Raw genomic sequence first — 57,671 nt, 5'->3', positions numbered from 1 at the left:
TTAGCAGGTGAAGATCCTTTAGAATTACTTTATAAAGTTTCAGATCGAGTGGTGACTATGCACGCAAGTGATCGCTATTTATTAACCGGTACTGTTGAAGACCTTAAAAATGAAGAAGGTGGTTCTGTTGGTTATGCAAAACGATTAAGTCATGGTGAAATTGGTAAAGGTTTAAATGATTACGATGCAATTTTTACTGAATTAAAACGTGTAGGTTTCGATGGCTGGATTAGTATTGAAGATGGTGTAGACGGTATGGACCAACTCGAACGTAGTGTCCAGTTCCTTAGAAAAAAAATAAAACAATATTGGCCAGAATTTACTTGATAACTTTAGCAGTTTGTTCTTCGGAAGTAACGCCAGATGGTAATTCTATTAATTTAAAGTTCTTAAAGTGTATTTCGGCACCCTCAGACTCTAAACATAAATAGCCTTTCTTTATGGTTGATTTACTGATGCCATTTACAAACTTTCCATTTACAGAAAGCTTGATAGTACCATCAACACAAACTACTTTATAGTTATTCCACTCTCCTTTTCCTAATGCTCTATTTTCTATAGATTTACTTCTAGTACCCCTTGGGTTGTCTGTTTCTGTAGTTACACCACCTACACCAAAAAGCTCTCCATGCACATATGCAATTGGTGGTTTTTTTCCATCTCTAGTATTTAGATTCACCCAATCTAACTCTAGCATTTGTACTTCTACCCCACCAGGTAATCTCGATTCTGGATCCGGACTTGCATCACTCCAAACAAATACACCCGAATTTCCTCCAGGTTCCATATGACGCCAATCTACTTCTAAAATAAAGTTCTCGTATTGCTTTTCTGATCGCATCACTCCTATTGGTAATCCCTTACAAATAAGCAATTCACCTTCGTTGCGCCAAGTATCATCGGCTGTATTTACATTAATCCAATTTAATGCTTCTGAATTTTTAATAACTCCATCATTTAAATCGTCGAAACCTATTGAAGTACCAAAAACAATATCAGCATCTTGTCCGTAAACAATTACTGAAAAAAAGAACAGGTTTAGAAATGAGAATATAAGTTTCTTTTTCATAAATAGTATTTTAAATCAATGAAATTTAGTTTTACCAGGTATTGCTATCGGGGGCATTTCGAATTTTAAATCCCATGAATACTCTTCAAATTTTGGTCCTAAATGTTCCTCAGAATTAAAAGCATCTTCCCATGTAATTTCTTGACCAGTATATCCAACCATACGAGATAAAATACCCATCATCGTACTATTTGCCATCAATTCCCCATCATTTATTGGATTTCCGCTTCGAATGGCGGCGAAAAGTTTATCGTGTTCTGCTTGAAACATATCATTTCGCTCACCTCTATATCGCCATGGATTTTTTCCTTTTATCTCACTTTGACCATACAGATTTAAATAAGCAACACCATCTGAACCAAATGCTTCGACGGTATTTCTACCTTGTGTGTTTGCTTGTTGCCGTGCGAATAGAGTAGATTTAGCGCCATTTGCATATGTAAATTCTGTTGCAAAATGATCATAAATATTTCCATATTTTTTATCTGTTCTAACTTGTCGACCACCACTACCTATTGCTTTTATTGGCATTTCATTATTCATAGTCCACGATATTAAATCACAGCTATGTACTGCTTGCTCTACTAAAAAGTCACCGGAAAGCCAATTTTGATAATACCAATTTCGCATTTGGTAGGTCATATCTGTCCAGTCTGGCTTTCTGTCTTTATACCAAAGTTCGCCTCCATTCCTATAGGCCGTTACAGCCCTAATTTCGCCGATATCTCCTCCTAATACACGACTCATAGTTTCTAAATTCATGGTATCATGTCTAAAACAAAAACCCGATACCACATTGAGATTCTTTTCTTTAGCCAGTTTAGCAGCTTCTAATACTTTTCGAACACCGGGTGCATCTACTGCTACTGGTTTTTCGCAGAAAGTATGCTTGCCGGCCTCTACAGCTGCTTTTAAGTGATCTGGTCGAAACGCAGGAGGCGTAGTCAATAAAACCACATCTACATCCGATTCTAAAACCTCTTTATAAGCATCAAAACCAATAAATTTATTAGCAGCGTTTACCTTTACTTGATTAGGTTTTAGTTTTAAAAGTTGATCATACGCTCCTGATAATCGGTCTTCAAAAACATCACCCATAGCTACTAACTCTGTATTTGGGTCTGCTTCCAATGCTTGTGATGCTGCACCGGTACCTCTACCCCCACATCCTATTAAACCTACTTTTATAATGTCATTATTAGAAGAATTAAATGCCATTAACCCTGAAGGGTAAACAACAGTACTGCCTACAACAGCTATACCTGATTTTTTTATAAATGACCTTCTGCTTTTATCCGAAGATTTCGTCTTAAAATTACCTTCCATTATTATTAATTTTCGTAATTACTTATTTCGTTTATTGGTGTGAGTACGACTTTTCTAAATTCAACTTCAGACCCTTCAGCCTGTAAGGCAATTTGACCTTTACTTGCTGTTGCATTATAGCCGTAATTTACAAAGTCACCATTTACCCATACTTTTAATTTGTTGCCTAAACACTCAATTATCATTGAGTTCCATTCCCCTACAGCATTCTCTGATCCGTCGGTAAGATTTAAAATTCGTCGTTTTTTTCCTTCGGTTACACCCCATTCTTCTTTTGGACCTCTTCTATCTATCATATTATCAACTTCAATATTCTCAACAATACACCAAAAATCACCCGCATTTTCATGCATCATTTGAACCTCGATTGATTTTGGGAACATTTTATATAAGGAACGTGGTGTTGACGCATAAACTAAAACTCCACAATTGCCAGGAATTCCAGCAAAACGGTATTCCACTTCTAGCCGAAAGTTTTCATATGCTGCATCAGTAATTACATGCCCTTGCGGCACACCCAAACTTACAAGCATACCGTCTCTAACTATAAACGGATTTATAGCAGTAGGCACAGAATCCATTTCAGGTACATCAATATGCCAACCTTCTAGGTTCTCTCCATTAAAGAGACTTATAGAAGGTTCTGATTTGCATGATAAAATACATACGGATAAAAAGAAGTATAAAACTAGCGCTCTCATAGAAATTTGAATTTAATACTTTCTATTGAAAAAATTAAGTGGAATTACTCTAATTTCTTTTAAATCTTGAGTAAATGGCTAGCTTTTTCTTGGTATTGATAAAGTAGACCCCTGTAAGCAATATTATAGCTGCCAAAATTGATTGATTGGTAATTTGCTCATTCAAAAAATACCAGCCTAATAGCAAAGCTATAATTGGATTCACATACGTACTTGTAGCCACTTTTTCTGGAGAAACATTTCTTAACAAATAATTGAATGAAGTAAAAGCGACAATACTGCCCAATACAATTAAGAGCACCATTGCCAATTGTACTTTACTAGACCAATTTAATGGCGATGACCATTCTTCCCCAGTGGAAACACTTACAATTAACATTAAAAGACCACCCATAATCATTTGATAACCAGTATTTACAAAAAAATTATCTGGCAAAGTAGCTTTACCAACAAATAAACTACCAGAGGCCCAACTAACCATTGCGGAAAACACTAAAATCATGCCAATTGCAGAATTCTCTTGACTTATAATAGATTTCTGACTTATCAATAAGTAGATACCAATAAAGCCAAGAGCTATGCCCACTAAAGACATGGCTTGTATTTTTTTACCTTGAAATACTCTCATTAAAAGCAATACTACTAATGGCTGTGCTGAGATTTCTAGCGCTGCAAATCCAGAGTCAATATATTGCAAAGCCCATACAACTACACCATTTCCATAAGCCAAAAACAAAAAACCGGCAATTATAGTATTCTTTAGTTGTTTGGGAGATATTTTTAAAGATATTCCCATAATTATACAAATAAGAAATATTAGAAGGCCAGCAATAAAAAAACGAAAACCAGCCAACATAAATGGTGATATTTCTTGAACTGCAATCTTATTTAATAGATAGGTAGAACCCCAAATTACATAAATGGAAAAGAATGAGAGTATGATTAATGCTGTGTTGGGTTTTTGCTTCATAAGCCATACAATTGTTTAGAAGGTTCAATATTAAGAATATCTATGTTCTAAAAAATAGATTAACGTTCAAATATTTAGATGAAATAAGAATTAATCTCCAATAATGGGATATAAAAGATATGAATGAATATAAATTGATATATTGGAGCAAAGAAAATTGAAAATGAAAAATATTATACTTGTTTTGTTTGTACTATTCGGTACAAATATTTGGGCACAAGAATCCAAAATAAAAGTTATCACCGAAGAGATTCCAAATCGATTGGCATTTTATGCTGTAAATGAAAATGAGCAGGATTTGGATGTTATGATTACTATTGAAGGAACTAATTTTCGACAAAGTAAAGCCCGTCCAAGACTGGTCCGAGTTCCAGGAATTTCAAAGGTTCATTTAAAAACGATAATGCTATTACGCGGTAAAAAACCCCAGTATACCTATGATTTAGTGGTTAATGATAGTTTGTCTAAACGAGCTTTAAAAAAAGAGGCTACTGCCATTAAGATTAAGCCTAAAAAGAATATAACTGTTTATGTACCTGAAATGTGCAATCAATGTGATAGCCTTTTGCAATCTCTCGCTGACGGTAAATACTTGTATCAAATGCATAAATTAGACGAAAATGTTGAAATGAAAGATCAACTAAATCGCTCATTTGCCAACACGATACAATTAGATTCTTTGGAAACTCCTATTTTGAATCTAGGTGGGAAGTTATTTACTAAGATTGATAATTACGAAGATTTAATTTCTAAATTAGAATTCGAAGATTAATAAGAACTATTAACCTCTTGCTAATTTTCGCAATGCTACCCATTGCTTTAATTTTTCCTTAGATTCTGCTGCAGGATAGCCTAAAACGGTCATTCCTGCTGGTACATCTTTCATAACACCAGACCCTGCAGCGACTGTTGCTCCAGAATGAATTGTAGTATGATCTTTTATGGAGGCACTACCCCCAATTATTACGCCATCTCCTAAAGTAACAGAGCCAGCTAAACCACTACTTCCTGCCATAATACAAAAACGACCCATAATACAATTATGTCCTATTTGAACTAAATTGTCAATTTTACAGCCATCTCCTACAATTGTAGAACTGAATTTAGCCCTATCAATACACGAATTTGCACCAACTTCAACATAATGCCCTATAATTACATTTCCGATGTGCGGCACCTTCACTAAGCCTCTACCATCATCACTTGGGCGATATCCAAAACCGTCGGCACCGATACTTACATTATTATGAAATATACAGTTCGTACCTATTTGAGTACGCTCTCTAATAACAGTGCCAGACCAAACTGTAGTATTATCACCTATTATCGTATCATCAAAAACTGAAACATTTGGATAAAGTAAAACCCCCTTTCCTAAAACAACATCTTTACCTACGTAACAGTTCGCACCTATTTTAGATCCTTCACCTATCTTAACAGAGTGATGCACAACCGCTGTTGGATGAATGTCTACTTCAAATATTGGTCCATCTGGACTAAAAACTTCCAATAACTTTGCCATAGCTAAGTCGGCATTTTTCACTTTAATTATTGGTCGAGAATCATTCTGTTCAAAATTAAGAGACTCATTTACAATGGCAGCTGTAGCTTTAGAATCAGGCCAAAATTTAGTGTATTTAGAACTGCCAATAAAAGTTATTTGTTCTTCGGATGCTTCCTTTATTTCACCAAGACCATTAATGTTTACTTTAGTATCACCAATTAATGTTCCTTCTAAAATGGCGTTAATTTCCTGAATGCTAAATGATTTCATTTTTTTTCCTGTTTTTGGAGAATTTGTCAGCTTCGAATATAGTTTAATTTCGATTAAATTATTTTGATTTGATTGGTGTAAGGAAATATTAATAAATAAAAACCCTGCTATCTGTAAAGAAAGCAGGGTTAAAAAAGTCGAGTTAACTTTTCTTAATCTCTTAAAGAAATCTCTTCAGTATCTCCATTAGGATATGATACTGTTGCAATATCGTCACATTCTCCGTCTCCAAAATCAACTTCAACAAGCAAACCACTTTTTTCAACGGTCATAGACCCTTCATTTAAATATGAACAAGCAAGATTACCTTCAATTGTATCGTCTACTGTTACCACATATGTTAAACCATCTGCCGTTACTGTCCAGCTTCCATCTAACGTATAAATACTTGTCTCAAGACTGCTACCGAATGTAATTCCAATTTCTTTAGTACCTTTTTCAGTAACAATTGAACCATTAGCTAAGGTTGCATTAAAGTCACTTGTGGCTGAAAAATTAATGGAATTATCGGTATCTGAACCTATTGTATAACTTCGAGTACCATTTAAAATGATGCCTCCAAAATTAAAATCTGTCCAGGTAGCTGTATAAGCCACTGTATCTCCTGTTGAAGTATATACTGCTGAAAGTGTCCCTGTTACATTTGATGTGCCTTCTACAGTACAATTATCAAATTCAATAGTAAAACCGGTATCTGAATATTCCGCTACATAGCATTCTTCTGTTTTGCCAGAACTACCTTCATTCTGATAAACACTTGAAATTATATTATCGAAAGATTTAGCATATGAATCAGATTCTAGTATTGTTTTAACTTCTGTTTGAGAAAGTTCTTGCTCTTCAACTACTACGTCCTTATCATCATCACTACAACTAGTAATCAACATCATTGAACCAAATACGAAAAGTAATTTACAAATAGACTTTGCCTTCATTATTATAGAGTTTGGATTATAAGGTGATTAACGAAGGTTTAATAGCGTTAGTGCTGTCTTCTTGTTAAATGAATATGATTTTCGGTGAAAAGACATTTTATTCGATGAAATACTTTAATAAATAAAGTTACTTATTGTCGCCGCTTAATATTGATATTAAAAAATAAGGTGCTAAACGTACTATTTTTCAGTAAAAAGCCGTTTTAAATCGTATACGATTATTATTTTTGAACTATGTCTAGTAAAATTATTTTGCGAAACCAAGTACGTGAGCATTTACTCAAACAGATGCAGCAAGGTGCTCTAGATCCTGGTGATCGTATAAATCTAGCTGCTTTGGCTAGAGTATTAAAGGTTAGTGTAACGCCAATACGAGAGGCTTTAACGCAATTACAACAATCGCACATTGTTAGGGCTATACCTAATTGTGGTTTCATTATTGCAGAAGTCAATCATGAAGAAGCAAAAAATCTATATGAACTTGTTGCCCATTTGGAGGTGCTTGCTTTAGAACAATCTACATTTGATGAATCCGCTATTGAAGCACTTAAAAAACAACGAACTTTAATTGCTGAGACAGATGAGCCTTTAGAACGAGTTAATGGTTATATGGAGTTCCATAGACTTCTGACTGCAAACTATAATAATTCTGTGGTGCAACAGATTTTAAAAGACCTAAAAAGCCGAGTTTTCTTTTATGAACGTGAATTTATGTCTGATGACTCATTTCATTACAATTCTAATGAACAGCATGATGCTATAATAGCGGCAATTGAAGAAGATAACCTGCCATCTGCTGCACTTGTCCTTAAAATGAACTGGATATTTGTTCAGGATTATATTGAAAAACAATTATTTATCTTATAATCAGGTTTTTAATTTTTAGGAAAAATACTTGTATCCACATTAGGTAGTAACCTTAATGCATTTTTATAATATACCTTTTTTAATACTTCATCGGATAGTCCTAAACCGTACATAGACCAAAATGCATGGTATTTCTTGTAGTAAGGGAAGTACTCATCATCAGTTTCTAAAACTCGAAAATAAGTTGGGAATTCTTCAGGTTTCCAACTATCCTTCCCAAAAAGAATACGATCTTGATATTTTGTAAAAAAAGCATTGGCATTTTTTGGTTGCCGCCCAAGTTCTGCAATAACAGCTGCTATTCCAACATGCATATTTGGCATGTCTTCCATTAATTCTGCAAGTTTTGCTAAATCATTAGCATACCAACCCATATGTGCATTAATAAAATTGGTGTTTGGATGCTTTTTAAACATACGATGTTGTTCGTCAATAATTTGTTGCCATGGAGCCGGATCCGTATCAGTTCGTTTTCTTCGCGAATGTGTTTTTAACTCCAACCAACGCTCATTATCGGCATTCATTGGGTCCCAAAATGATTTTGGATCTGCCGCATGGATTAAAACGGGAATGCCTAATTCACCACATTTTGCCCAAATTGGGTCTAATCTTGAATCGTCTATTGCCACACGGTTTCCGTCTATATCTTTATAACGAAGTCCTAAGCTTTTAAAGACTTTGAGTCCCTTTGCTCCTACTTTTACATCTTCTTCTAACTGCTTTACAGCATTTTCTGTCCATCCTTTTTCACCAACATTATCAAAATCTACATTTGCGAATACGGCAAAACGATTTGGATAATTAGCATTGATACTTTGAACCATTTTCTTTAAGCGTTCTCCAGATCCCCCACTTAAATTTACCATAAGGCCCTCGTTTATGGCATCCATATCTTTAAGCATTCTAGTTAGTGCTGCTTCACTCATATTTCGTTGGTGACTATGAATGTCAATAAAAGGAAATTTCGCTCTATTTAATTTATGCTCTGGGACAATTAATGTGGATTTTGGATTATATTCTTCGAAACCCATTTCTTGGGCTGTAATCGAATTTGAAATCAAAAGTGTTATTATGAATAAAACTGTATGTATACTCCTCATTTTATATTTTTCTTTGACTAGTTGAAAGTACCATATTTATTAGTTCCAAGTGCATTAGAAGGTTACAAATTGAATTGAATTTTAAGTTTATTGTATTCTTCTTTCGTATCAATATCTACTTCTTTTCCATCAGCATCTTTTAGTATGATATCTGAACTGTTATCTTCTATTAAGTCTTTAGCTCCTTTATCATTTTTTAAATACGTTAACTCTCTAAAATATTGTTGGTCAAAAATAGCAGGTACCCCTGCCCTATTATTATAGTTCGTGGCAATAATTCCTTTATTATTTGTATTGAAAATATTTATAAGTTCTTTAAGATAGTCGCTAGTAATTAGTGGTTGATCACATAACATAATTAGAACTGATTTAAGACTATCATCAATATTTAGAATACGATTGATTCCAAAAGATATAGAAGCGCCCTGACCAAGTTTAAAATCTGGATTGTATATTATATTCACATCTTTTAATTCTTCAATTTTATTAATGGATTCAGAATTACCACCTAAAACGACATAAATATTATCTGGTAAAACCAATTTGGCTTCATTAATAGTATTACCTAATAATGTCGTTTGTTTCCAAGGAAGTAGTTGTTTTGGCTCACCCATACGTTTTGATTCACCAGCTGCTAAGATTAGAATTGCTATGTCACTATTATAATTCATTTTGTTATGTACTAAAAACGACCACTAAATGAGGTGGTCGTTTTGTTTTATGTATCCAAGCGAAATCTTACCTAAATTTAAAGTGATAAAATTAGTGCTATTACCCTAATATCTCCTTCTCTGGTGTTTTCCAAAACGATGGGTCTTGCATAAACGGTTGTTTATATATTCTCTTTCCTGTTGCCGCTTTTAATGCATTTGCAACAGCACCACCTGCAGGAGGTAAGGTGGGTTCACCAAGACCGGTAGGTGCAAATTCGTTTTGAATTAAATGTGTCTCAATCACTGGTGCTTCTTTCATTCGTATTAAGCGATAGCGATCAAAGTTTTTTGCTGTAGGCGCTCCATTTTCAAAATCAAAATTACCAAACATTGCATGACCAACACCGTCTATTACACCACCTTCAATCTGGTTCATAGCACCTAATGGGTTTACAACAACTCCACAATCTACCACACAGGTAACTTTTTTAATAACTGGAATTCCATCTTCAATAACAGCCTCCGCCACTTCAGCAACATGTGAATTATGACAATAATATGCTACAAAACCTTGATAAACACCTTCTTTTACTTTACCCCAGCCAGATTTTTCAGCAGCAGTACGGATACATTCTTGAAGTCGTTCAGGAGAATATTGAATACGTTCATCGGTTGTTCCTTTAACCCTTTCTAAGAGGTCTAATCGCATTTGTACTTGATCAACTTTCATAACATCTGCTAGTTCATCAAAGAAACTCTGCTCCGCATAAGCCAAGAAGTTAGTATAAGGTGCGCGCCATGCACCTGTGGTAATATTACTTTTATAATTAGCAACATCTACTTTATAATTTTCTATAGCACCTGCTGGAAAGAAATTAGGAATTAACCCATACATATTACCATTAATAGCGGCTTCTTTAATATGATAGCCAGTTACTTGACCATCTTTTACAGCAGCTTTTATTCTATATTTAATTGCGGGCCGATAAACACCCATTGTCATATCATCTTCACGCGAAGAAATCAACTTTACAGGTTTTTTAATTGTATTAGAAATTTCAGCAGCTTCGTAAACAAAATCACCATAAAGACGACGGCCAAAGCCACCACCCATACGAGTCATTTCTAAATGTATATCCTTGACATCTCTATCTAGCATTGCTGCAACTGCTTGAGCTGCAAATTCTGGAGTTTGAACTGGACCAACTAAATGAATTTTATCTGCAGTTACATTTGCGAAAAAATTCATAGGCTCCATACAATTATGAGGTAAAAAAGGAGACTCATAAGTACGTTCTAATATTTCATCAGCGTTAGCAAATGCTTTATTTACATCACCGTCTTCGCGTAATGTTGTAAACTCTTTGCCATCTAGAAGTCCAATTAACTTTTTATCCTGAAATTCAGTGCTTTCAAGAGGAGACTCTTCTATCCAATTTGCCTTTACTGCCTTTTTTCCTTTCATGGCCACCCATGATGAATCTGCTATAATTACAACCTTTTCACTACTTCCTAGTACCACCGTCCAATTTCTATCTTCACTCTTTAAAAGTGCATTTGCTCCTTCTCCTATTTTAACAACATCTAATACCCCTGGTATTGCTTTTGCATCAGTTGCATCAAAAGATTCTAATTTTTGACCAAAAGCTGGTGGTCTTAAGACGGTAGCGTAAACCATTCCCTCTTCTTTATAATCAAGGCCATATAATGGTTTGCCAGTTACAATTTTATCGATATCGACATTACCAACATCAGTGCCAATAATTTTAAAATCTTTAATTTCTTTTAAGGTTACCGCTTCGGGAATTTCCAAAATTGCAGCTTCCTTAACGACATCACCATAACCTAAGGTTTCTCCTTTGGCATTCGTTATAACACCTTCACTTGTTGTGCATTCTGATGGTTCTACTCCCCATTTCGCAGCAGCAGCATTAACTAACATTTGTCTTGCCGTTGCGCCTGTTTGTCTCAATGGTTCCCATGAAGAACGTATTGATTGACTTCCACCTGCAATCTGTCGTGAATAATTCTCCGTGTCTAAATCTCCCTGTTTAACGTAAACATTTTTCCATGCCACATCTAATTCTTCGGCTATTAACATTGGCATAGCTGTTTTTACGCCTTGCCCAATTTCTGGATTCGGCGAATAAAGAGTAACCGCACCATTATCTGCAATCTCAATAAATGCATTAAAATCATTATAATTAAGATTTGCTAAATCAATTGCTGGTTCAGCTTTTGGTTTACAAGAATTGAATAGATTGAACCCTATTAACATACCTCCACTTGCTAAGGAAGTAGATTTCATAAAGCCCCTTCTACTAAATGCTATTGATTTATCTTGTTTTGTAGTAGACATAGTTTTTGCTTTAAGATTCAATGTTTTCGGCTGCTTTTTGTACAGCTTTATTTATTCTAGTATAAGATGCGCATCGACATATGTTACCATGCATTGCATTTTTTATTTCATCTTCAGTTGGATTGGCATTCTGAGCCAAAAAAGCTGATGCAGTCATAATCTGACCTGCTTGACAATAACCACATTGAGGTACATCTACTTCTTTCCAAGCTACTTGTACTGGATGTGAACCATCTACTGAAAGACCCTCGATGGTTGTTATTGATTTGTCCTTTAATTGTGCTAAAGTCATTGAACAGCTACGCATTGCGACACCATCTACATGAACTGTACAAGCACCACACTGTGCAATTCCACAACCGAATTTGGTGCCTACTAGATTCAAATGATCCCGTAACACCCATAATAATGGGGTGTCTTCACTAACCTCTACGGTTTGTGATTTCCCATTTACTTTTAATTGATAAGTTGGCATGTTTATTTATTTAAGGATATGACTTACAAGTTACTAAAAATAATAATCGTTGATTTTTATTTAACAAAATGATAAAGGTTTCTATTTATTGAACCAATAGTTGAATTTTAATGTTAAAGACCAATCGCGGGGTAGATTTGGATCTATCATTTGATTGTTCGAATACACCAAGAATAAATCGGATGCTGGGGCATACCGCCATTGAAATCTTGAATTCAAATTAAAGTTCTTACTCTGCTCATTATATTGAAATAGATTAGCAAAAAATAATTTATTGGTGAACGTTATATCTATTTCCGAACCAATTAACCAAAATTCGTTTGTATTCCAAGGTGCCGGAAGTTCTATATGATTATAGTTTAAATTTGCAGTCAAGCTTACATATGGTTGAAAACGGTAGCCTAGTTCTGTTGAGAGACTTGTTCTATTACCATCTAAATAATAACCACCTAATCTGCCATTAAAGCTATATGTTAGTAGACTCTGAGGTTTGGATGCAAATTCCCAACCAAATGCATTCCACCGATGTTTGGTTCCTATTGCTAAGTCAGAAATACCTAATCTAGTAGGGTCAAATGGCGAAAGTAATTCTACATAATCATAAGAAACAAAGAAATCTAAGCTACTTCTATTTCTAAAATCGATAAGATATTGTAAAAACGTTGTGTTGTCAGTTTCTTTAAAGTTTTCATCAAAAAAGTAGAACCCATTTAATTTTGGTCCATGACTTACAATTGGACCCGCTTCAGGAAAAAACAAATGTCCCAAATATGAGTTAAATTTCACGTAACCATTTCTAGGTATATAGCCTACTTCAGCGGTATAATTATCGCTTACATATTGTTCTTCAACTCTCCAATTCCATTTTTTGTTTTGATATTCAATATGCGCAGCCTGACTAATACCACTATTTTCTTTTTCGGGTGCAAATGATTTTAGAAAGAATGCTTTCCCGGTCCACAAATTAGTCTTTGAAGCTAAATTGTACTCCATTCCAAAATTTCTGTTATATTTTGGATAAAGTGCACTTAATGAGTCATTCTGTTGCGGATAGTTAATTGCTTGCTTGTTTACCAAAAGCATTCCAATACTTGAACGACTAAACATCTTTCGTTGTACCGATATTACTCCAAAATTATGACTTGGGAGTCCCGATTCTTCAACACTAGAAATTTGCATATCCATAACACCTAAACGCCATTTTTCATTGAGGTTTCCAGAAAGTCTTAAACCCGCTTGAATAGGTACACCTAATCCTATTCTACGTGAGAAAAAAGGCCGAATAGTAGCATAACCAAACCCAGCAAATAAATCTCCATTCTCTAAGAAAAACTGTCTTCGCTCTGGAAAGAAAAGTTCAAAACGGTCTAAATTTGTTACCTGACGATCCACTTCTACTTGTGAAAAATCTGGGTTAACAGTCATATCTAAATTTAGTGAAGAAGAAATACTAAATTTTAGATCGCCTCCTACTTTTCCTCTATAATTGGCATCTTCTTTTTTAGTACGGTCTTGTTTAACTTCACCTAAAACGTAGGGTATTACTGAGAAGTTAGTTTTTGGTTTCGGTGGTGGTGTATCCCAAATTAATGTACCAGTATATGCTAAAGATGCGGTTGGAAATTGTCTTGGAACCGGCGTCCAACTAGACTTTTCGCTTGCCTTTAAATCTAATCGACTAAAATTTATTCCCCATTTCTTTACACCTTCTTCATATCTAATAGACTTAAAAGGTAATGCCATTTCAAAAATCCATTTTTCTTCATCACGTGTTGTTTTTGAAACCCATTTACTATCCCAATTTAAATCAACACTACCTCCATCATACATGGTACCATCCCATTGAGCTCCATGTGCATTAGCACCAAAGGAGAAACCTGTAGTCTGATTGTTAAAAGGATCCATGAATAATAGAAAATTATCGTTTTTACCAAAAGTAAAATCTCGACGTAATGACTCTACAGTATAATTCCCTCTTTTATCGTGATAAAATGTAGCCAATAAGTATATATTTTTATCATCATATGTCATTCGTATTTCTGTTTTCTCGTTAGCAGGTCCATCATCCATAGGTAAAACCATAAAGAAGTTCTTAGCCACATCTGCGTGTTGCCAAGCTAAATCGTCATCTATGCCATCAATTAATACGGAATGATTGGTCTTCTTAATATTTAATTGAAATGCATCATTCTTTTTTTGAGCATGTAAATAACACCCCATAAAGAATAATATACAGAAAAGAGTCTTGTTCATTAGTTGGTTGAAAAATAGTTGGATTTAATTGCGATTGGAAAGCTACAAAAATTATATGCATAAAATTTAACAAGGTTTAACATATGTTTTCGGTCACTACTATAATTTAAAGGGATTTTGACCGTTCTGCTAGGTGAACCTCAAATGAAACTGAACATGAAAAACTTATTAAAACTAACAAGTATATTTATAATATTAGCGGTCTTTTATTCTTGTGGAAATGCTGATGACGATGTAAACTTTCAAATTAATCAAGGCGAAGAAGGACTAGGAAAAGGTACTGCCGTTGATGAATGTTTAGATCTTGGTGAAAGTGATTTAGTTTTATCTATACAAGAAGAATTTACTACACTACCAGGAAAAATATCAATTTTGTTTAAAGTATCGGATGATGATGGCGCTCCTGTTTCTGGACTTTCCGCAGATAAGTTTACCATTTACGAACAAGGAAGAAATGATGATTGTTTTAATACTATCTCTCCTTCAGAATCTAACGCAAGAATATCACCGAATTCTCAAATCTTTAGTAACAATACCATATTAGTATTAGATTTAAGTAAGAGTGTTCTGGGTAGTAGCCTTGAAGAATTAAAAACGGCTTCTGTTAGTTTTGTTAATAATGTGATGCCAGCTGTTGAGAATGAATCTGTAAAAATGGCTATATACTGGTTTGATGGTGAAGATGAACTCCACCTACTAAACGAATTAACACCATCGAAGAACCAACTAATTACAGCAATTGATGGTATTAACGAAGATATAAGTAATGATCCCTCAACAGATTTATATGGAGCTGTAATCAAGGCTACCGATATAGCAAGTCAGTTATTAGCAACGAGTACTCAAGATGATAAAATTGGTGCTGCTTCAGTTGTTATTTTTACTGATGGTACAGATCAAGCTTCTCGTTACACCGAGGCTGCTGCATTGCAAAAAGTAGAATCTGCTGATCCAAATATATCTTTTTTCAGTATAGGTTTAGGTTCCGAAATAGATACGGAAGTTTTAGCTAGTATTGGGAAAACCTACACAGTTTTTGCTGGAAACAAAGAGGAACTAGAAACTAACTTCAATGAAATTTCACAACGCGTATCGCAACGAGCAAATAGCTTTTATTTATTTGAGTATTGTACGCCAAAAAGAGATGGTAGTGGAGTAAATAACCTGGCAATACAAGTAGTAATTGGAAGCAAACAAGGCGGTGTACAGACTAAATTTGATGCAACAGGTTTTACTGGTGGCTGTGAATAATTTATAGCTGAATATAGTATAGAAAAGCACCATTATTGGTGCTTTTTTTTATTTATATAATCTAATAATAATTATTTTTAGAAAAACGACGAATCACTCAAATTCCTGTTGATTGCTACGCTTATTACAATTGAACAGTCTCTTTTTGCAAGTTTTATTTTACAATTACTTCCCAGTCATCGTTTATTTCATACCTTTCAACTAATTGATGCAATATCAATTAGGGTGTAAGGCCTCTTAATTGTTTCTTTACTGAAAATGACCCCAAAATCATTTTGACAACCTACATCCGAAGAACTGCTATTGAAGTTGAACCATGTCTGAGAACATCAGATATAAAAAATGAAAAAATGGATGTAATTAACACGATTGTACAAAACAGCTCATTGAATGGAATGCCAAAATGGTATAAAGCAATGGCTATATTTTTATTCTCCACTATTGTTACTTTACTAGCAACTATGTTGGTAATGTTATTTATTTATGGACCACATATGAATATCAAATTCGGGTACTAAATAATACAGGATATTAAAATTTCTGTAATTAGAATCGAATTACCAATTTAACGGAAAATCATTGCGTTTTTAAATTTGGCTTGAGTAGAATTTAAGTCAATTAAAAAACCATTGATTACGGCATATTTTACAACCCCATCTTTTTCTAGTAGAAAGGTGGGGTTTTGTCCTACTTCTATTTTGAATTCAGGTAATTCATAGTTTTTTCCAACAACATGTATTGGAAATGGAGAACTAATCATGCTCGTAGGAATATTAGCCATACGAATGTAAGTGTATCCCTTTTTGAGTAAATCTAAATAATCAACAGCAAGCGCTTTAAATTGTTCTTTGTTCGTAATAACTTCTGCGGATACTTTACCAGGAATAATCTTATAGTCTTTTGCATCGAAAGTTTCATAGCCATAGTATGTTGATAAATCACCTTGATCTATGATTCTACTGCTGTACCAAAAATCATTATTTCCTTCTTTTTCTACTTCTAAGCGATTAACACCTATATCAAGAATGTATTCTTTATTTAATAGCGTATATGTAGCGTTTTCAATTTTAAGATCAAATAATTTGCGATCGTTTTCTGGAATTTTCTCATAATCTTCTAAGGGGATATTTTTATAATTTTCTTTGGCAATAGTATATATGGCTGATAAAATTGAAACATAGTTCAGCTTTCTAATTTCTTGTTTCTCAATATCATTGGCATAACCACCAGATTCAATTAGAATAGTATTTGTACCCCATTTTTGAATATTATCTCCAAAAGCTCTAGGTTCAAAATCATCATTATATCTGCCTACTTGGCCAGGTGCATATTTTTGAAGTATTTTATTCATAAAAACAATCACTTTCATGGCTGCACCACGTCCTTCATTAATATCCTTTTCATAATTATATGCAGGCGCTAAATATGAGATTGTAGCTGGTTTTTCGGTACGTTCCGCGTTATAGTACCTACTTTGATCGTGTAAATTAAATCCGAAATCAGCGTCCAAACTATCGCGAACGTGTTTTAAGGTTCTACCTTCTGGTGATTGTAAACGTAGCGCATCTCTATTGATATCAATACCCAAAAGGTTTCTGCGTTGAAAACGTTCTGCACCATCAGGATTTAACATGGGTAAAAAATGAATAGTTAAATTACTGAGCATTGCGGCTTTTTCTTTTTTAAAATCACCACTCCTTAAAAAATTGAAAATATCAAAAATTGCTTGGGTAGCAGTTGGCTCATCACCATGCATTTGAGACCAAAGAAATACATCGGTTTTACCGGAACCGATACTAACTAGTGATAAGTTTCTTCCCTCTATAGATTTGCCAACAGTATTAATAGTAAAGCGAGAATCGGCTTTTAATGAATTTAGTAATGGTTGAATTTCAGTATGTTTAATACGTCTTTTGGTTAAGCTCGATTCTTTATATTTTTCATAGGTTTCATAAAGCGATTCAGTAATATCACCTTTTTGAGCTAGTAATGAAGTGGTGAAAAAACACAGTAATACAATGTAAATATTTAATCTCATTTTTACTTATTTGGTAAAGGTTTAAAATTCATACTTTTGGTTGCTATTCGTACCTTCTCCATAAATGCCACACCTGGATCGGTTTTCTCTGTTCGGTAACCATCATCTTTTTCTAACCATAATTCATGATCTTCAAAGAGGGTGTATTCATAGTGTCCAATAACATAATCAATATCATATTTTTTAGACAGGTATTTTACCAACCATATATTCGATTTTAATTGCGCTTTAGTTAATGGTAAATCTTCTGAGCCTCCAATGTTTTCAACACCTATAGCACAATGATTTAACCCAATAACATGCCGAGCCATATTTGTTTCAGGCATTAGTCTGTATATTGTGCCATCACGGTCTACCATAAACTGTGAAGACACATTTAGTGCACCAGCTCCACTAATATCTCCTCGTGTGATTGATAAAGTTGCATGATTAAAAAAGTCGAATGAATCTTCAAATGTGGGTATTACAGTCCAATGCAGTACAATCATTTTAGGCACAATAGATGGCTCTTTTTGTTGTATTCCGTAATGATCTTTCAAATATTCTAGCGTTAATGCTTTTCTTTCATTATCGAAAATTATAGGCTTGTCAATTATTTGTTTCTGTGCCGAACAGCTTGCAATTATTAATGGGAAAATCAAAAGAATTAATAATCGATTTATCATTGTTAACCGCTTTACTGCTTTAATTTTGTTCGGTGTCATTCAGTAGTTTTTGAATTGCATATTTGATATTAACCTTTTTTTGCCCCCATTCTCTGGCGCGATCTACATCGGTACCCATATAAATGTCGATTCGGTTTTTATAACGGGCGTTCATTTTATCCTTCACATGGTAAACGCCAGAAAGTCCTGCAATTTTAACTTTGGTATTATATTTAAGTCCCAATGCTATAAGATCTCGCGATACCGCAATGCATTTCATTCCTGGTTTTAATGTATCGCCCCAAGCAGCTATATTGGGTTCATTATCTGTTTGCGCTTTAACAGAGTTGTATGCTGACATTTTTACTTCTAGCGACTTCCATTGGTGTTTCTCTTCTGAAGTGCAAGAAGTCATTAGTATAAAATTAAGTATCAATAAGAAATGAATTCTCTGCATGCTTTTTTATCGGCTTAATCAATTGTCAAAATCTTAAAATTGATTGTTTTATTTAAAGATAACAAATGACACCTAATTTTCGATAGTTCGTTAACTTAGCTTTTTAAAATTCCTTTTTCTCTATGAAGTTATTTAAACGTTTTCTGATTGTATTTGTAGTTTTATTGGCAATCGCTGTTTTCTATAATTACCCAAAACTAAATTTCATTTCAGGTTTTGCCTCTAAAAATTTGGCTTCTACGCATTTTATTGCCCATCGTGATTATTCAGACATTACTGAAAACGATAATAATATGCCCTTGATTAAATTAGCGGAATTATCTAAAGTAGAAGGTTATAATGTTACGGCATCGGTATATGATTTAATGCCAAGAGAAACTATATGTCGCGATGGTCTTGGTTGCGCTTTAGTTACAGAAGATTATGACCCATCCGTTAAACTAGCGATACCTAAAAGAACTATTTTAGAAAATAATTTATCTTTTCCGTATGGAAATTCGATTACCAAAGACTCTATCTTTTCAAACATAGACTATGACCTTATGAATAATGCTGTTAAAGGAGCTTTATCTGATTATGAAACGCAGATGACACGTACTGTAATGGTAATTTATAAAGATCATATAATCGCAGAAGAATATATTGAAGGATTTACTAATGACACGCCAATTTTAGGTTGGTCTATGACTAAAAGTGTACTGGCAACTTTATATGGCATATTAGAATATCAAGGTAAAATAAATATTGACTCCCCTGCCCCTATTTCAAGTTGGCAAAATGATGAACGCAAGAAAATTACTTTAAATAATTTACTTCGGATGCAAAGTGGACTAGAATGGGAAGAGGATTATGCGAGTATTTCTGATGTTACAAAAATGCTTTTTATGGAATCTGATATGCCATCAGTACAAATGAAAAAAGAAGCAATTGCTGCCCCTACAGAAATATGGAATTATTCTTCAGGGACAACAAACTTACTGTCAGGTATATTAAGAAATCAATTTAAAACACATCAAGAATATGTAAACTTTCCATATCAAGCATTAATTGATAAAATTGGAATGAACTCTATGTTACTTGAAGCTGATATTGCTGGAAATTTTGTTGCGTCGTCTTATGGATGGGCCACTACACGTGACTGGGCAAAGTTCGGTTTACTTTATTTACATCGTGGAAATTGGAACGGAACACAAATCTTTGCACCCGAATGGGCGGATTACGTTAGCAAGCCGACTAAAAATTCAGATGGTGTTTACGGTGCTCATTTTTGGCTAAATGCAGGTGGTAAATATCCAGATGTTCCTAGAGATATGTATTCTGTAAATGGGTTTCAAGGACAACGGGTTTATATCATTCCTTCTAAAGATTTAGTCGTTGTTAGAACCGGATTAGGACAAGAACCACTTTTCGATGTTAACAGTTTTCTAGGTGAGCTTTCGGCTGCTATAAATTAGCTAAATGTTAATGTTTACAAATAACAATAAGAAGGAATTTTCTTACGCAACAAAATTCTACGATCTCACCACAATTTCACTTCGTTTCACAACAATAATTTAGAGAGAATGTATGAAGGTGGTATGTTTACACTGTAATTAAAACGGAGTTAATTTTTTCATTTTCATATAGTGTTCTCGTAAAAGAGTCTTTTCGAAAGAAAGGACTCTTTTTAGTTTAAGGATGTTTCACATCTTAATAAAATGTTGACTCTTGGTATACATAATCTTATTTATAGTTGTGTTCTACTATAACTAAAAATAGCGGAAATATTTTCCCGCTATTTTCTACCAACTTTGTAAACATTATTTTAATTTCATTACTAAGACATTACTTATCTAGGTTTAAAATAATAAATAGTGAACGTCTGTTTTCTTGATGTTGTTCTTCTGTACAGGAAACATTATTACTACATTCATTTACCAATTGAGTTTCGCCATAGCCTATTGCACTTTCAATTCTATTATTTGAAATACCTTTTGAAAAAATATAATCTTGAGTCGATTTCGCTCTAAGATCTGATAATTTTCTATTATAACTATCCGAACCTCTAGAATCGGTGTGTGCTTCTATTTTAATAATCATTTCTGGATGATTGTTTAAAACCGAAATTACTTTATCTAATTCATATGCTGCTTTAGGGAGTATATCAAATTTGTCGTAATCAAAATAGATAGGGTTAACAACTATCTGATCATCTATAATTAATGGTTGCAAAAATAAATTTAAATCTACTTTTCTTATTTTTCCATTTTCAGACAATAACGTCACCTTACTCATATCACTTTCAAAATCAGGCTTCTCAGCACGTACGGTAAAGGTTTGTTTACAATTTTGTGGAGAAAAAGCATAAGTTCCATCATCTTTTGTTGATATTGTTTCTAACACTTTTCCTGAAGCATCAATAAGTTGTACCGTTACTTCTGATAAAGGTTGCTTAGTAAGTTTATTAAAAATAGTACCTGCTATGCTTTCAAAACATATTTCTTCAATTTCAAATGAATAAATATCATCATCTCCTTTGCCGTTAGCTCTATTAGAAGAAAAATAACCCGCCTTTTTATCTTTTACAGTGAAAGCAAAATCATCCATATTGCTGTTTATTGATTCTCCTAAGTTATATACCGTATTATCACTATCTAAGCCTACTTTGAAAACATCTAAAAGACCTAAGCCATAGTGTCCATTTGACGAAAAGTACAACGTATTATCCTCACTTATAAAAGGAAACATTTCGGTGCCTTGGGTGTTTATATTTTTTCCTAAATTAATTGGTTTCCCGAAGCTATTTTTATCAATAGAAACTTTATAAACGTCTGTTCCTCCAATACCACCTGGCATATTGGAAATAAAAAATAATGTTTTCTCATCTAAACTTAATGTTGGTTGTCCGGTAGAATATTCATCACTATTAAAAGGTAATTCCGTTATATTCGTCCAAGTATCTCCAACTAATTCTGCTTTGTAAAGCTTGAGATTAATTGTTTCGTCCTTTGTTTTTCCTAAGCGTACTGATTTAGAATTATCTCTAGTAAAATACATTGTTTTTCCATCCTTAGTAACTACTAAAGTGGCTTCATGATACTTTGCATTTATATTTCCGTTTAATTTTTCCAAACTACTTACCTCATTAGTAGCATCAATAGTACCTTGATAAATTTCAAAAAACGGTTGTTTATTCCATTTGTATACCTCGGAGTCTTGACTTACATCTGGTCTAGTAGAGAAAACAAATAGTGACTTATTATGTGTAAACCCATTAATATCTGAATACTGTGTATTTAAGTCCAAATTTTTAATATTCTTAAATGTAACTTCACTATTTTCTTCCAATGTTAGACCATTTCGAATATGTAATGATCTTATATCATTTGGTTCTAAAGTGGCAAATAGATTAAAGTATTCAGCTGATTTAATTTCATCACCTGAGGCTTTGAGCACTTGCGCATATTTATAATAATACTCGGTGGATACATCATTACTATATTTATCAAATAATACAGCAAACCAAGTTTTGGCTTCCTCTATTTTCGTATTGTTATAATATGAATCTACTAATCGTTCTATTGATGTTTGAGAAGAGTCTCCTTTTTTTATCAAAGACTTATATGCCTGAGCAGATTTAACATAGCTAAATTCTCTAAAATAGTGATCCGCTTCTTTTTTTGTTTGAGCAAATGAAATTGTAATTGAAAGGCAAAGCCCTAAAAACAATAGTATTTTTAACTTATCCATAGTTTTATATATTAATAGAATCTTGGAGAAACTATTCTTATTATCTTTTTTGATTTAGCAACATCAAAGCGTAGCATAATTTCATGAGAGCCACTACTTAAACCATTTGTTAGTCCACTAGTTGTAAAATCATATGCGTAGCCTGCAAAAAGTCCATCTGTTATTTGAAAACCTGCTAAACCACTGACTGCATCACTTAATCTATAACTAACTCCTAATGTCAACTTTTCTTTATATAAGAAGTTAGCAGAAATATCTGCCGATAATGGTGCTCCAGATACGATTTTACTTAAAAGTGCAGGTTTAAATTTCAGGTTATCATTTAACTCAAATACATAACCGGCAATTAAAAAGAAATGCAAACGCTCTTGTGCAACATCTTCTTGAACATCACTATAATATTTTGTAGTAAATATGTTGGGTAACGATAGTCCGGCATACCATTTCGTATTATGGTGGTAATAAAGCCCAAGCCCTATAGAAGGCGATAGCTTAGAATCAATATCCTTTAAATTTGGGTCATTTTGTTGAGCTGCAGATCCCTTTGAAAAATCAACATCTAAATATCGAAGCCCAGCTTTTAATCCGAATGATAAATTTGTTTCTTCACCTGTTTTTACCGTGTACGAAAAATTACCATCTGTATGAAAACGTTGGGCTGGACCTAGATTATCATTTACAATATTTAGTCCCAATCCTATATTATTATTTAAAGGAGATTCTATTCCTAAAGATTGTGTTTTTGGCGCGCCGTCAATACCAACCCATTGTGAACGATGAAGTCCGAAAATACTAAAATTGCCGCGTGTACCTGCGTAACCTGGATTTACAGACATTGTGTTATACATGTATTGAGTATATTGTGGGTCTTGCTGTGCCTTTGCGTCTTCTGAAAAAGAAAAGAAAAGCAAAAGCAGTGCTATTATTTTTAATGTGAATATTTTTAACTTCATGGTTTATTCTTTTTATATATTCAATCCACTTTTTAGTTTAGAAATAACCATCCAGTAATTGGTTCTTCATTAATTTTTAAATCTAGAACATAGTAATAGGTTCCTGCGGGCACTTTATTATTGCTACTCAGCGTAGCCCTCCCTGTAGACTCGCCATCCCAAGTGTTTAAATAATTAGTTGTATCATATACTAAAACTCCCCATCTATTAAATATCTTTAATGTGTTGTTTGGGTAATTCTCTATACAATTTATCGTGAAGAAATCATTTATACCGTCTACCTCAAGAGGAGTAAATAGGTTATTAACTTTTAGTACACAATCTTCAACGCAATCTTTTGGAGCAAGGCCATTAACAACTAACATATCGGCTGTACATTCATTTGCGTCTTGTATTGTAATATTATAATCTAAAGAAATATCAATAGTATCTGAAGTCCATATATTACCTTCCCAAATACCAGGAGCGCCAGTACCAGATGCTATAAAAGGAGCTTCACCAGATACTTCAAAACTTAGCGTATAGGAAGAATTATCTTCTGAACATGTTGTTGTTGGAATTCCAATTAACTCAGCACTTTCATAAACTTCAACTTCTAAATCATACGGGCCTTCAGGTGAATTGGTGCACCCAAATGACGGTTTCAGAGAATAGTAAACAGTAAATATTTCTGTTTGACTTGGAGAAACTTCAATCGTATTTTCATTACCTAGGGCTGTCCCTGACGAATCTGTCCAAGCAAAATCAAACAAAATATTGGGTAGTGCAACAAACATTGTTGAAGTATCACCGGCACATATTACCAATGGATCCGGATCAGTTTCGGGAAAAATAAAAGGCCCATGTTGTAACGTTTTAATTTCTTGTGTATATCCACACTCATTACTAACTCTAATTATATATGTACCTACACTTAGATTTTGAAATACATATTCTAATTCTGTAGGGTCTACCGTGGTATATGTTTGCGTAGGAGTATCAATTTCAGGATCTAAACCATCTTCCCAAATACTATAGGTGGTTGAACCTACAGGAATACCTCTTGCCATGATACCTAGAATACCAGAATTGTCATCTGCACTATCGCAGAAGAAACTTATAGAATAAAAAGACATTTGTTCATATTCAGGTACTGTCACTTCTACCTGATATTCCATTCTTTCGAAAGCATTAAGGGCGGCATCAAAATTAGTCCAATCTTGATAAGCTCTCCCTGGTATGAATTCTCTATAAACCAAATCATTAAAACGCATGATATATTCACCTGGTGGAATCGAACTGAACTGCCCTGAATTTTTATCGTCTGGGTTTTCAGAGTCATCACGAACCAATGCCCCTAACTCGCCCGCATTGTTTTCAAACAAACTAGTCTCCGATTGGTCAATAACATTCGTGTCTCCCAAATCAAAAACTATATCAGCGGCAGCGCAACCTTGGTTAAATGTTACCGAAGGACTATAAGTTACGGGATTACTTAAGTTTATAGTTTGGGTTATAGTATCTCCACAGGCATCGGTAAAAAGCACTTCATATTCACCCAGTGGTAGATTACCCAAAACTGGACCATAAAACCAAGATTTAGTAGTATTCGGTCCATTAGGATTTTCCTCAAAAACGGCTGTCATTGGAAAATCGTAACTATAAGAACCTGCTAAAGTGTAGGGCTGGGTTGGGTTTATTACAATATTTGAACTTCCATCAGTACGGGTAATTGTTGCGGTTATAGGGTAGTTTAAAGGGTCTAATTGTGCCCAATGAGTAAGATTTCCGTTAGTTTGAGTTTTTCTAATATTTATTGCAGAAGTTCCTTCTAAAATACTTGGTCCTTCTTCTAATCCTATCTTATATAAAGGGTTTTCGAAGACAACATCAGGTACAATAATTTGTTCTACCGAATGACAATCGTCTTCGGCAACTATTTTGTAGGTCGCATTCGGGTCATCTGCTGTAAAAATGGCTCTACCACCATTATGAGAAAGATATACGTTATTATTTCTGGTTTCCAATAATACAAAAGTTCCAGAGCCAGCGGGTTCTTCCCTAAGTAAACTTAAGGTATTTGTTAATTGAAATGCAAAAGCAGTTCTTCCATCAAGCCCCCCATTTATACTGCCGTCTACATTAATATTCAGAGCGTCCGTACAATCATCTGCTTTTGAAGCCTCAATGGTAACATCCAAATAATCTTCAGGAATTGAGGGTATTGTTAAATCTGGTCGTGAAATTGAATTACACACATCACTTACCTGAATATTTGTTAAGACATCACCAGGCGTTAAACCTATAAATTCAAATATGGTAGTTACGTTATTTGTAATAAGATCGCCATAAATGGTAGCACCACCGTTAAGCGTAGCACTAGCAGCTGTACCAAGAGCAAATCCTATTTTATTACCATAAGAGATACCTATTCTATAAGTTACAAGCCCACAAGTGGTTTCATCGGGCCTTGTACGTTCATAGTAATATTCCAATAATATATTTTCAGTCTCTGCGACAGTTACGCTTCTAGTTTCTGAACTAGTACAACTGGCGCTATTATCGGTAACACTAATTCTATATTCTGCTGGTGCTAAGCCTGTAAAAGAATGGTTGGTTGCTGTGGTATTTGGCTCAGTTGCAATAATGGTACCATCCAAAATTAAACGATAAGTAAAAGGTCCGACACCATCCGTAATGCTTAATGAAACAGCCCCATCTGATGGGTTATTGGCATCTGTAGCACTACATGAAGTATTAATAGCTCCAGGTGTTAACGTCATTGGTGTATAACTGCTTGTAACAGTAATGTTCTCTTGTGTTGCTGATTCGTTTCCTTGCCTTAGTATAACATCATAATTACCAGGTTTTAGATTATTGAATGTTCCTGCACCTGTTTCTGATATAGTAATTAAATCAATGGCTGTGGTTTCACCTGAAAAAAATAGTTCCCCAAATGTTGGTATCGTTAAACAATCCGTAGCACCATTTATTTGAATTGTAATACTTGCATCTTGAACACAAGCACCGGTATTAGGTGTAGCATTAAAATCTGTTATATCACATTGGGCTTGTAAAACAATTACTTGAAGTATGAACACTAGTGCCAACCAAAGGTTTTTACTATTATTCTTTTTGCTTTTTAAGAATTTATAAGGCATGTTCATATAATTTTATGAAAATTAAGAGTCTTAGTTCTATGGAAATATTAAACCCAAATATTTAGATTTATTCTATGAGTAGAAATTTAATGTTGCCGCTAATAGATGAATATGTTGTGAAAGTTAACTTTAGTATGGTTTGCTAGACAGCTGACTAATAGGTGCATTTGAAACTTTAACAGGATATATCTTACATTTTGTAAATCAAAGAGTTAGATACTATTTTTTTTATTGATGATTTCTAAATAAATTCATAAATCAATTTTAATTACAGAAATGATACAGTTCTAATAAAATTGTTTCGATTTTAATTTAAGCTTGAAATTAGAATCTCAAGGATTTGTTTATACCCTAAAATTTGGTGTTAGGTCGTAGTTATTTTGGATTCATGCATATTTTTTTGAAAATTAGTAGATGCGGAACGTTGCAATCTTTTTAATTTTACTTCTTACCAATACTGTATTTGGTCAAAACAATCTAGATGCTACAACGAAATCTGCGATTAATTTACATGTAGATTATATTAATGCATGTAGCTATTATGTTGATGCTACACAGCATTCCTTAAAGGCATTTAATAAAACATTAAACGCATACGCAGAACTTTTAGAAAAGGAAGAAGTACTTAATCATGATGCTTTACAATTATCATACGGCCAAATAGCAGTTGATCATAAAAAACAATTGGCCATTATATCTAAAAAATATGATTCGCTTGCAATTGTAAGAACTAATTTGCCATCAAATGCTGCTAAGCGATTAGAAAATGAATTAAAGCATTATCAAAAAGTCTTTGAGCAATTGAAAACTATTGTTAGCGCATTAATGAACTTCACCGCTGATAAAGTGTATTTCTTTGAAGATATTCGTTTTAGAAGAGCCTATTCCTTGCTTCACGCTTATGAAAAGAACTTACGCACTCTTTATGTTTTAAATTACGGATTCAGTAGTACTATTTCTGAATTATTTGGCGTGGAAGAATTGCCTACTGCACTAAATAGATCTAAAAGTTTGGTAGTGCTTTCGAAAACAATGATTTTTCAATTAGGTCAGGGTAGAAACGATAAGGTTGACCGTACCATGGCAAAATGGCTAAAAGAGTATGAATTTCATATTAGCCTAGATCATAGAAAAATTTTAAATGAATTTGGTGATTTTCCATATTTAGAAACATCTCAAAACGAAGAACGTAAAGCAATTGATGCACATGCAAAACTTATCTACCGTTGGGCTGAAAAATATCTTAAGGGAGAAGAACTTTTTGAAATAGATAAAGAGTACAAAAGAGCTTATCGTTTTGAAGAACTTTTAGTTGATATTTTTAATAGTCAAGGAGTTGGTATTGCTGAAAAATACAACGCCTATATCGAGCGATCAGATTTACCGGTATTAAAAATTGTAAATGAAGTACCGCCATTTAATGTAATTTATCCTGAGGAAATAAAGCTTCCGGATGAGAATGCCACCTTTCTTAGTACTGAAGGAATTAAACAATTACTTTTTGACCCTAATGATATTAATACGCTTGATGGAGCTTTAACTAATAATATTGTTCTATTGATTGACGTATCAATTTCTATGCGTTATCATGAAAAATTAGATAAGCTTAAGAACTCTGTAAATTATTTAATAGATGTTTTACGAACTCAAGATAAATTAACCGTAATTACTTATTCTGGTAAAGCAGAAAAGGTTATTGAAACTAGTGCCATAACAACTAAAGAAGAGCTAATAACCGTAATAAATTCACTTAAGGCATCAGGAAAATCAAACGGAAAGGCTGGACTACAAATGGCTTATAGAGAAGCGATTAGTAATTTTGTTTATGGTGGAAATAACAAAATAATTTTGGCTTCTGATGGTATGTTTAAAATAGACAACCAACTTATAAACCTTATTAAACTAAATCTTGAAAAGGATATTTATCTATCTACATTTCATTATTTGACACCTAAAGGAAAAATTTCTAAAAAGGATGTTTTAAAACAACTTTCTGAAATTGGAGGCGGACATTATACAGAAATTAATAAAGAATCTGATGCAATTAATGCATTGGTAACGGAATCAAAAAAGCAACCTAATATATCGCAAACACCATAAAGATTACTACTGTTTAAGGTATCCACTTGTTTTTGCCAAAATCTGGTTTACGCTTTTCTAAAAATGCATCTCTACCCTCTTTTGCTTCATCCGTCATATATGCTAAGCGTGTTGCCTCTCCAGCAAATACTTGTTGTCCTACCATTCCATCATCTGTAAGATTCATGGCAAACTTTAGCATTTTTATTGAAGTTGGAGACTTCTCCAAAATTTCTTGAGCCCATTCGTATGCTGTATCTTCTAAATCGTTGTGTGGAATAACAGCGTTTACCATTCCCATTTCATAAGCTTCCTGTGCAGAATAATTTCTACCTAAGAAAAAGATTTCACGCGCTTTTTTCTGACCAACCATTTTTGCTAAATACGCCGAACCATAGCCGCCGTCAAAACTTGTTACATCAGCATCAGTCTGTTTAAATATTGCATGCTCTTTACTTGCTAAAGTTAAATCGCAAATTACATGTAAACTATGGCCACCACCAACAGCCCAACCAGGCACTACAGCTATTACTACTTTCGTCATAAAACGAATTAATCGTTGTACTTCTAGTATATTTAAGCGATGCATACCATCTTCTCCTACATAACCTTGGTGTCCTCTAGCTTTTTGATCACCTCCACTACAAAATGCCCAACCGCCATCTTTCTTAGAAGGTCCCTCACCTGAAAGTAGTACAACTCCTATCGAAGTATCTTCTTGCGCATCATAAAAGGCTTTATAAAGTTCACTAGTAGTTTTTGGTCTAAAAGCATTACGCACCTCTGGGCGATTAAAGGCAATACGGGCAACCCCATTGCATTTTTTATAGGTAATATCTTCAAATTCAATCGCTGTTTTCCAGGCTATACTCATTATAGTATTCTTTTTTAATACAATGCAAAGTAACGGAATTTGAGTAATCTATAATTGAAAAAAGATAGAATGCGCTAATCAATTCTCGAAAACCATACATATTAGAAAAAAAACCAGTATCAAATTCAAGTGTTGAGTTTAGAACACTACAATTGAATAAGTACTGGTTTCAGCTTGTTAGCTAAATTGTGCTATGCGCTAGCCAATTCTGTTACCTTTAAAAGATTTGATGGTACTCTGGTACCAGACGATACTATTAAAGGTGATATTAATCTTTCATCCTCAGAAATTATAGAGGTTACATGCGATTCTGAATTTTCAATTTTGTATTCTTTTCTAAAACCGATTAATTCAATATTAATATTACGCTCGGTTGCTCCTTCATTAACAAAATCTTTTATTAATTGAAGTACATCATAATCTATATATACGGTAGAAGTAGCATCGATTTGTAGGTTACTATTTTCTGGTAAATGAGCAAACGTTTGTTTTATTGCTGCCTTGTTTAAAAAAGATACTTCTTGTGCTAGTTCCATATGAATTGTTTCACCTTCAATATGTTTATCCTTCTTAAAGAAGTACGCAAGTTTAACGTTACCTCTTAAAATGAAGTAAACACTTACTCCTAATCCTATTCCTACTCCAATTAATAAATCTGTCATAACAATAGCAACCACGGTTACTACAAATGGTATAAACTGGAATTTCTTGCTGTTTTTCCACATATGTACAAATAAACGAGGACTAGCCAATTTGTACCCAACAACTAATAATACTGCAGCTAGTGAAGAAAGTGGAATTTTATTTAGTAAAAATGGAATGGTTACAACCGCAATCATTAAAAATATACCATGCGCAATAGCAGCAATTTTGGTACGGCCGCCAGAATTGACGTTAGCCGAAGTCCTAACAATTACTGATGTTACTGGTATGCCACCAATTAATGAGCTAAGCATATTACCAACTCCTTGTGCTTTTAATTCTCTATTAGTGTTTGTATACCTTTTAAGTGGATCCATTTTATCAGCTGCTTCAATACACAACAATGTTTCAATACTAGCAACTGCTGCAATAGTTAGCGCAACCACCCAAACTTCCACATTAGTTATTTGCGTAAAATCTGGAAAACTAAATTGACTCCAAAATTGGCTCATAGATTCTGGTATTGGAAGACTTACCAAATGATTCTGACCTATGGCTAAGCTTGAACCTGTGGCTTTAAAAACCTCATTGATAGAAATACCTGCTAAAACAGCTATTAAAGCTCCTGGTACGGATTTCAATTTCTTCAAAAATGGGACCTGTAAAAATGCAATTAAAATTGCCAATGATGCTAATACTACAATTACAGAACCTGGGTGTATGTAATTAATAGTATTTGCTAATGTTTGGAAAATTTGATGTTGCCCTGCGGTATTTATAAACCAATAATCGCCTTCGTGCATTTCATCAAAACCTACAGCGTGTGGTAGTTGTGATAGTATTATAATGATTCCAATCGCGGCTAGCATTCCTTCTATTACATTTGATGGTAAATAATTAGAAAGTACCCCCGCCTTTACGTATCCAAGAATTATTTGAATAACACCAGCCAAGAAACCCGCTAATAAAAAGGCTTCAAAAGAACCTAAACTTGCAATAGCAGCTAAAACAATAGCTGTTAAACCTGCTGCTGGTCCAGAAACACTTAATTGGGAGCCACTTAATGCCCCAACTACTATACCTGCAACCACTCCAGAGATTATTCCCGAAAAAAGTGGTGCTCCACTAGCCAATGCTATTCCTAAACATAATGGCAAGGCAACTAAAAAGACAACTAAACCAGATTTAATATCTGATTTTAAATATTTAGATGAGAAATTTTTCATAGTATTTTTTGAATTATTTTATAATAAATTAAAGATTTAAAAGGCTGACTAATGAAAATTTTCGCTCTGTAACTTCATCCGCATATTCAACCGGAACCACTGTGACATTTTTTACATTCTTCTTTATAAATCTTATAGTGTCAAAACACTTGCTACTGTAGTTATTTAGTGATTTTACTTTGGGAATTATTGCATCTTCTACTCCTATTTTTTCTAAAAAATTTTGAAATGCGTAAGAGTTTACTCCCGTAAACAACTCAATAGACATAGTGTTTATGCTATCTTTATTTTCAAATATTAAATTGCGCTTGGTAGTCATAAATTGACTGTTTACATGCTTACCAATTTGTTCTTGTGGATTAAAATGGGTTATCCCCCATCTTGATTCTGGCATCTTAAATCCTGATAGAAGAATAATATCAAGTTTGTCGTCAGGGTAATTGAGAATAGCATATTCAACCAGTTGTAAGGACTCTGGACTAAAATCGGTAGGTATTAAAATTGTTTTCATCTTTTCTATGTTTTAAAGCAAACATAGCTGCGCGGTGTTAGAGCGGTTTAAGAATGAAATTAGAACGGGATTAGAATTCTTAGAAAATGAATAACTAATCTTGAATTTGATTAGGTAGCTTAATTTTTACCACCGTACCCCTATTAACTTGAGAGATAACTCGAATCTCCCCAGAATGCATTTTAATTATACGATATGCTAGTGGTAGTCCAAACCCAAAGCCTTTTATGTCGCGAACATTAGAGGCTCTAAAAAATGGTTCGTAAATGCTCTTCAATTCATCTTCTGGTATTCCAACGCCTTTATCCTTTATTGTTAGCAGAATACTATCGCCATTAGATATTATTTTAACTATTACTTCCTTGTTTTTAGAAAACTTACAAGCATTTTCAATAATATTACTAAATGCAACATTTAATAGGGATTCACTTGCTGAAACCGTTATAGCCTCTTCATTTACGGGTAACTCCGCAAAATCTAGCTTAATCTTGTTCTCAGGTATTGCTACATCAAGATTGTTCTTAATATCAATAATTAATTCATCTATTCGAATAGTGTCGATAACAAGACCTTTTGAGTCAAAATCGGCCTTTGCTAATTTTAAAAGTCCATTTACCAAAAAATCTAGACGTGTTGCTTCTAGGTCTATTTTTTGCAAAATTGCATTATATGCTTCGGAACTTCTTTCTCTACTAAGTGCTATTTCTGTCTGACCCAAAATTGCCGTTAATGGGTTTCTTAATTCATGCGATGCATTATTAATAAAATTGCTTTGAAGGTCAAACGATATTTGAAGCCTATCTAACATATTATTAAAAGTATTCCCTAAATCTGCAAGTTCATCTTTGCCATTATCTGTTTCTATACGTAATGATAGGTTTTCAGCTCTAATAGAATTTACCTTGGTAATAATACTTGCAATAGGACTTAAAGCTTGTTTTGCGAAGTATCTACCTAAAAGAAATATAAATACAACACTAATAAAAAATGCTGCAATAAGAATATTTCTTAAGTTTTCTAGTTTTCCAAATCCGTAATGATCTGTAGCCGATAATACTACAATAAAATCCCCTTCATTATCATGATATAAAAGACCTGTATAGTAGTATTCACCTTGTTTTAATTCAGCATATTCTTTATTGAATATTCTATCAAAAAATTCTGGCGGTAAAGATTTATCTAATTTACTCAGCGCTGTTTTCGATTCTGCATCTACTTGATAGATAACTTCTTTCTCATTAGGTAACGTTTGCAAATGGCGAATACGAATATCTTCATATATATCAATGTTTAATTCATCTGCCTCTAAATATGCTTCAGCAGCAATGGTGGCCCTTTGCGATAATCTTAAATAAAATTCGCTTTCTGTATACTCTTTTGAAAAGTAATAAATGAAAAGGAATGTACCAGTAAGTAGCATACTGGTTAGCATAATGAAAATCGCAGTGATTTTCGTTCTTAATTGCATATGATTTTTATTCTTTTTTAAGGATATAACCCATTCCTATTACCGTATGAATAAGCTTTACCTCAAAATTTTTATCTATCTTATTTCTTAGATAATTTACATAAACATCTACCACATTTGTTCCCATATTAAAATTAATATCCCAGACACTTTCTAAAATATCAACTCTGCTTAAAACTTTATTTTTATTTCTTAAAAGATATTCAAGTAGCCTAAATTCTGTTGTGGTAAGTTTAATTAGTTTACCAGCTCGGTTTACCAATTTCGAATCATTATCAAGGTCGAGGTCATGTAAACTTAATTTTTGTGTTTTTTCTATTATTCCATTTTGTGATCTAGTTCTCGCACGAATCCTTGCCAAAAGTTCTTTAAACTTAAATGGTTTTATTAAATAGTCATCTGCTCCAGCATCAAGACCTTTGACTATATTATCTGTAGACCCTAATGCCGTTAACATAATTATTGGAAGGCTATCATACCCTAAATCTCTAATTTTTTTGGCTATTTCTCGACCGTCCATTCCAGGTAAAATAATATCTAGAACTACTAAATCTATTTGTTGTTGCTTTAATAACTCTAAACCATTAACACCGTCGTAAGCTACAAAAACCTTGTAACCAGACTCTTGTAAACCCTGACTTATAAACGCCGCGACATTCGGTTCATCTTCAATAACTAATATCTGTTTTGTAACTAAAATTCGCATAGTTCGTGATCGACCGTATTAATGATTTATATTAATTTTCACAAAGATATACTTTAGGTAAAATTTGAATTCTATTTCAAGTTAGAATTGCATTAGAATTTTTGTTTAGTACAGCGATTCTTTTATGAGTTATCAACTTAAAAAAATAAGAAAAGTAATTGGGCAAGATATAAATTGTTGAAAAAAATGTTAATACAATACTTTTTACATATCTATAATTCTAGTTACATTCACTTATATTAGAATGCCCTTAATAACCAACATGAAAATATTTAAAACACTACTATACTTAGTGTCATTCCTCTTTTTGTCGTCATGTAATATTTCTACATTATCTAAGAAAGATAGGCAAGACTTGTCCAAACTACAAGTGAAAATTACAATAGAAAACAGTAAAACAGAAACTGGTTTAAATAAAATTAAAGTGCTTTTAACTGACGGAATAAAGCAGGTAGTTAATGATGATATTAAGATTCTACTGAACAATAAAGAATTGGAACACTTTGTAGAAAAGGGATTGTTCTTTAATAAAAACTCATATTATAGAACACTTAGTTTGGAGCGAAACGATTCTTACTATTTCGAGATAGTATTGTCAGACAACTCTAGACATCCGTTAGCATTTATTCAGCCATTTGAAAAACACCTAGCGGCAAAGTTTAACATGCCAAATCGTATCGAAAAAAATGAAGACTTTGTCTTAAAATGGATAGATTTAAAAACACCGCATCAGCTGGAATTTACAAATGGAACTACCTTGAAACAAAAAGTTAATCGGGCAAGAACTTTAAACAATTTCGAAAATGTGATTACTGAAATGCTTTATTCAAGTTCTGGCGAATACATTATTCCAAAGTCTTACTTTAATAATGCCATTACTAATTCAGAAAACTTAGCGATTAAGTTAAATAGAAAAGAACTTGGTATAATAAATCCGCTTTTAATTAAAAATAGTGCTATTACTTATATTCATACAATTGAGAAACTTATTCATATTGAAGATCATAATGAATTTGTTGTAACATATTAGATAAGAATAAACTATCTGTTTTTTTCCTCAATCCATTTAGACATATATTTAGCGCCCATCATGGTCTGATGTTGAATTAGATTACCTATAAAATTAATGCTTCTATGAGCTTTTAAGTCCTTTGTAATTTGAAGTAATTTTAGCTTTAAATTTTTCGAGTGTTTGTCTTTATCAAAATTTTCAGTTACAATTCGCCATCCGTTATTTTGATATTCTTGCCAAGTTTCTTCACTGGTGTAGATTTTAATTGCTGCCTTTGCAAATGTTTCAGGATTATCATGAATTTCTCCATTCCACTGAAGACCATTGTGCATTCCTTCTGCACCAATTGTACTGGTAACGCTCGGTGTGCCGCAGCACATAGCTTCTATAAGTTTTCCTTTCTGGCCTGCTCCAAAACGTAAGGGTGCTAATAATACCTTAGCATTCCTAATCACTTCATGAGCATCTTTAGCCCAACCTTTTACTATAAACCCATCTTTAGTTGAATGTAATTGCGTAATTTTCTGTGGTAAATTTCCGCCATAAATATTAATATTTATAGTTGACAATTGTTTTCTAACTATTGGCCATATTTCTTTCTTTAAATATATAAGGGCATCAACATTTGGTGTATGACCTCCGAAGCCAATAAATACAAAATCTTTTCTGTTTTCATATGTAGAATGATGGTCTATCTCTTGTATAATAGAAGGATCAACCAAAAAAGGTAAATACAGAACTAACTCATTAAAATTTGGGAGTATTTGAGACAACAATTGTACTTCATAATTAGAGATAATTAATGTTAAGTCGCAACGAAGTATACTAGCTACTTCACGTTTGGTTATCTCATGTTCTTTCCAATATTCTTTAGACCAAACTAAGTTCTTTTTAAGGGCTTCTTCGCGTGACTTTCGTAATGAATGCAAATCTTCAGTGTCCAACATTTTGATGGCATTTGGAGTATTTTCGGATACGCGCCATCCAAATTGTTCTTCAGACATAAAACGATCGAATACAACCACGGCAGGGTTTAATGCTTCAACAAAGGTGTCGAAGCTATTGTGATTCAACAGAATATTCACCCTTTCTATGGTACTATAATCGAGTCCATCTCTTTTTTCCGAGGTACTTGCAATTGTAATTTTATAACCTTCTGTTTGAAAAAATGTAACCAATTGCATAAGCCGTACACCTGCTGCAGAGTAATCAGGAGCTGGCCAATTTTGAGCAATAATCAGGAGTTTCTTCAAAAGAATAGATTAAAAAAGTATCAAAAATTAAGTATTTATTTAAACCAAATACGTTCTATTTAATACTAATTACTACATTCGAGCAGCAAACTTTTGAGAGATATTAAGACGTAATTTACGCTCGTAATCTTCTTCTAGCCATTCTTTGTAATTCTTAGTATTGTTCATTATACAATACGAATATTGACGTACTCGAAAAGCTATTTCTTCCTTAAGCTCTTTGGCTAATATTCTAGCATCAAAAACATCTTCAGAATTCTCAACACAAATCTTTGCATGTTGTTCGATACTTCGCTCTAAAACAATTTTAGACTTTAAACCTTGTGCAAATACCTTTTTATATTCCTCTTTGATATCATATTTGATATCTGTTGATTTACTAAATTTTTTGCGCAATGCAACCGGCATTTCGTAAACAAATTCGCGTTCTATATCTTCATCATTTTTGATGTTTTCCAAATAAAAATCAGGAAAATGGAATATTTCTTGCCAATCTACAGGTGCTTCCCACATACCAAATCGCGCAACATTATTACCCAAGTCAATTACATTAAAAGAATCTTTATCTGGTAAAACCCTAGAACCCCTACCTATCATCTGAAAATAAAGTGTTAACGATCTGGTTGCTCGATTAAGAATTATCGTTTCAACTGTAGGTTCATCAAAACCAGTTGTAAGAATACTCACTGATGATAGAATAGCATCTGGTGTTTCATGAAACCATTGCAGTATTTCTTTACGTTCGGATGCACTATTTTTATTATCTAAATGTCGGATATTATATCCTGCCTTTTTAAAAGTATCATAAACATAACGTGAGGTATTAATACCGTTATTAAATATAAGTGTTTTGGTGCCTTTTGCAACTTCATTGTAAGCAGTCATTAACTTACCCAGCATACTTTGATTACCATATAACTCATCTGATGATTTTACGGTATAATCACCATTAATACCAAGTTTTAAACTTTGTAGACCTACATCGTAATTATAGACTTCAGCTTTTGCTAAAAATTTCTTTTCAATCAAGGATCCTATAGATTCACCAATAATCAACTTTTTATAGTTGTCTTTCATTGGCAATTTAATATTGGAACTCAACGGCGTTGCTGTAACACCTAAAATGGTTGATTCTTCAAAAAACTTGAATAATTTTCTAAATGAATTATAATGGGCTTCATCTATTATTACTAGACCAACATTTTTTAAAGCTATTGCATTTTCTTGTAATCGGTTGTTTAAAGTTTCAACCATTGCCACAAAACACATATACTCATCTTGGTCATCTAGAACTTTGACTTCACTATTAATTATCTTGTTCTTAACGCCAAAACCTCCAAGCATTTTTGATGTTTGCGTACTTAGTTCTATTCGGTGGGTTAGCACAACCACCTTCTTCTTCATTTGACTTATATAACGCTTTGTAATCTCCGAGAAAACCACTGTTTTTCCACCACCTGTTGGAAGTTGATACAGCATATTATCGGCTGCAGAAGACGATTCTAAATGCTCAAAAATAGCATTGAGATCGTCTATTTGATAATCGTATAGTGTCTTTTCAGTAGTGTTTTTTTGCTGCTCCAAGAATCGAATGGGGTTTAATTTTTAAACAAGGATTTACAACGATTTAGTGTAAACCACAATTTTGCAAAATTAGAAGAAAATTATAGTTGAACGAAAGAATCGTCATGAAATATGAAAATTAGTACCCTTTTTGCTTCGAAACCAAATTCAAAAGCGGCTCATTTTTCTTAAGCCTACGATAGTTTTCTAAAATTTGAGGTACTACAAATTTTGTGTCAGAAACACTCGCATAATGTGGGGTCATATGTACTTTTGGGTGTTCCCAAAATGGATGAGTCTGAGATAAGGGTTCGCTATGGTATACATCCAAGCCAGCACCCGAAAGATGTCCGTTATCTAACATCGCTATTAAATCTTGATCTACTAGGTGACCGCCGCGAGCGACATTTATAACATATGAGCCATTTGGTAATTGTTTAAACAGTTTTTTATTTAAGATACCAGTGGTTTCAGAAGTTAAGGGTAACAGACAAACTAAAATCTCCGAAGTCTTCAAAAATTTAGACAACTCTTCTTGTCCGGCGTAAGAATCTACTTTATGAAGCTCTTTCTTTGATTTTGACCAGCCCTGTACTTTAAATCCGAATTTCACTAAATCATTGGCTAATACTTTGCCTAAAGTACCTAAGCCTAATATTCCAACGGTAAAGTCAGCAATTCGTTTGTATGCTATTGGTTTCCACACCTTGTTAAATTGATCAACTTTATAATGTTCAATATTCTTTAAATAAGCTAAAATAAGCGCAAGTACATGCTCCGACATATCTGCAGCTAAATATGAATCTACTATGCGAGTTATTGGTAAATGTATTGGTGCCAAGTTGTCTTCAAAAATATAGTCTACCCCTGCACCATTAGAAGCAATACATTTTAAATTCGGGAATTTAGATAAAGAACCTTCTGGATGTTTCCAAATAAGTGCCATATCTATTTCATCTAAATTGTAATCATCATCATAAGTATATACCGATAAGTTTGGGTCCGCAGATAATAATGCATCTTTCCACAATTGTGATTTACCGTCTTGTCTAATTATTACTATTGCCATGTTTTAACCTTCATTTAATCTATAATATCTAAAGCTTTTGAAAATTCTTCTGAAAACAACCATTCACGCTCTTGGGTAATGGTATAAAACTTTGCAATTCGTTCTTTGTAATCTGTTAACAAACCATTTATTGATATGTATTGAATGGCCTCTGTAAAGGAATTTAACATGCTTTTATAAAAAGAATCAGCAACATTTTTCTCTGCTTCGTATGTCTGTGCTATTTCAATATTAAACAACATTAAATCAGCTATTAAATGTGCATCAACCCCTAACTTGATAAAATGTTTTATAAATTTTTGTGCAGTAGATCTACGCGCTTTAGCCTTTCTTCTTTTTAATGGAAAATATTCATTCGATATTTTGGCTTTTGCCTGTTGTAATAGTTTTTCTTCCTTAGGATTAAATACAAAATCGTAGTACTCTTTTACGACAGGAAATCGCGTGTAAAGATCCATCATTTGCTCCTCAAGATCCTTTTTGGGTAGTTCTGATAAGTACCTCTTTAGTGCTCTCTTACTCATTTCTACTTATATATACCTTCAAAAATAGTATTAAAAAACGATTGAGCTCAATAAATATCGAACGGTATATATTATATGCAAAATTGTCATAATTAATGTATAAGTAAAGCCTTACTTTCTTGGAAAAGACGTAAGAATGATGTATTATGAACTCTGGAATACTATATAAATTAATACCATATATATATGAGGCAACTAAAGATTATCAAGCAGGTAACAAATAGAGAATCAAAATCACTCGATAAGTACTTGCAAGATATCAGTAAAATTGATTTAATTACAGCCAGTGAAGAAGTTGAATTAGCACAACGAATACGTGCAGGTGATCAAATAGCTCTCGAAAAATTAACTACCGCAAACTTGCGATTCGTAGTTTCGGTTGCCAAACAATACCAAAACCAAGGATTAAAACTACCAGATTTAATTAATGAGGGTAATTTAGGGCTTGTTAAAGCTGCGAAACGCTTTGATGAGACTCGTGGTTTCAAATTTATATCATATGCTGTTTGGTGGATACGTCAGTCCATTTTACAGGCTTTGGCAGAACAATCTAGAGTTGTTCGTTTGCCTTTAAACAAAATTGGATCCATAAATAAGATTAAAAAGACTTTTTCTTATTTAGAGCAAGCGCATGAAAGACCACCTTCTGCAGAAGAAATTGCGAAAGAATTAGAAATGACTGTTAGTGAAGTTAAACAGTCAATGAAGAATTCTGGACGTCATGTCTCAATGGATGCCCCACTTCGTGAAGGAGAAGATTCTAATCTTTATGATGTATTACGATCGGGTGAATCACCTAAACCCGATAAGTTGTTAATGCAACAGTCGTTGAATACTGAAATTAATAGAGCATTAGAAACATTATCACCACGTGAGGCAGATGTTGTAAAGTTATATTATGGTATTGGAGATCAGCAATCAATGACCTTGGCTGAAATTGGCCAAACATTTGATCTTACGCGAGAAAGAGTACGACAAATTAGAGAGAAGGCTATTCGAAAACTACGACATAATTCGCGTAGTAAATTATTAAAAACCTATTTGGGATAATCCTAACTCACATAAAAACAAAAAAAGCCTCAATTCTAATTGAGGCTTTTTTTGTGCTACTAAAATTATTCTAAGAATAACTTAATTTGCTGATATTAAAATCAACAAGAATATCATTTAAATCTTCAATAAAGTTTAAGTAAGCCGCGTTATCTGGGTTCAAATTTGCCATGTTGTTTAGATTTGGATTAATAGACTAAATTTTGACTACATGTAGTCGAGTTCAGCCAATTCGTTAATACTTAAAATTTCGTTCAATTCTTGAAGGAAGTCTAGGTACTCTTCCCCGTAGGTATCATAAAGCATAGTATTTGATTTATTTGTTTCGATTAAACAATTAAGATTTGGGTTTCTTTTTGTTTGCTTTTGTAAACATATTAAGAACGTCCAATCGATACAATTATTTGTGGTCAACCTCTTGATTTTAGTTGTGAAAACCTCAATTCTTATGGAAGACTTGATTATCGGTAAAATATGATAATGCAATTCATCGAAATTCTTTGCATTTTGTCGGATCACACTTAGAATTTTACTTGGCAAGTAAGCCCAGCAGATATGGCCCAATAATAATTTCCACTATCAAAAGCTAACTCCTGTCGTGTTAAACCGAAATTGCTTTTGTATATATTGTTGGAATCTTTTTTAGAACTAAATTGATATTCAATTAACAATTGTTGAGATTCTATATAAAGTAGCGATTCTGCTAATAATACATCATCACTGCGTAATTGTTTCAATTCTGGCGAATACCCATAAATAGCATTTAATCCCAAATAATTATCACCGTCTCTAAAATATTTTCGGGCGAGTAAACTTCCAGATACACCAACTTTACTTTGCGAATCACTTGTAATAGGTGTTATATACGGTCGTAATGAAAAGAAGTAGTTACCTTTATACAAACCAATACTTCCGGTAATTATGTTAGCTGAAGAGCCTGTAAAACTTAAATGACGCATACCAACCGAAAGCTCTACATTTTTCGGCCAATTGAAATATAGTTCAGCACCAGCTCTATGTAGGGGATATATTGGTGAATTGGAATAACCATAATTTAAATAACCGTAGGCCTTTTTAGAAAATTTGGGATAAAAATCTATTTCGTATTGAATGCCATGAGTTTCAAATCTATTACTATAATTAATTCGTGGAATTATTGTGCCAGCCTGCGTTTCTCTTCTATATTCAATATGACTATATATCATTGGGTCAAATACCACGTCAAACATTTCAAAAGCTAAGCCCATTCCAATCCTGTTTTTAGCTTCTTTAGGAGCGACAGTATCTATTTGGATTGCAATTTTGGAGGCAATAAGTTCTTGTTCTTTTTTCGATTGAGCATTCTCTAAATCACTCAAAGCTTTTCCTTGTAATTCTTTTATTATTTCATCATTCTCAAGATATTGTAGCGCCTTACTACTTAATCCGTACGCCAAATAATAGTTATCTGCGTAGAGTTCATTTTTAATTGCTGCTACCCAAGCTTCCTTATTCTGTCTATCTTCCGACGTAATTCTATTAAAGTGGGCTCTAGCCGTTTCGTAATTACCATCCCAGCTGTAGGTACTAGCCAATAAGTTTCTTACATCTGAATAATCAGGATATTTGGTTAGTATCTTATTTAATGAATCACGAGCTACAGTCCGCTGACCCCCAAATGCTAGGTCGCGAGCAATGTAGTATGAGCGGTCTGGATCACCATTATAAGCAACTTCTTGAGCACTTATTGGTAAAATCACCATAAACAGCAATAGTAATATGATTACTTGTCTATTCATCTTTAATTTTTGTTGATACTAAATCAACTTTATCTTGTTTCTTATCCTTTTCGATATCTTTCTCCACCAGTTTCTTTTCTGGAAGATTTTCGGCCCTTTCAATTTTAGTTTTTAGTTCTGTAGTGTTTACATTATTATATTTGATTAAGTCTAAAACTTCTTTTGTAGCAGTCTTATTGTTAGACCAATAGCAAACATCTAGTAAAGCAGAATATATATCCGCGTAATTGGAATTAGTTTTTGCGCAATCCATTAAGATTTCTATAGCTTGTGTATACTTACCACTCCAGGCATTAACCCTACCCATTAATATTTTAGTATCAATATGATCTGGTGCTTTTGACAGGATATACTTGCCCAATAACAAAGCCCTGTCATATTTTTCATCATAGGCCAAACCTTTAGCAGTTATGTATGCCTTATCTACATTAACGCCATTAAAAACACTATTTATCCAAATGATTTCTTGATTGTTAAAATCACTGGATGCACTTTGCTTTTCTATTTTAGAATTTGTAATTACCTGGGAGACTAAATAGTTGGTTTTATTTAGATTAATCGGTTTTCCATCAATAAACAGTGTAGCGATGAACATTGAAAAAAGAATAATGGTAAACGGATACATTTTGCCAATATGATGATAGACCTTTTTTGTTATCCTATATATACCATGAAAAAGTATAGTGATTATTACAATAGGAACTATTATAAAATAGGAAATACCCCCAGAATTAGAAATTGAATTTATTATGGCATTTATACCATTGCCAACTAAATCTGATCCAAGCGGTACATAGTTAGTATAGTAATATCCAATTAACAATGTTTCTACAATAAGTAGAATTACTAAAACAGTAGAAACTATTTTGAATCCAACTTTTGGCCGCCAATTTTCAAAAAAATTAAAAATCGGCACTAAAATTAAAGCGACCAAAGAAGTATACCCAATATGATGCACAATAGCTTGCAGAAAACTAACACTCAATATGATATCTACAACTCCTTTAAAATAAAGTGTTGTATACTGAAAAATAGAAAGTATAACCAATGACATAAAAAAGGCAATAAACACTCGCGTGTACTGCTTTAAATTATATCTAGGTATATTGCTCGTATTCATCTTTAACTTGCTTTAGCAAAACCTTTACGAACTTGGGATCCCCAGCCAGATTTTACTTTAAATAATTTTTTATAATTACCACGAACTGCAGACCAGGTTACGATAGGGTGATAAACTATCGGTTCGATGATTGCAAATAATAATAGGGTCAACACATCTTTTCTTTTGTATTGATTGTATGAATAAACCTCCCATAAAACCGCGTAGAATGAAACCATAATTGAACAGGTCCACACTGCTGCTGTGATTGCAAAAAAGAACTCCCAATTCAAAATGTTTAAATACCAGAAAAGGAAAATGCAAAGAAGTCCTGTAAACTCTAATAAAGGTGCTAACCATTCGTAAAAAAACCAATAAGGGTAGCTCATCATTCCTAATCGACCATATTTAGGATTAAAAAACATTGCTTTATGCTTTTGTAACGTTTCTAAGTTTCCTCGTGTCCAACGATCACGTTGATTAACTAAGATTTTTAGGTCTTCTGGAACCTCAGTCCAGCAAAGTGGATCAGGAATATATTCAATGGTGTAGGCTAAACGTTGTTCATGCATATAGCGCCGCATCTTAAATATGATCTCCATATCCTCACCAACGGTATTCGTATCATACCCTCCTACTTCCAATGCAATCTCTCTATCGAAAAATCCAAATGCCCCAGATATTATCAGTAAACTATCTATACGTCCCCAAGCCATTCTTCCTAATAAAAATGACCTTGTGTATTCTAAAAGTTGAAACTTTGCAAGCCAGTTTTTCGGTAACTTTATTTCTTCTAATTGCCCTCCTTCTATTATACATGAATTAGCCACTCTAATTACGCCACCTACTGCAATCACCCGCTTTTCCGAACGTTGGTAAAAAGATTTCACTACATGTAATAATGCGTCTGGTAATAACAAACAATCCACATCTATACAACCAACATAACGATTTGTAGAAAGGTGCATTCCGGTATTTAAGGCATCTGACTTTCCTCCATTTTCTTTATCAATCACAGTTAATTTTGAAAATGAACGATGTTTAGATTTATAAACTCCACGTATTGGCTTTGATTTCCAGTCCGGATCTATTTTTTGTTCTATTTGTACTAAATCGTAAGCATCAATCATCTTTTGTAGCGTATCATCTTTGCTACCGTCATTTACAACCATTACCTCATAATCTACATAGCGTAGTGACATTAGTGACCTAATATTGTCAACAATAGTAAGCCCTTCGTTATAAGCCGGTGCTATAATAGTAATACTTGGAGCAAGCGGTGATGCCATCACCTTAGACAAATCACCAAAACTGTTCTTATGCTTGTAGTGCAGTGAGTTTCTCGTAGCTAAATAGCACATCACGATATATCCTCCAAAAAGGACAATAGTGAACATCAAAAAAACGACGTTCATGTAATCGAGAAATATGCTTAGAAACTCATCGTCCATTATACTAGAGTATTTTTTACTTGGTATCTTTTAAATCTTCCAACTCAATATCAAAATCAATATCAAATACATTGAATGGTTTCTTATTAACCTGATTAATTATTTCCTCTGCTGGTGCAGCATCTTCAACTATTGATTCTTTGCTTTGAATATTGTCTTCAAGGTCAGTTTTCACTTCCTTAACCGCTTCTAATGTTTCTTTTTCGTTTTTTAGTTTCAGAATTAATTCCCTTAAACATTTTTCTGCTTTTTTACTTACCTTATCTGTAGAAGAAGCAATTAATCGCCTCAGAAAAGGAATGTCTTTCTCATCGCCTACTGCAGCAATTTCAGTCAGTAGTATTAATTTGGATTGTGTGTCTAATCCTAAAAAATATTTTTCAAAGACACTAATTCCATCCTTACTAGGGTTAATTGGCACCCTCTTTAAAACTTCGGTGTCTCTTAATTTTTCAGCTAAATATTCTATACGTTCACAGATGGTCAACTCTGATTCTTCAGCCAATAGTTCATTTAAAAAAGGGACTTCTCGAGAATCGCCAAGTGCTTCTATATCATCTAACAAGGCCATTGTTTTAGCTTGTTGTTCAGTGTAAAATATTGGTCTAGGTAGCTTAAATGCGGTTTTATCTTGCTCCTTTAAAATTGATTTTATTTTACCTTTCATTTCCAAACGGGCCTCATTTTCATCTAACACCCATTCTAAAGCACTCCTTTCTTCTTTATTTTCTGATACCATACTGTGACTAGTTTCCAAATCATTTAAGGTTTCAGTAATAATAGATTCCGGAGTATTGATTGTTACTTCATTTACATCACATTCAATATTTTTTAAGTTTTTCATATCGATGTTGTTTATTGATGATGGTAATTGATTAAAATTCTGTTGTGTAAGGTATTTTGCTGCCTTTTGATTTAAATTGTTTGCCTCAGATGCATTTAAACCTAATTCTACATAAACAACATTTAACTCATTTGGATTTACAGCTTTGGATATTGGAGGTGTATTAGCTTTATTTTCTATAATTGGAATAACTATTGGTATGAAATCGGCAATAAAATCACTTAAATTGTTTTCAGATAATTCCAATTGACCTATTTCAACATGTGGTGAATATTGATGTTGAAGCTTTTCAGGTTCGTCAAAATCGACCTCTATTTCGGAAATAACGTTTGTAATTTCTAAATTTTCATTTGGATTATATCGTGATACTAGGTTGGAATTTTGAGACACTATAAAAGGCAAAAACCCAAGATTAAATTCATCTAAGGTTTGGGATTCTTTGTTATTGATTTCTGTATCATGCACTTCTAATTCAATTGCTTCGTTTATTTCTTTTGTTCCACTTAAATCTAAATTTGATTCTACGGAAATATCAAAATCAATTGGTGGTTTATCATCCAACTTTGTGCTTGTGTGCATTGAGGTTTCGTTAGGCTCATATTGCTCATTAGAATTGATATTATCACCTTTTATGTTAGTATCATTATTGCTTGCTATTAAATCTTCATTTGTATCGACAGGTAAATTATTAGGAATTGAAAAGGCACCCGCAGCTTGTATGTCAATTGTAGGCAATACACTCATAGGCTCAATGATATTAATGCATGCCAATGATTTACTCTTCACATTGAAATTTGATTCTTTAGCAACTACTGATTCTAAAAAATTGATTTCATTTTTATCTCCAATCGAACTTATAACATCAAGAATACCAATTTTCACATCTATTTTACTATTCCAAAAAACTAGCTTTAAATTCTCCAAGGCTTCAACTACATGAAATTCTTTTATACAAGACATTGCCGCCATCTTTATATCTGAATTTTTATGTTTTAATAACTCAATTAAAGCTTCATTACCATCATTCTGATTATAGTTTTTCATCAAACGAAGTGCAAAAAGCACTACATCATTATTTTTTGACATTAACCAGTGATTAAAACTTGGTGGCAGGTAATTTTTCTTATTAATTAAAACCTCTAAGATTTTAAGTTGTTGCCATTCCGAAATTCGATAAGTTGTAGTGTCCAAGAAATAATTTAACCCCTCCTCTTTTAAGGTAATAATGGCAACTTCAGCTTGTTTTCTGATTGTAGAACGTTTGTCGTTAATGAATTTTTTAATGAAGACATACGAATCTTCAACATTCATTTGAGTAAGTTCTAATATGCCTTTTGAAATTTTCTGCCACTTCCAGCTATCTAGCTTCCTATAAGAATCATGATGCAAGCCAAGCTCTTGATAGAGCTTGAATAATTTGCTTAGTGTTGCGCCAGAAAGATCCTTTCTTAAGTACATTAGAATATCGATTAAGACTTTTCTATTAAATGTATTCTCTATTAACTCACGTATCTCAACTTTTAAATTCACATAATCGGTTTGTTCTTGCTTGTCTGAACTTTCATCGTGAAATAAAAACTCCACTATCATTGGTGTTAGCTCCTTTTTGCGCTTCTCAACCACATTAGACCTGAGTGACAATTTGCTTCGAAAAAAGAAGATAAAACCAAAATATAATACACATAGCAGAACAAATGTGATTGTAAATATCCATAGCAAATCCGTATCTATTTTTGGTGATACGAAAAGTGGATTTAAAAAGTATGTTATTTTACTTCGCTTCAAATTTGTTTTTCTTCAATTCTTTGGCTACCCGAACTAAAAGCTCAGAGGGACTTATAGGTTTTGATAGAAAATCATTAGCGCCTAATTCAAATGCATTTAAAACATTTTCTTCATTTCCTGCAGATGAAATAATGATAATTGGCACATTTAATTTGAGTTCATTACGAACAAAATCTATTAATTCCATACCAGAGAAATAGGGCATCATGATATCACAAATAATCATTTCAGGAACCGATTGATTTAGATATTCTTTTACTTCTTTACCATCTCGACTAACAATTACTTGATATCCACCTTTCTCCAAACGATGTCTTAACAAAGCAGCTAATAACTCATCGTCTTCAGCTAATAAAATGCGTGTTTGATTCGCCATTTAGTTGTTTTTTAAATTACGAATGACATCGTCTAACGCTTTGTCAACTTCTCTATAATCAGTTACAAAACGCGAGTGTAAATATTCAAGATGTTTAAAATCTGGTGAATTTTTACATTCATTCTGAATTCTTAAAATGGTATTGGCTAGACTATTGGCCTCGACCATTAATACTCCAGCCTTAATTTTATGAGCAGAAAATGAGAGTCCATCTTTGTCCTTCTCACTAATTTGTACTTCAGCATTTAAAATAAATTCGCTTACATTATTTTTAAATAACCGAACAAGATCTAATAATACTTCCATGTCCTCACCACTATCTTGATATAAATTGTTAAGATTAACAGGTTCTGTAGAATTAAAAACTGCCCCTTCTTGTTTTATTAGTGGCTTCTTATTCTCCTCTGATGTAAGTGGCTGATTCTTATGTTGTAAAATTTTTGATAATAATTCCTCTGGACTAAATGGTTTTAATAAATAATCATTTATACCATAAACATTGCACATTTCTTGATCTCGAACGGTGTAATCTGCGGTAAGAGCTATTATAGGAATTTGACGAATTCGCTGACTATTATTATTTCTAATGAGTTTTGTAATCTCAAAACCATTCATAATGGGCATTCTCAAATCCATTAGAATTACATCAATGATTTGATTTTCAAGTACATGTATTCCCTCTTCTGCATTCTCGGTAATATGCATATTACATTTCCAAATCTTCAAACGCTGTTCTATCAACCTCTTATTCAGCTCATTATCTTCAAAAACCAATATATTAAGCCCCGAAATAGATTTTAATTCATTTAGGTTCTTTTGTGTTTTTACCGGTTTAATTGGGATTAACTTATTCTTCCCAGAGGAAAAAGGGATAACAAATTTAAATGTAGTGCCTTTACCTAGGTTACTTTTAACATGAATTGATCCACCTAGGTGATCAATTATTTGCTTAACAATACTTAAACCTAGTCCGGTTCCTCCGTATTCATAGGAGGTGTCGGAATCAGCTTGCGTATATGGTTTAAAGATTTGGCCAATTTTCTCTTTGGAGATACCAATGCCATTATCTTTTATTTTGAAAACTAAATTAACATTCCCTTTCTTCAATTTCGACAAAGAAATATTCAACGAAACTTCGCCTTGCTCTACGAATTTAATTGCATTCCCCATAATATTTAATAATACTTGGGTAAGCTTTGATGGGTCGCCTATTAAGACCTTAGGTACATCATCATTAATATTGCTAGTAAGTTCAACTTTTTTATTTACAATAAGTGTATTACATAAAAACATTACATCTCTTACTAAGCCAAACAAATTGAATTCAATTTTTTGAAATTGTTCTTTTCCAGAAGCCAGTTTTGAATATTCGAGTAATTCGTTAACTAATTCCAGTAGCGAATTAGATGCAGTTTGAATAGCATTAACATTGATAAGCTGATTCGGATTGAGTTGGCTTTCCTTTAAAAGATCAGTAAAACCAATTATACCATTGAGCGGAGTTCTAATTTCATGACTAACATTTGCAATTATGCTGCTTTCATTTGTTTGGTTTTTCGATGACTTTTTAGTCGAAATTTTAATTTTAGATGGCTTTATAATTAATGTGGGATCATCAACCTTTGTCTGTAAATCTGTTTTAAAAGTTTGAAAAGATTCTTTTAAATGCGCGGCTTCCTCAGTGCTTAATTCTTCAAATGAGAATTCACTGAGCAAAGATTCCATTCGCTCCAAGAGTGAAAGTAGGTTGTTGATTTTCAAGGGGGACTTGATTTTTAATATTTAATAATATCAAAATATTATTTTGATTGGGTGACGCTCACCTAATGTAAACCTTGACGTTTACTGGGATTGGTTTACTCAAAAATCACCTTTTAATACTTTTATCACAATTAAATGTTACCTACCCTTTACATTCTGTTGTCAAATGGCTTTATTTGTAGGTCTAAACCATTTATTATGAGGTATTCTGTACTACTTTTCTGTATGATTTTAATCATTTCTTGTAATGAAAAAACAAAATCTAGTTCAAATGAGGTGAAGGAAAGCCTCGAAGAAAGGGCAAAACGTATTCACGATGAGGTCATTACAATTGATACTCATGATGACATAAATGTTAAGAATTTTACAGATAGTATTAATTATACACAACGTCTGGAAACTCAGATTAATCTTCCTAAAATGCAGGAAGGTGGTTTAGATGTAGCTTGGTTTATTGTTTATACCGGCCAGGGCGATTTGGATGAAAAAGGATACAAAAAAGCTGAAGAGAATGCAATGGCCAAATTTAATGCTATTCACAGACTTTGTGAAGAAATTGCTCCGGATAAAATTGGGTTAGCTTTAAACTCCAAAGATGTTAAAGACTTAATAAAAAAAGGCAAGAAAGTTGCAATGATTGGGGTAGAGAATGCTTTTCCGATTGGTGAAAATCTTTCTAATATTGAAAAATACCATAAACTGGGTGCACGATATATCTCACTTTCACATAATGGACATAGTCAATTTTGTGATTCTAACACTGGCGAAGAAAATGATGAGTGGTTACATAATGGTTTAAGTAATTTGGGTAAAAGTGCTGTAATAGAGATGAATAGGTTAGGAATAATGATTGATGTATCACACCCTTCAAAAAAATCTATGAAACAAATGATTGCTTTATCAAAAGCACCTATTATAGCATCACACTCTTCTGCAAGAGCTTTATGTGATCACAGCAGAAATCTTGATGATGAGCAATTATTATTAATGAAAGAAAACGGTGGTGTTGTACAAACGGTAGCATTTTCATCGTATTTAAATACCGAAAAGAATGATAAGCATGCAGATTATATGAAATCTGTATATCAGCAAGTGGCCGATTCCTTGGGTATTGATTGGTATGATCGATCACAATATAGTTCGTTAACAGAAGCTCAACAAAAATCGTTTTTAGAAAATTATCAAAATGTAATGAGTATCGGCAAAACTGCAGTTAAGAATAAAACTGATGTCCCTGCAGCAGTTAACGTTGCTGATTTTGTGAATCACATCGATTATATGGTGAAACTAATAGGGATCAACCATGTGGGTATCAGTTCCGACTTCGATGGTGGCGGTGGTATTGATGGTTGGTCTGATGCGTCTGAAACCTTTAATGTTACCTTAGAACTTGTAAAGCGAGGCTATACCAAAGAAGAAATTGAAAAGCTCTGGGGTGGTAACTTATTACGCGTTTTGGATGAAGTTCAGGCTCTTGCAAAGCAAATACAAGGCTAGAGACAACTAAGAAAGTCTATCCTTAACAAATTCTACTTCTGTTTTACCATGTACAGCAGGCTTGCCGTCTATACCCAAGTTTACCATAATGATATTTTCAACCATTATTACGGTTTTACGGGTCATCATATTTCGTACTTCAGATTTCAAGGTTAAGGAGGTTCTGCCAAATTTTACGATTTCTATACCTATTTCCACAATATCCCCCTGTATTGGAGCACTTACGAAGTTTATTTCGGACATATACTTCGTTACAACTTTTTTGTTTTCAAGTTGAACAATACAATATAAGGCCGCTTCTTCATCTATCCATGCCAATAGTTTACCACCAAATAAAGTGCCATTTGCATTTAAATCTTCCGGTTTTACCCATTTTCTTGTATGAAATCTCATGCCTTCTTTTTTTAAATATGTCCCGTGAATTTATTTATGCGCAAATTTAAGGTAATCGATATTTAAGTACGACTCAATTGTGTGTGATTAATTAAAAAGTAAAAAAACATACCGTTATTACAAATGTTTTACAAATAATAACTTCAACTATTACTTTAAATTTTTTTTATAAAATGTTATTTTTCAATATTTTAAAATAAATATTTATCTTGTTCATAACCTAGTTGAAAACTAGCCTGTATTGGTGGTAAACACATATAGCTTAACCTGTATCTTTAAGAAACTCTTGTAAAAATGAATGAACGGACTACAAATATTTTAAAAATAAGACCAGAAATAGCCAAAATAAAAGTGTTTGACGACATGTCGCCCGAAGAACATTTTCAAAATAACACACTTAGGCCGGTCATTAAACTACAGAACTTTCTTTTACTTGCTGCCTTTCGAAATTATATCGTAAAACATAAAAATTCATTCTATCAATTATCAATTGAAAAGCGTTTAACTTTCATCGATAATGCAATACAACGGGATGTCAAATTTAGAAATTCACTAAAAGGAATGATAATTGGTCAATTTACCCAAGAAGAATATGAGTTTTATATAACAAATTCCTCTAAACTAAATAAGCGAATGATGCATATGGTGGTAAACCGTTTAAAAGATCAAGTGCAACTACTAGAAGCTAAAGAAGTTTTACTTTAGCAATGACTCTCCGTTCAGGTTTGTAGTTAGAATTTCGCTCATTAAGTCGAAAAAAGGTCTTATGGACTTAAATGATGCATCAATTTGATTAATAAATTCTTTTGAGGTTACCTCTTTATCAGAGAAAGGTTTTGTGAAAATGTACTGTTTCTTTCGAATTAAGTCAATTGCTTTATGTTCTCTATCAAAACCTTTTGGTGCTGTTTTTAGCTCATCACCTACTACATCACCCCAGTAATTCTTTAAATTCTTATTGGATATAACCTCTCTAAACTCATCAGCATCTGTTTCTAATTCTTTGCGTATACGGAATAAATCTTCTTTATTAGGCTGCCAAAAACCAGTGGCTATAAAACTTTTATTAGACTGAAGGTGAACATAATAACCACCTCTAAGTTTAGCTCCACTTCTACTAAAAGATCCCGCTAAGTTTGTTTTGTAGGGGGTCTTATTTTTAGAAAACCTAACATCTCTATAAATTCTAAAAACTTTAGTTTTCTCTATATCATCATGCGTAGATAACCGAACTTTTAATTCATTCATAAACCCCTTAAAATTGGATTCATGTACTTTAAAATTTGTTTTATTTTCCGCAAACCAATCTCTATTGTTGTTCTTTTCTAGCTGTTTTAAAAAGTTAAATATGTCGGAAGTAAGGATGTCGTTCTTCATTCGTCTAAAGATGATTATTTAAATGAAATATAGCCAAGCACACCAAAAACTTAGAAATCTTAGCGATTTTCGTTTATTAGAAGTTTACTTTAAGCTAAAGTTAACCTTTTCAAGAGATATGTTTTGAATTAATGGTTAATTTTGAAATACAATAGTAATATTATGAATCGTCAGTCAATAGTTGATAGCATTAATAAACATAAGAAACAACCAAATTTGTGTTTTGCACTTAAAGAAAGGGTTGAATCTTTTACAAATCTCCTTTTTTATACACTCTTTGATATAGATACGCCCGTTGATGAGAATTTGGATAAACTTGAACAAGAATTTGATGTACTTGTTCAGTTAGCATGTTGGGAAGTGGATAAGCCTTGTAAGAAATTATGGGATAATTATGTGATAAAGCTACCGGAAGTTCTTGAAAGCCTTAATCTAGATGCTGAAGCTACTGTTAACTGCGACCCAGCTTCTTTATCAATTGAAGAGGTTTATATGGCTTATCCTGGTTTTTATGCCATTGCAATTTATAGATTGGCTCATGAGCTGTTTTTAGAAGGTTTTCCGTTAGTACCACGTTTAATGACTGAATATGCGCACAGACAAACTGGGGTAGATATAAATCCAGGTGCCACAATTGGTAGTTCTTTTCATGTGGATCATGGTACCGGTATTGTTATTGGTGAAACCGCTATTATTAAAAATAATGTGAAAATTTATCAAGGTGTCACCTTAGGTGGACTATATGTCGCCAAGCATTTACAGAAAACTAAACGCCATCCAACTATAGAAAATAATGTAACCATTTACGCTAATGCCACTATCTTAGGTGGAGAGACAGTTATTGGGGAGAATAGTATAATTGGTGGTAATGCATGGATTACGGCCTCTGTCCCACCCCATTCAACTGTATTTCATACACCAGAAATAAAAATAAAAACACTTCCGAATGCCTAATTCTATTTTAGACCTAATAGGAAATACTCCCTTGGTCGAATCAAAAGTTTTAAATACAAATCCTAATGTTAGACTGTTATTTAAGTTAGAAGGTCATAACCCTGGAGGTAGTGTAAAGGATCGAGCTGCACTAAATATGATTAAAGGTGGACTTGAAGATGGTTCGATTAACAAAAACAGTAAACTAATTGAAGCAACTAGTGGAAATACTGGTATAGCATTAGCAATGATAGCTGGAATTTACGGCTTAGACATAGAACTTGTTATGCCTGAAAATGCTACGAAAGAGCGCATACAAACGATGCGTGCGTATGGAGCAAAGGTAACCTTAACTTCAGCAGACACAGGAATTGAAGGTGCAAGAGATCATGCCGAAAAGAAAGTTACCGAGGAAGGCTATGTGATGATTAATCAATTTGCCAACGATAATAATTGGAAAGCGCATTATAAAACTACTGGGCCTGAGATATGGAAGGATACCAAAGGTGAAATCACACATTTTGTTTCTGCTATGGGTACAACGGGTACTATAATGGGGACTTCTACATATTTAAAGGAGCAAAATTCTAAAGTACAAATTGTTGGGGTTCAGCCAACTGATGGTAGTAGTATTCCTGGAATAAGAAAATGGCCTGAAGAATATTTACCTAAAATATTTGATAAAAGTAAAATAGATCAAGTGTTTGAAGTGAGTCGTGAAGATGCAATTTCCATGGCAAAAAAACTAGCTATTGAAGAGGGTATATTTTCAGGGATGAGTAGTGGTGGCGCTGCTACAGTTGCTTTGCGTTTGGCTGAAAAACTAGAAAGTGGCACTATCGTTTCCATAATATGCGACCGTGGTGATCGTTACTTATCTTCTAATCTTTTCGATTAATCATAAATTATTCTTTAAAGTCTAATTGATTCAATAATAGTCCAGAACCAGGAGCTACATAGGTGAATTGAATAGAGTTATCTGATTTTAATGATTCTTGAATAGTACTTAATTCAATTTCACCTTTACCTAATTGAATAAGTGCCCCCATTATCATGCGAACTTGATAGCGAACAAATCCATTGGCCTTAATGTGTAAGGCGTAACTCTTTTCAGGAAAAAAATTAGCTTCTAAAAGTTCATTTTCTTTGATGCAGCATGCTGTCACTACTCGTATGTTATTCTTGTTCTTGCCTTGTTTAACAGTATATGCCGAAAAATCATTCTTTCCCACAAACAACTTTGCAGTCTCCTGCATCAATGTGAGATTTAATTCTTCTTGAATGTTTGTAATAAAGGGTGCAGCGAAAGGATGATTCTTTTCTCCAAAAGAGAATAAATAAACATATTCTTTAGATTCAACATCCTTTATTATATTAAAGTTTTTATTCTTATTAACAATATTAACTATTTTAATATCAGACGGTAAGTTAATGTTAAATATTTCAGTAAAGGCTGTTAAGTCTTCAATTGGTTCACCTTCTAAATATATCTCAAATGCACCATTTAAAGATGATACTTTAGCATCCGTTCTACCAGCTCCCAATACCTTTAGCTTCCTATTTGGTAATACAAATTTTAAAGTTTTTAAAAGCATCCCTTCAATAGTTTTCTGTTTCGGTTGCTTTTGCCATCCGCTAAACCGAAAACCAAGAAATTGAATTCGAACCAAATAATAGACATATTTATCACTCATAAGATAGATGATTGTGCAATAAGTCGAAACTAAATCAATTTTTTGTATTTTGTAGATACTTTAACCAGCTAAAACCAATTTTATGGAAAATACCTCAAGAATAAAACCGCCTATATGGTTTTGGATTATCTCTATTTTAGCACTATTATGGAATTTAATGGGTGTAGCCGCTTACTTAAGCGATGCTTTTATGTCTATTGAAGATTTAGAAGCTTTGACTCAAGCACAGCGCGAACTTCACGAATCACAGCCTGCATGGGCTACAGCTGCCTACGCAATAGCCGTATGGGCGGGTGCTTTAGGTTCAATTTTTTTATTGATGAGAAAAAAATGGGCGCGACCTGTTTTATTAGTATCACTTTTGGGTGTTATCGGACAACAAATATATATGAAGTTCCTTAGTAATACCTATGAAGTTTATGGTGGAACAGCGATGTTACTACCGATTATGGTTATTATTATTGCGGTAGCTCTTGTCTTTTTTGCTAGACTATCAGATAGCAAACAATGGTTATTATAATAAATTTGTAAAGTACCCTTTTTTATTAACCCCTTGACGATAAAGAGACCGTTTATTGTACTGTTTTAGCGTAAAATCTTACATTTACGCACTTTGTCGAAAAAATAAAATAAACGTTATATGGGCACGTTTTCTAAAACAAACCACAAGGTCCCCCAAGCCTTAAAACCTACTTTACTATGAATTCAATTTTACGAATATTGCCGTGGAAACGCATATTAGTGATGACTGTGTCGATTTTGGCTCTATTGATTATATTCAATTTTTACGGTTTATACACCAATAAGTTCTACTTCTTTAAATTTGATAATTATATTTTTCCAATATTAACCTTAGTACATTTTGGATTCCTTTATGTACTATGGTTCAAAATAAAAGAGGAAGAAGTTGCTGATCCTAAAATGAGAAATTTGGAATATGCCCTGTATGCTATTATGGTGGTGTATGTCTTTAAATTCTTCAGTACACTTTCTATTCTTTTTAGTTATGGGCAATACGAAAATCATGTTATACCTGGTACTTTTATACCTGTTGGCATACTAATACTAATCTTATATATAACACTTATCGGTTTAACTTTGTTAGCTATTAAGTATCGAAAAGATAAAGTTGGTGAATACGAATTTGATGATATGAACCAACATATTGATTCTTGGGAATAACGCTCCAAGTACTATTAAATAATAAAAACTCCGATAGTACAGACTATCGGAGTTTTTTTATAATTCTAACTAGTAGAAAAAAATCGTAATCAACTTAATTATCTCGTTACAGAACCACTTGGGAAACTAGCCGTTACATTATTCACTATTTCCTGAACTCCCATCGCATCTTCTGCCACCATGCCCGCTAATGGCTTTAAAGTGAACGGAGCTGGACTATTATCTGGAAAAGGTTCTATGCTTATTACTGCAATTTTTCCTCTAACATCAGTTGGGAAATCTACATTTTCAGGAGCATTTTGGAGAAAGTCTTCACCAGGATACATGGGACCAGGATTCTCTCCACTAAAAGGAGCGCCTTCATCTGAACCTGATACCGAGGTAAAAGTTCCGGTTGTTAATGGAACTCCATCAACAACTACCCAACCTTCGTATTTCCAACCTGCTTCTAAAACTGGTAATTCAAGACCGGCAACAGCGCTACCAGAACTATTGTCTAAAAACCATACTCCGCTGTAGGTCTCGTTTTCTGCACCAGTTCCTGTTGGTGCAGCAATTATGAATTTACCTGATAACGTTTCAAATGAAGGAGCTACGGTTCCAGTACCCAAGCTAGCAGTATTCCCATCGAAGTCACCAGCAAAAATCTTAGTATCAGCCGGTGCAGGAGATGGGTCTGGGTTCGGCTCTATTGAAAGTACGAAAGTAGTTGCATCGCTTAATACTTGACTTTCCATTTCAAATTGGGATTGTGAAGGGCTTCCATTAGCATCAACAGAAAATGTTCCTGTAGATACCGGTGCTCCATCAACTATTACCCAACCCTCATA

General features: G+C 33.3%; 51 protein-coding genes (2 of these 51 running past the window's edge). 15 read left to right on the top strand and 36 right to left on the bottom strand.

Translation table 11 applies throughout. The features are described from left to right. Nucleotides 1-327, top strand: the 3' portion of a protein-coding gene (locus tag UH7x_RS17525; protein ID WP_482361219.1) for a sugar phosphate isomerase/epimerase family protein. The gene continues 567 nt to the left of window position 1, outside the view; the window shows 327 of its 894 coding nt (coding positions 568-894); its start codon lies off the left edge, out of view; it ends in the stop codon at nucleotides 325-327. Here UH7x_RS17525 and UH7x_RS17520 read toward each other — a convergent pair. The 4 genes from UH7x_RS17520 to UH7x_RS17505 are packed head-to-tail and all read right to left on the bottom strand — an operon-like array spanning nucleotide 320 to nucleotide 4,066. Further along, on the bottom strand, nucleotides 320-1,069 hold the full coding sequence (locus UH7x_RS17520) for a 3-keto-disaccharide hydrolase (protein WP_482361218.1): 750 nt from the start codon (nucleotides 1,067-1,069) through the stop codon (nucleotides 320-322). The genes UH7x_RS17525 and UH7x_RS17520 overlap by 8 nt on opposite strands. A 15-nt stretch (nucleotides 1,070-1,084) precedes the next feature. Then, nucleotides 1,085-2,395 (bottom strand): Gfo/Idh/MocA family protein, encoded by a 1,311-nt coding sequence (locus tag UH7x_RS17515; RefSeq protein ID WP_482361217.1) that lies wholly within the window; start codon nucleotides 2,393-2,395, stop codon nucleotides 1,085-1,087. A gap of 5 nt (nucleotides 2,396-2,400) precedes the next feature. Beyond that, a complete protein-coding gene (locus tag UH7x_RS17510) occupies nucleotides 2,401-3,096 on the bottom strand; it encodes a 3-keto-disaccharide hydrolase (protein WP_482361216.1) in 696 nt (231 codons plus the stop codon). A gap of 49 nt (nucleotides 3,097-3,145) precedes the next feature. Beyond that, entirely contained in the window at nucleotides 3,146-4,066 is a 921-nt protein-coding gene (locus UH7x_RS17505; protein WP_482361215.1) for an EamA family transporter, read from the bottom strand. A 163-nt stretch (nucleotides 4,067-4,229) separates the two neighbouring features. Between UH7x_RS17505 and UH7x_RS17500 the strand changes: the two genes are divergently transcribed. Then, the gene (locus tag UH7x_RS17500) at nucleotides 4,230-4,838 is read left to right on the top strand and encodes a hypothetical protein (protein ID WP_482361214.1); all 609 of its coding nucleotides are present in this window, start codon (nucleotides 4,230-4,232) and stop codon (nucleotides 4,836-4,838) included. A gap of 9 nt (nucleotides 4,839-4,847) precedes the next feature. Here the strand turns inward: UH7x_RS17500 and lpxD are convergent, their stop codons facing one another. Together lpxD and UH7x_RS17490 are read right to left on the bottom strand one after the other, a co-directional pair. Then, complete coding sequence (lpxD, locus tag UH7x_RS17495; RefSeq protein ID WP_482361213.1) at nucleotides 4,848-5,840, bottom strand: UDP-3-O-(3-hydroxymyristoyl)glucosamine N-acyltransferase; 993 nt, start codon at nucleotides 5,838-5,840, stop codon at nucleotides 4,848-4,850. Between the two features lie 152 nt (nucleotides 5,841-5,992). After that, nucleotides 5,993-6,775: a hypothetical protein gene (locus UH7x_RS17490; protein WP_482361212.1), complete on the bottom strand. Its 783-nt coding sequence runs from the start codon at nucleotides 6,773-6,775 to the stop codon at nucleotides 5,993-5,995. Nucleotides 6,776-7,027: 252 nt separating this feature from the next. Between UH7x_RS17490 and UH7x_RS17485 the strand changes: the two genes are divergently transcribed. Continuing rightward, on the top strand, nucleotides 7,028-7,642 hold the full coding sequence (locus tag UH7x_RS17485; protein ID WP_482361211.1) for a GntR family transcriptional regulator: 615 nt from the start codon (nucleotides 7,028-7,030) through the stop codon (nucleotides 7,640-7,642). Between the two features lie 8 nt (nucleotides 7,643-7,650). Here UH7x_RS17485 and UH7x_RS17480 read toward each other — a convergent pair whose 3' ends face one another. The 5 genes from UH7x_RS17480 to UH7x_RS17460 form a co-directional block, all read right to left on the bottom strand. Next, nucleotides 7,651-8,742, bottom strand: a complete 1,092-nt coding sequence (locus UH7x_RS17480; RefSeq protein WP_482361210.1) for an amidohydrolase family protein — start codon at nucleotides 8,740-8,742, stop codon at nucleotides 7,651-7,653. A 62-nt stretch (nucleotides 8,743-8,804) separates the two neighbouring features. Continuing rightward, a complete protein-coding gene (locus UH7x_RS17475) occupies nucleotides 8,805-9,413 on the bottom strand; it encodes a nucleotidyltransferase family protein (protein ID WP_482361209.1) in 609 nt (202 codons plus the stop codon). Between the two features lie 100 nt (nucleotides 9,414-9,513). Beyond that, nucleotides 9,514-11,754 (bottom strand): xanthine dehydrogenase family protein molybdopterin-binding subunit, encoded by a 2,241-nt coding sequence (locus tag UH7x_RS17470; protein ID WP_482361208.1) that lies wholly within the window; start codon nucleotides 11,752-11,754, stop codon nucleotides 9,514-9,516. Between the two features lie 10 nt (nucleotides 11,755-11,764). Next, on the bottom strand, nucleotides 11,765-12,229 hold the full coding sequence (locus UH7x_RS17465; RefSeq protein WP_482361207.1) for a (2Fe-2S)-binding protein: 465 nt from the start codon (nucleotides 12,227-12,229) through the stop codon (nucleotides 11,765-11,767). An 81-nt stretch (nucleotides 12,230-12,310) separates the two neighbouring features. Beyond that, nucleotides 12,311-14,482 carry a DUF5916 domain-containing protein gene (locus tag UH7x_RS17460; RefSeq protein WP_482361206.1) on the bottom strand — a complete coding sequence of 724 codons (2,172 nt, stop codon included), beginning with the start codon at nucleotides 14,480-14,482 and terminating at the stop codon, nucleotides 12,311-12,313. A 156-nt stretch (nucleotides 14,483-14,638) separates the two neighbouring features. Between UH7x_RS17460 and UH7x_RS17455 the strand changes: the two genes are divergently transcribed. Further along, on the top strand, nucleotides 14,639-15,733 hold the full coding sequence (locus tag UH7x_RS17455; RefSeq protein ID WP_482361205.1) for a vWA domain-containing protein: 1,095 nt from the start codon (nucleotides 14,639-14,641) through the stop codon (nucleotides 15,731-15,733). Between the two features lie 350 nt (nucleotides 15,734-16,083). Further along, complete coding sequence (locus UH7x_RS17450) at nucleotides 16,084-16,251, top strand: hypothetical protein (RefSeq protein WP_482361204.1); 168 nt, start codon at nucleotides 16,084-16,086, stop codon at nucleotides 16,249-16,251. A gap of 47 nt (nucleotides 16,252-16,298) precedes the next feature. Here UH7x_RS17450 and UH7x_RS17445 read toward each other — a convergent pair whose 3' ends face one another. The 3 genes from UH7x_RS17445 to UH7x_RS17435 are packed head-to-tail and all read right to left on the bottom strand — an operon-like array spanning nucleotide 16,299 to nucleotide 18,830. Continuing rightward, nucleotides 16,299-17,771 (bottom strand): M14 family metallopeptidase, encoded by a 1,473-nt coding sequence (locus UH7x_RS17445; RefSeq protein WP_482361203.1) that lies wholly within the window; start codon nucleotides 17,769-17,771, stop codon nucleotides 16,299-16,301. A 2-nt stretch (nucleotides 17,772-17,773) separates the two neighbouring features. Then, nucleotides 17,774-18,436 (bottom strand): N-acetylmuramoyl-L-alanine amidase, encoded by a 663-nt coding sequence (locus UH7x_RS17440; protein ID WP_482363625.1) that lies wholly within the window; start codon nucleotides 18,434-18,436, stop codon nucleotides 17,774-17,776. 19 nt (nucleotides 18,437-18,455) lie between these two features. After that, nucleotides 18,456-18,830, bottom strand: a complete 375-nt coding sequence (locus tag UH7x_RS17435) for a 3D domain-containing protein (protein ID WP_482361202.1) — start codon at nucleotides 18,828-18,830, stop codon at nucleotides 18,456-18,458. Nucleotides 18,831-18,994: 164 nt separating this feature from the next. Between UH7x_RS17435 and UH7x_RS17430 the strand changes: the two genes are divergently transcribed. Next, nucleotides 18,995-20,326, top strand: coding sequence for a serine hydrolase domain-containing protein (locus UH7x_RS17430; RefSeq protein ID WP_482361201.1), 1,332 nt, complete (start codon nucleotides 18,995-18,997; stop codon nucleotides 20,324-20,326). 370 nt (nucleotides 20,327-20,696) lie between these two features. Here UH7x_RS17430 and UH7x_RS17425 read toward each other — a convergent pair whose 3' ends face one another. The 3 genes from UH7x_RS17425 to UH7x_RS17415 are packed head-to-tail and all read right to left on the bottom strand — an operon-like array spanning nucleotide 20,697 to nucleotide 26,694. Continuing rightward, nucleotides 20,697-22,601, bottom strand: a complete 1,905-nt coding sequence (locus UH7x_RS17425; protein ID WP_482361200.1) for an OmpA family protein — start codon at nucleotides 22,599-22,601, stop codon at nucleotides 20,697-20,699. 11 nt (nucleotides 22,602-22,612) lie between these two features. Further along, the gene (locus UH7x_RS17420) at nucleotides 22,613-23,554 is read right to left on the bottom strand and encodes a PorP/SprF family type IX secretion system membrane protein (RefSeq protein WP_482361199.1); all 942 of its coding nucleotides are present in this window, start codon (nucleotides 23,552-23,554) and stop codon (nucleotides 22,613-22,615) included. Between the two features lie 32 nt (nucleotides 23,555-23,586). Further along, nucleotides 23,587-26,694: a T9SS type B sorting domain-containing protein gene (locus UH7x_RS17415; RefSeq protein ID WP_482361198.1), complete on the bottom strand. Its 3,108-nt coding sequence runs from the start codon at nucleotides 26,692-26,694 to the stop codon at nucleotides 23,587-23,589. A 414-nt stretch (nucleotides 26,695-27,108) separates the two neighbouring features. Between UH7x_RS17415 and UH7x_RS17410 the strand changes: the two genes are divergently transcribed. Beyond that, nucleotides 27,109-28,794, top strand: a complete 1,686-nt coding sequence (locus UH7x_RS17410) for a vWA domain-containing protein (protein ID WP_482361197.1) — start codon at nucleotides 27,109-27,111, stop codon at nucleotides 28,792-28,794. A gap of 13 nt (nucleotides 28,795-28,807) precedes the next feature. On the opposite strand, the gene UH7x_RS17405 is transcribed toward UH7x_RS17410, so the two are convergent. The 5 genes from UH7x_RS17405 to UH7x_RS17385 all read right to left on the bottom strand — a co-directional run bounded on the left by UH7x_RS17405 (nucleotide 28,808) and on the right by UH7x_RS17385 (nucleotide 34,200). Next, a complete protein-coding gene (locus UH7x_RS17405) occupies nucleotides 28,808-29,647 on the bottom strand; it encodes a 1,4-dihydroxy-2-naphthoyl-CoA synthase (protein ID WP_482361196.1) in 840 nt (279 codons plus the stop codon). Between the two features lie 191 nt (nucleotides 29,648-29,838). Next, nucleotides 29,839-31,515: a SulP family inorganic anion transporter gene (locus UH7x_RS17400; protein WP_482361195.1), complete on the bottom strand. Its 1,677-nt coding sequence runs from the start codon at nucleotides 31,513-31,515 to the stop codon at nucleotides 29,839-29,841. A gap of 28 nt (nucleotides 31,516-31,543) precedes the next feature. Next, on the bottom strand, nucleotides 31,544-32,026 hold the full coding sequence (locus UH7x_RS17395; protein ID WP_482361194.1) for an adenine nucleotide alpha hydrolase family protein: 483 nt from the start codon (nucleotides 32,024-32,026) through the stop codon (nucleotides 31,544-31,546). Between the two features lie 94 nt (nucleotides 32,027-32,120). Next, complete coding sequence (locus UH7x_RS17390; RefSeq protein ID WP_482361193.1) at nucleotides 32,121-33,494, bottom strand: HAMP domain-containing sensor histidine kinase; 1,374 nt, start codon at nucleotides 33,492-33,494, stop codon at nucleotides 32,121-32,123. A 7-nt stretch (nucleotides 33,495-33,501) separates the two neighbouring features. Then, nucleotides 33,502-34,200: a response regulator transcription factor gene (locus UH7x_RS17385; RefSeq protein ID WP_482361192.1), complete on the bottom strand. Its 699-nt coding sequence runs from the start codon at nucleotides 34,198-34,200 to the stop codon at nucleotides 33,502-33,504. A 370-nt stretch (nucleotides 34,201-34,570) separates the two neighbouring features. Between UH7x_RS17385 and UH7x_RS17380 the strand changes: the two genes are divergently transcribed. Beyond that, complete coding sequence (locus UH7x_RS17380) at nucleotides 34,571-35,230, top strand: hypothetical protein (RefSeq protein ID WP_482361191.1); 660 nt, start codon at nucleotides 34,571-34,573, stop codon at nucleotides 35,228-35,230. A gap of 11 nt (nucleotides 35,231-35,241) precedes the next feature. Here UH7x_RS17380 and UH7x_RS17375 read toward each other — a convergent pair whose 3' ends face one another. The 4 genes from UH7x_RS17375 to UH7x_RS17360 form a co-directional block, all read right to left on the bottom strand. Beyond that, complete coding sequence (locus UH7x_RS17375) at nucleotides 35,242-36,465, bottom strand: glycosyltransferase family 4 protein (RefSeq protein WP_482361190.1); 1,224 nt, start codon at nucleotides 36,463-36,465, stop codon at nucleotides 35,242-35,244. A gap of 72 nt (nucleotides 36,466-36,537) precedes the next feature. Further along, nucleotides 36,538-38,049 (bottom strand): DEAD/DEAH box helicase, encoded by a 1,512-nt coding sequence (locus UH7x_RS17370; RefSeq protein WP_482361189.1) that lies wholly within the window; start codon nucleotides 38,047-38,049, stop codon nucleotides 36,538-36,540. A gap of 118 nt (nucleotides 38,050-38,167) precedes the next feature. After that, entirely contained in the window at nucleotides 38,168-39,097 is a 930-nt protein-coding gene (locus tag UH7x_RS17365; protein WP_482361188.1) for a 2-hydroxyacid dehydrogenase, read from the bottom strand. 14 nt (nucleotides 39,098-39,111) lie between these two features. Beyond that, nucleotides 39,112-39,621: a DUF6155 family protein gene (locus tag UH7x_RS17360; protein ID WP_482361187.1), complete on the bottom strand. Its 510-nt coding sequence runs from the start codon at nucleotides 39,619-39,621 to the stop codon at nucleotides 39,112-39,114. A 186-nt stretch (nucleotides 39,622-39,807) separates the two neighbouring features. Here UH7x_RS17360 and UH7x_RS17355 point away from each other — a divergent pair, with 186 nt between their 5' ends. Then, on the top strand, nucleotides 39,808-40,671 hold the full coding sequence (locus tag UH7x_RS17355; RefSeq protein ID WP_482361186.1) for a sigma-70 family RNA polymerase sigma factor: 864 nt from the start codon (nucleotides 39,808-39,810) through the stop codon (nucleotides 40,669-40,671). Between the two features lie 521 nt (nucleotides 40,672-41,192). Here UH7x_RS17355 and UH7x_RS17350 read toward each other — a convergent pair. The 6 genes from UH7x_RS17350 to UH7x_RS17325 all read right to left on the bottom strand — a co-directional run bounded on the left by UH7x_RS17350 (nucleotide 41,193) and on the right by UH7x_RS17325 (nucleotide 49,729). Then, a complete protein-coding gene (locus UH7x_RS17350; RefSeq protein WP_482361185.1) occupies nucleotides 41,193-42,449 on the bottom strand; it encodes a YaiO family outer membrane beta-barrel protein in 1,257 nt (418 codons plus the stop codon). Next, nucleotides 42,442-43,569 carry a tetratricopeptide repeat protein gene (locus UH7x_RS17345; protein ID WP_482361184.1) on the bottom strand — a complete coding sequence of 376 codons (1,128 nt, stop codon included), beginning with the start codon at nucleotides 43,567-43,569 and terminating at the stop codon, nucleotides 42,442-42,444. The genes UH7x_RS17350 and UH7x_RS17345 overlap by 8 nt, the downstream gene beginning before the upstream one ends. Before the next feature lie 2 nt (nucleotides 43,570-43,571). Beyond that, the gene (locus UH7x_RS17340; protein ID WP_482361183.1) at nucleotides 43,572-44,945 is read right to left on the bottom strand and encodes a glycosyltransferase family 2 protein; all 1,374 of its coding nucleotides are present in this window, start codon (nucleotides 44,943-44,945) and stop codon (nucleotides 43,572-43,574) included. 70 nt (nucleotides 44,946-45,015) lie between these two features. Next, the gene (locus tag UH7x_RS17335; protein ID WP_482361182.1) at nucleotides 45,016-47,427 is read right to left on the bottom strand and encodes a HEAT repeat domain-containing protein; all 2,412 of its coding nucleotides are present in this window, start codon (nucleotides 47,425-47,427) and stop codon (nucleotides 45,016-45,018) included. A gap of 187 nt (nucleotides 47,428-47,614) precedes the next feature. Continuing rightward, nucleotides 47,615-48,004: a response regulator gene (locus UH7x_RS17330; RefSeq protein ID WP_482361181.1), complete on the bottom strand. Its 390-nt coding sequence runs from the start codon at nucleotides 48,002-48,004 to the stop codon at nucleotides 47,615-47,617. Further along, complete coding sequence (locus UH7x_RS17325; RefSeq protein ID WP_482361180.1) at nucleotides 48,005-49,729, bottom strand: ATP-binding protein; 1,725 nt, start codon at nucleotides 49,727-49,729, stop codon at nucleotides 48,005-48,007. Between the two features lie 234 nt (nucleotides 49,730-49,963). On the opposite strand from UH7x_RS17325, the gene UH7x_RS17320 reads away from it, so the two are divergent. After that, complete coding sequence (locus UH7x_RS17320) at nucleotides 49,964-51,262, top strand: dipeptidase (RefSeq protein WP_482361179.1); 1,299 nt, start codon at nucleotides 49,964-49,966, stop codon at nucleotides 51,260-51,262. A gap of 6 nt (nucleotides 51,263-51,268) precedes the next feature. On the opposite strand, the gene UH7x_RS17315 is transcribed toward UH7x_RS17320, so the two are convergent. After that, on the bottom strand, nucleotides 51,269-51,655 hold the full coding sequence (locus UH7x_RS17315; RefSeq protein ID WP_482361178.1) for an acyl-CoA thioesterase: 387 nt from the start codon (nucleotides 51,653-51,655) through the stop codon (nucleotides 51,269-51,271). A gap of 294 nt (nucleotides 51,656-51,949) precedes the next feature. Between UH7x_RS17315 and UH7x_RS17310 the strand changes: the two genes are divergently transcribed. After that, nucleotides 51,950-52,360, top strand: coding sequence for a glyoxalase (locus UH7x_RS17310; RefSeq protein WP_482361177.1), 411 nt, complete (start codon nucleotides 51,950-51,952; stop codon nucleotides 52,358-52,360). Here UH7x_RS17310 and UH7x_RS17305 read toward each other — a convergent pair. Continuing rightward, complete coding sequence (locus UH7x_RS17305; RefSeq protein ID WP_482361176.1) at nucleotides 52,352-53,032, bottom strand: DUF2461 domain-containing protein; 681 nt, start codon at nucleotides 53,030-53,032, stop codon at nucleotides 52,352-52,354. The genes UH7x_RS17310 and UH7x_RS17305 overlap by 9 nt on opposite strands. A 162-nt stretch (nucleotides 53,033-53,194) precedes the next feature. Between UH7x_RS17305 and epsC the strand changes: the two genes are divergently transcribed. Both epsC and cysM read left to right on the top strand, forming a co-directional pair. Continuing rightward, nucleotides 53,195-53,986, top strand: a complete 792-nt coding sequence (epsC, locus tag UH7x_RS17300) for a serine O-acetyltransferase EpsC (RefSeq protein WP_482361175.1) — start codon at nucleotides 53,195-53,197, stop codon at nucleotides 53,984-53,986. After that, nucleotides 53,979-54,863 carry a cysteine synthase CysM gene (cysM, locus tag UH7x_RS17295; RefSeq protein ID WP_482361174.1) on the top strand — a complete coding sequence of 295 codons (885 nt, stop codon included), beginning with the start codon at nucleotides 53,979-53,981 and terminating at the stop codon, nucleotides 54,861-54,863. Before epsC ends, cysM begins: the two co-directional genes overlap by 8 nt. 7 nt (nucleotides 54,864-54,870) lie before the next feature. Here the strand turns inward: cysM and UH7x_RS17290 are convergent, their stop codons facing one another. Further along, nucleotides 54,871-55,659 carry a tRNA pseudouridine synthase A gene (locus tag UH7x_RS17290; RefSeq protein ID WP_482361173.1) on the bottom strand — a complete coding sequence of 263 codons (789 nt, stop codon included), beginning with the start codon at nucleotides 55,657-55,659 and terminating at the stop codon, nucleotides 54,871-54,873. A gap of 82 nt (nucleotides 55,660-55,741) precedes the next feature. Here UH7x_RS17290 and UH7x_RS17285 point away from each other — a divergent pair, with 82 nt between their 5' ends. Together UH7x_RS17285 and UH7x_RS17280 are read left to right on the top strand one after the other, a co-directional pair. Beyond that, complete coding sequence (locus UH7x_RS17285) at nucleotides 55,742-56,179, top strand: hypothetical protein (protein ID WP_482361172.1); 438 nt, start codon at nucleotides 55,742-55,744, stop codon at nucleotides 56,177-56,179. Between the two features lie 179 nt (nucleotides 56,180-56,358). Continuing rightward, nucleotides 56,359-56,841: a hypothetical protein gene (locus UH7x_RS17280; protein ID WP_482361171.1), complete on the top strand. Its 483-nt coding sequence runs from the start codon at nucleotides 56,359-56,361 to the stop codon at nucleotides 56,839-56,841. Between the two features lie 98 nt (nucleotides 56,842-56,939). Here UH7x_RS17280 and UH7x_RS17275 read toward each other — a convergent pair whose 3' ends face one another. Continuing rightward, nucleotides 56,940-57,671: the 3' portion of an anti-sigma factor gene (locus UH7x_RS17275; RefSeq protein ID WP_482361170.1), read on the bottom strand. It continues 159 nt past the right edge of the window; only the last 732 of its 891 coding nucleotides appear in the window; its start codon lies off the right edge, out of view; it ends in the stop codon at nucleotides 56,940-56,942.

It is taken from the genome of Aurantibacter sp. UH7, assembly GCF_056839165.1.
Note: the sequence above shows the minus strand (reverse complement) of the source record. Positions and strands in the feature narration are given on the sequence as shown.

Bases quoted from the DNA above. Each gene is read 5' to 3' on its own strand.
- UH7x_RS17520 (WP_482361218.1), bottom strand. From the start codon at position 1,069: ATGAAAAAGAAACTTATATTCTCATTTCTAAACCTGTTCTTTTTTTCA.
- UH7x_RS17285 (WP_482361172.1), top strand. From the start codon at position 55,742: ATGGAAAATACCTCAAGAATAAAACCGCCTATATGGTTTTGGATTATC.
- UH7x_RS17390 (WP_482361193.1), bottom strand. From the start codon at position 33,494: ATGCAATTAAGAACGAAAATCACTGCGATTTTCATTATGCTAACCAGT.
- UH7x_RS17480 (WP_482361210.1), bottom strand. From the start codon at position 8,742: ATGAGGAGTATACATACAGTTTTATTCATAATAACACTTTTGATTTCA.
- UH7x_RS17320 (WP_482361179.1), top strand. From the start codon at position 49,964: ATGAGGTATTCTGTACTACTTTTCTGTATGATTTTAATCATTTCTTGT.
- UH7x_RS17460 (WP_482361206.1), bottom strand. From the start codon at position 14,482: ATGAACAAGACTCTTTTCTGTATATTATTCTTTATGGGGTGTTATTTA.
- UH7x_RS17465 (WP_482361207.1), bottom strand. From the start codon at position 12,229: ATGCCAACTTATCAATTAAAAGTAAATGGGAAATCACAAACCGTAGAG.
- UH7x_RS17405 (WP_482361196.1), bottom strand. From the start codon at position 29,647: ATGAGTATAGCCTGGAAAACAGCGATTGAATTTGAAGATATTACCTAT.
- UH7x_RS17385 (WP_482361192.1), bottom strand. From the start codon at position 34,200: ATGCGAATTTTAGTTACAAAACAGATATTAGTTATTGAAGATGAACCG.
- UH7x_RS17340 (WP_482361183.1), bottom strand. From the start codon at position 44,945: ATGTTCACTATTGTCCTTTTTGGAGGATATATCGTGATGTGCTATTTA.
- UH7x_RS17435 (WP_482361202.1), bottom strand. From the start codon at position 18,830: ATGACTTCTTGCACTTCAGAAGAGAAACACCAATGGAAGTCGCTAGAA.
- UH7x_RS17500 (WP_482361214.1), top strand. From the start codon at position 4,230: ATGAAAAATATTATACTTGTTTTGTTTGTACTATTCGGTACAAATATT.
- lpxD (WP_482361213.1), bottom strand. From the start codon at position 5,840: ATGAAATCATTTAGCATTCAGGAAATTAACGCCATTTTAGAAGGAACA.
- UH7x_RS17400 (WP_482361195.1), bottom strand. From the start codon at position 31,515: ATGAAAAATTTCTCATCTAAATATTTAAAATCAGATATTAAATCTGGT.
- UH7x_RS17470 (WP_482361208.1), bottom strand. From the start codon at position 11,754: ATGTCTACTACAAAACAAGATAAATCAATAGCATTTAGTAGAAGGGGC.
- UH7x_RS17325 (WP_482361180.1), bottom strand. From the start codon at position 49,729: ATGGAATCTTTGCTCAGTGAATTCTCATTTGAAGAATTAAGCACTGAG.
- UH7x_RS17395 (WP_482361194.1), bottom strand. From the start codon at position 32,026: ATGAAAACAATTTTAATACCTACCGATTTTAGTCCAGAGTCCTTACAA.
- UH7x_RS17455 (WP_482361205.1), top strand. From the start codon at position 14,639: ATGAAAAACTTATTAAAACTAACAAGTATATTTATAATATTAGCGGTC.
- UH7x_RS17410 (WP_482361197.1), top strand. From the start codon at position 27,109: ATGCGGAACGTTGCAATCTTTTTAATTTTACTTCTTACCAATACTGTA.
- UH7x_RS17450 (WP_482361204.1), top strand. From the start codon at position 16,084: ATGGATGTAATTAACACGATTGTACAAAACAGCTCATTGAATGGAATG.
- UH7x_RS17420 (WP_482361199.1), bottom strand. From the start codon at position 23,554: ATGAAGTTAAAAATATTCACATTAAAAATAATAGCACTGCTTTTGCTT.
- UH7x_RS17515 (WP_482361217.1), bottom strand. From the start codon at position 2,395: ATGGAAGGTAATTTTAAGACGAAATCTTCGGATAAAAGCAGAAGGTCA.
- UH7x_RS17360 (WP_482361187.1), bottom strand. From the start codon at position 39,621: ATGAGTAAGAGAGCACTAAAGAGGTACTTATCAGAACTACCCAAAAAG.
- UH7x_RS17310 (WP_482361177.1), top strand. From the start codon at position 51,950: ATGAATGAACGGACTACAAATATTTTAAAAATAAGACCAGAAATAGCC.
- UH7x_RS17315 (WP_482361178.1), bottom strand. From the start codon at position 51,655: ATGAGATTTCATACAAGAAAATGGGTAAAACCGGAAGATTTAAATGCA.
- UH7x_RS17475 (WP_482361209.1), bottom strand. From the start codon at position 9,413: ATGAATTATAATAGTGACATAGCAATTCTAATCTTAGCAGCTGGTGAA.
- epsC (WP_482361175.1), top strand. From the start codon at position 53,195: ATGAATCGTCAGTCAATAGTTGATAGCATTAATAAACATAAGAAACAA.
- UH7x_RS17415 (WP_482361198.1), bottom strand. From the start codon at position 26,694: ATGCCTTATAAATTCTTAAAAAGCAAAAAGAATAATAGTAAAAACCTT.
- UH7x_RS17445 (WP_482361203.1), bottom strand. From the start codon at position 17,771: ATGAGATTAAATATTTACATTGTATTACTGTGTTTTTTCACCACTTCA.
- UH7x_RS17355 (WP_482361186.1), top strand. From the start codon at position 39,808: ATGAGGCAACTAAAGATTATCAAGCAGGTAACAAATAGAGAATCAAAA.
- UH7x_RS17440 (WP_482363625.1), bottom strand. From the start codon at position 18,436: ATGATAAATCGATTATTAATTCTTTTGATTTTCCCATTAATAATTGCA.
- UH7x_RS17330 (WP_482361181.1), bottom strand. From the start codon at position 48,004: ATGGCGAATCAAACACGCATTTTATTAGCTGAAGACGATGAGTTATTA.
- UH7x_RS17430 (WP_482361201.1), top strand. From the start codon at position 18,995: ATGAAGTTATTTAAACGTTTTCTGATTGTATTTGTAGTTTTATTGGCA.
- UH7x_RS17350 (WP_482361185.1), bottom strand. From the start codon at position 42,449: ATGAATAGACAAGTAATCATATTACTATTGCTGTTTATGGTGATTTTA.
- UH7x_RS17365 (WP_482361188.1), bottom strand. From the start codon at position 39,097: ATGGCAATAGTAATAATTAGACAAGACGGTAAATCACAATTGTGGAAA.
- UH7x_RS17290 (WP_482361173.1), bottom strand. From the start codon at position 55,659: ATGAGTGATAAATATGTCTATTATTTGGTTCGAATTCAATTTCTTGGT.
- cysM (WP_482361174.1), top strand. From the start codon at position 53,979: ATGCCTAATTCTATTTTAGACCTAATAGGAAATACTCCCTTGGTCGAA.
- UH7x_RS17345 (WP_482361184.1), bottom strand. From the start codon at position 43,569: ATGAATACGAGCAATATACCTAGATATAATTTAAAGCAGTACACGCGA.
- UH7x_RS17505 (WP_482361215.1), bottom strand. From the start codon at position 4,066: ATGAAGCAAAAACCCAACACAGCATTAATCATACTCTCATTCTTTTCC.
- UH7x_RS17490 (WP_482361212.1), bottom strand. From the start codon at position 6,775: ATGAAGGCAAAGTCTATTTGTAAATTACTTTTCGTATTTGGTTCAATG.
- UH7x_RS17510 (WP_482361216.1), bottom strand. From the start codon at position 3,096: ATGAGAGCGCTAGTTTTATACTTCTTTTTATCCGTATGTATTTTATCA.
- UH7x_RS17305 (WP_482361176.1), bottom strand. From the start codon at position 53,032: ATGAAGAACGACATCCTTACTTCCGACATATTTAACTTTTTAAAACAG.
- UH7x_RS17425 (WP_482361200.1), bottom strand. From the start codon at position 22,601: ATGGATAAGTTAAAAATACTATTGTTTTTAGGGCTTTGCCTTTCAATT.
- UH7x_RS17280 (WP_482361171.1), top strand. From the start codon at position 56,359: ATGAATTCAATTTTACGAATATTGCCGTGGAAACGCATATTAGTGATG.